This is a genomic window from Bradyrhizobium sp. Ken51, assembly GCF_055807435.1.
In genome coordinates, this window is sequence record NZ_JBVVPB010000018.1 from 55,319 (window position 1) to 112,989 (window position 57,671).

The following is a 57,671-nucleotide window of genomic DNA, read 5'->3' on the forward strand; positions in this document are numbered from 1 at the left end:
CGATCCGCTCCGGCGATTCCGTCGTCGCGATCGGCTTTCCCTTCCATGGGCTGCTGACTTCGGACTTCACCGTGACGACCGGCATCGTCAGCTCGCTCAGCGGCATGCGGAACGATTCGCGTTTCCTGCAAATCAGTGCGCCGGTGCAGCCCGGCAATAGCGGCGGCCCGCTGTTCGACACGACCGGGCAGATCGTCGGCGTCGTTACGGGAAAGCTGGACGGATTACGGGTCGCGGCCGCGACCGGCAACATCCCCGAGAACATCAATTTCGCGATCAAGACCGGCGCGCTGCGCGATTTCCTCGACAACTCCGTGGTGCCCTACCAGACTGCCGAGCCGAAGGGCGAGATCAAGACCACCGACATCGCGGGCAACGCGCGGCCCTATACGATGCTGATCTCGTGCAACGGGATCGAGCAGGCCGACGCGAAGCGGTAGCCGCAACGCAGGCCGGATGGAGCGGTTGGGCCTATACGAAGCGCTCTGTCCGGGCTGAAATCAGCCAGCTCGCTAGTACGGCGCGACGGGCCGCGATCGCCGGTGCGGCCGCGGTTGCGCCGGCGAAACCTGGCTGTAGGCAAAGCGGGGATTGCGATCGCAGTACAGCAGTCGGCCGGACACGCTAGCCTGACATTGTTCATAGGTGCTGTAGGAGCATTCGCCCGGATAGTCATACTCACCGCCCTGGGCACACCAGGGATAGTCGCGCGCCGCTGCGGGCGTGACGGCGGAGAAGCCGGCAAGGAGTGTGGCGCCGAGGCCCAGCAGTGCCAATTGCGTCTTGCGCATGATCCCAACTCCTATCCTCACAGCGCGAGATACGCGCCATATAGCATCAGGTTTCGTCACGCCGTTTTATTCCAGATCGACGGCGTTGGCGTGCAAGAAACCTTGATACGCAAGAAAAAAGCCCTGCCGAACGGGCAGGGCTTCGATCACGGACATCACAAGATCGCTACTCGACCTTGAGGCCGGCGAACTCGACGACCTTCTTCCATTTCTCGGTCTCGGCCTTGATCTCCTCGCCGAACGCCTCGGGCGTCTGCGCCCGCGGCTCGCCGCCGAGTTCGACCAGGCGCTTGGCCATGTCCGGCTCCTTTATCAGCGTGTTGATCTCGCTGTTGAGCTTGGCGATGATCTCCTTGGGCGTGTTCTTCGGCGCCCCCATGCCGAACAGCGCGCTCGCCTCGTAGCCCTTCACCGTCTCGCCGATCGCCGGCACGTCGGGCAGCTGCGGCGAGCGCTCCGCCGTGGTGACGCCGATGGCGCGGAGCGCCCCGGACCGGATGTGCTGGATGATCGAGGGCATGTTGTCGAAGATCACCTGCACCTGGCCGCCGAGCATGTCGGTGATCGCGGGCGCGGCGCCGCGATAGGGCACGTGCTGCATCTTGCAGCCCGTCAGCGCCATGAACATCTCGCCGGACAGATGCACCGAGGTGCCGTTGCCGGAGGAGGCCATGTTGACCTTGCCGGGATTCGCCTTCACGTATTCGATGAATTCGGCGACGGTCTTGGCCGGCACGTCCTTGTTGACGGTCATCACGTTCGGCACGCGCTGGAACGAGGCGACCGGCGCGATGTCGCGCACGAAGTTGAACTTCAGATTGGTGTAGAGCGAGGCGTTGATGTAGTTGGCCGGATTGACCAGTTGCAGCGTGTAGCCGTCGGGCTCGGCGTTGACGACCGATTCGGTGGCGATATTGTTGCCGGCACCCGGCTTGTTCTCGATCACGAATTGCTGGCCGAACTTCTCCGACAGCCGCTGACCGATCAGCCGCGCCAGGATGTCGGTGGCCCCGCCCGGCGGATAACCGACCACCCATTTCACCGGGTGGGTCGGGTAGTCGGCGGCAAGCGCCTTCGACAGCGGGCTGGCTGCAAGCGGACTGGCGGCGAGCAGGCTCAGCGCGGTACGGCGAGTGATCATCTCAAGGGTTCTCCCAAGTGTTGTTCTTGAAGCCAGATAGCTTGAAAATGGCGTCGGCGCGCTTGTAACAAAGCTTGCCGCAGGCGGAAAGTGCACGGGGCGCATCGCGACGAAAGGATAAGGCATGGCGGTCAAGGTCGAAGCCCTCGATCATCTCGTGATCAACGTCGCGGACGTCGCAGTGACCGCCGCGTGGTACGGCAAGATTCTCGGCATGGAAGTCAAGGTGTTCGACCCCGGCGGCGGCAAAGCGCCGCGGACTTCGCTACAATTCGGTAACCAGAAGATCAACGTCCGGCCTCGCGATGCCGACAAGGTGGAGTGGTTCACCGCGGACCACCAGACCGCCGGCAGCGAGGATCTGTGCTTCCTCACCTCCGCCAGCCCCGACGAGGTGGTGGCGCATTTGAAGGCACATGGCGTCGCGATCGAAGAGGGCCCGGTTCCCAAGCAGGGCGCCCGCGGCACCCTGCGCTCGGTCTATTGCAGGGATCCGGATGGCAGCCTGATCGAGATTTCGTCTTATGAGGACTGACGGCCGGTAAGGCCAAGTCGCCCGCCCCACGCACCGTCATTGTGAGGAGCCCTTGCGACGAAGCAATCCAGACTGTCTCCGGGGAGGGATTCTGGATTGCTTCGCTACGCTCGCAATGACGGCGGAGAGAGCAGGAAGACGCAATAAAGAAAACGCAGCCGCCGGCAAGATGCAGGCTGCACGGGAGGAGCCATGCCAGTTCAACAAACCGCCGCCGGAATCGTGGGCCCGTTCGACGGGCTCGACGTGCCCTGGCTGCTGAAGATGCGGGCTGAGGTGCGCAGCTCGCATCCATTCCTGATCTGGGCGCCGTTCGACGCGCCCGCGCGGCGCTGGAGCTATGGCGAGTTTCACGAGCGGGTCGGGGCGCTCGCGGCGGGACTGGCGAAGCGCGGCGTCAAGCCGGGCGAGTATGTGCTCATTCACCTCGACAATTGCATCGAGGCGCTGCTGGCCTGGTTCGCGTGTGTCGAGTTGGGCGCGATCGCGGTGACCACCAACACACGCTCGGCACCGGCCGAGCTCGACTATTTTGCCGATCATTGCGGCGCGGTCGCCGCGATCACGCAGCCGGCCTATGCCGAGATCGTCGCACAGAACTGCCGCAACATCCGCTGGATGGCGGTGACCTCGCATGATTCGGGCGCGGCGCCCGCAAAACCGGTTTCGCGCAGCGACAGCTTTGAGGAGTTGTTCGCCGACAGTGCCGACCGTCCCAGGCGCGCGACCGATCCGCTCGCGCCGTGCAGCGTGCAATATACCTCGGGCACGACATCGCGCCCCAAGGCGGTGCTGTGGACCCACGCCAACGCGCTGTGGGGCGCCAAGATCAACGCCGCGCACGAGGACCTGCACGCAAGCGACGTGCATCAGACCTATCTGCCGCTGTTCCATACGAACGCGCTGGCCTATTCGATGCTGGCGACGCTTTGGGTCGGTGCCACCTGCGTGATCCAGCCGCGCTTTTCCGCCAGCCGGTTCTGGGGCGCCGCGCGCGAGCACGGCTCGACCTGGACCTCGACGATCCCGTTCTGCATGAAGGCGCTGCTCGAGCAGGAAATCCCGCGCGATCACAAATTCCGTCTGTGGGGCACCGCGATCAACGAACCGCCGGCCTTCGCCGCCTTCGGCGTCAAGATGATCGGCTGGTGGGGCATGACCGAGACCATCACCCACGGCATCGTCGGCGAGATCGACCAGCCCAACATTCCGATGTCGATCGGCCGCGCCGCGAGCGAATATCAGATCCGCATCACCGACGACGACGGCAGGCCGACCGAGGTCGGCGACACCGGCAACCTCTCGATCAAGGGCATCGTCGGCCTGTCGCTGTTCGCCGAATATCTGCACAATGAGAAGGCGACCCGCGAAAGCTTCGACGAGCACGGCTTCTTTCTCACCGGTGATCGCGTGGTGCGGCTGGAGAACGGCTACATCCGCTTCGGGGACCGCAGCAAGGACATGCTCAAGGTCGGCGGCGAGAACGTCGCCGCGTCCGAGATCGAGCAGGTGGTCGCAGTCGTCCCCGGCGTGCGCGAGGCCGCCGTGGTGGCGAAGACGCACCCGATGCTGGACGAGGTGCCGGTCGTCTTCATCATTCCGCAGGGCGGCGTCGCGGGTGCGCGGCCCGATCTGCACGAGGCGGTGATGGCCGCCTGCCGCGCCGGCCTCGCCGACTTCAAGGTGCCGCGCGAGATCCGTTTCGTCGACGACATGCCGCGCTCGACGCTGGAGAAGGTGGCGAAGGCGGAGTTGAGGAAGATGGTGGGGTGAGGCGTAAAGTAGGGTGGGTTAGCCGAAGGCGTAACCCACCAAGTTCGTCCGGCAAATGCGGAAGCATGGTGGGTTACGCTAACCCACCCTACGGCTACGACACCGAGTTCAGAACGATCCCAGCGCCACCGGGCGGAACGCCTGCAACAGCTGCTGGTCCAGCTTGCCGCCCATGCCTTCCATCATCGCAAACGCTCGCGCGTGGGTGAAGGGCATGCGATAGGCGCGCTTCTCCACGAGTGCCGCGTAGATGTCTACGATCGTCGTGACCCGCACGATATCGCTGATCTGGTTCGACGAGAGATTGTTGGGATAGCCGGAGCCGTCGAGGAATTCGTGGTGATGCAGCACGACGTCCAGCATCTCCGGCGGGAAGCCGCCCTGCGCTGCGAGCGCGTCATAGCCGCGGCGCGGATGCTGGCGGATTTCGGCCATCTCCTCGTCGGTGAGCTTGCCCGGCTTGTCGAGCAACGCGGAGGGGACGAAGGCCTTGCCGACGTCGTGCAGCAGCGCGGCACGGGTCAGCCGGCGCTGGTCGTCCTCGCGCATGCCGAGATGCTGGGCGAAGGAGACCGCAAATCCGGTCACGAACAGGCAGTGGCGGTAGCTGCCGACATGGTGGCAGCCCACCGTGGTGAGCCACTCGCGCAGCGAGGAGTGCTTGATCGCCTTCAGGATCTTGCTCTCGGCGGCGATGACATCGTCGAAGGTCAGGGGCACGCCGAGCGGCAGCTTCTCGAACATCTTCTTCAGCACCGCGTGCGCGGCCTCGACGCCGCGGTTGAGCGTCTTGCCGCGATCGGTCGCGTCATAGACGGCGGTGTCGGGGAAGGCCGCACGGATGCGCTGCAGGATGTCCTCGGGCTGAAGCGGCCGCGAGATGGTGTCGGTGGCGCCCAGCGCCCAGGCTTGCATGGTGCCGTGATGCAGGGCGTCCGCAAGCACGAACAGACGAGGCATCGCGCGATAGGCGTCGCCGCGCAGCTTGTTGCGCACCCGCTGCACGCTCTCGGGCGAGCGCAAATTGATGTCGACCACGAGGCCGGAGAGATCGCGCGAGGGCTGCTCGGGGAGCTCCTGCGTCGTCACCGTGGCAACGTCGCCGACCGCCTTGAGGATGCTGGCGAGCTCGGTGCTCTCGTCGCTCCGGTCGGAGGCGAGCAGAAGCCGGCGTTTGGCGGCTGGTTTGGCTGAGGCGTTCATGGCTTCCCCAAGAGCACGGGCGTGTTTCGGGCCAAAGCCTAAGCCGGATCAGGTTCTCCGGCCCTTAAGAGGCGTGCTCAATGGAACCCTGCGGAATCGTGGACAATTTTACGGAGTTCGGTTCCCGTGGCCTCTAATCAAAACCTCGAAAACAACCCCATGCACAGTAGAATGGTCATTGATAACAAAGGGAAATTTTGGGCACGGTCGTCCCGCCCACCGCCGTCATCGCCCGGCCCGACCGGGCGATCCAGTACGCCGAGACGGCGCGACTAGAACCGAGAAGCCGCGGCGTACTGGATGCCCCGCTTGCCGCCTTCGCTAAAGCTTCGGCGTCCCTGGACCTGAACCCCGGCGAAGCCTTGGCGTAGCCGGGTCGCGGAGCATGACAGCGAATATGCGGATGCGGTGTATCACGCTCAAACGAATCCGCCGGAGGCTGCCCCCCGGCGGATCATGTCAGGTCACAATCGCAACCGGCCTTACGCCTTCATTGCGCCCTTCACGGCTTCGGCCGTTATCGGCAGGGCCCGGACGCGGGCGCCTGAGGCGTTGAAGATGGCGTTGCCGATCGCGGGTGCGATCACCGTCACCGCGGGTTCGCCGACGCCGGTGGCCTTCTCGCCATTGGCGATCACGGCGATCGCAACCTCGGGCACCTGGCTCATGCGCAAGGGCGTGTAGCTGTCGAAATTGGTCTGCTCGATGCCACCGTCCTTCAGGGTCGCCTTCTCGTACATCGCCAGCGACAGGCCCCACAGCGCCGCACCCTCGACCTGAGCGCGGATGTTGTCGGGATGCACCTGCGTGCCGACGTCGGTTGCGACCGTGAGCTTCTTCACGGTCACCTCGCCCGACGACGCCACAGCGACATGGGCAACGCAGGCCGTCCAGCTTGCGGTCGCGCGTTCCTGCGACGAGACGCAGGCCACGCCCATGCCTTCACCCTTCGGCAGCTTCTTGCTGCCGTAGCCGGCAAGGCCCATTGCGGCGAGCAGCGTATTGCGGAGCCGCTGCGCGCCGCCGTCGTTCTTGCCGGCGCCGTCGAGCAGCGAGATGCGGAACTGCGCGGGGTCCTTGCCCGCCGCAGCCGCGATCTCGTCGATCATGCTTTCGACCGCCCAGAAGGTCCAGCCCGGTGCCACCGAGCGGAGCTGGCCAGACGGCGTGGCGTTGTGCGCCATCTCGTTCTTGATCGCGCGCACATGATGGTTGGGCACGGTGTAGAAGAAGTCGGCCCCGTTCACCGTGAAGGAATCGAGCGGACCCTTCTTGTCCACCGAGGGCGTCAGGAAATCGGGGATTCCCCAGCGAGCCGTCGGCCAGGCCGAAACCACGTCGTGGCTGAGCGCGACGAGCTTGCCGTCGCCGTCCACGCCCGCCTTTACTTTTTGATAGGTGAGCGGACGCGAGAAATCCATCGTCATGTCGTTCTCGCGCGTGTAGATCACCTTCACCGGCTTGCCGATGGCCTTCGCCGCCTGCACCGCCGGAATCATCATGTCGGCATCGAGCCTGCGGCCAAAGCCGCCGCCGAGCCACATCTGGTGCATGACGACGAACTTCGGATCGATCCCGGCCGCACCTGCCGCGATCGCGCCGGAGCGCGTCGCGAACTGGTTGCCGGAATAGATGTGCAGGATGTCGCCCTTGAACTCCGCAGTCGCGTTCATCGGCTCCATCGGCGCGTGGATGTTGATGCTGGTGGTGTACTCCGCCTCCAGCACCTTGGTCGCCGTGCCGAACGCCGCCGCGGGATCGCCGTCCTTGACGAAGAATTGCCCGGAATCCTCCAGCTTCTGAAGCCGCTTGGCCTCGTCGAGCAGCGACTGGCTCGACACTTTCGCGTTCGGGCCGCCGTCATAGGCGATCTTGAGCGTCTGCGCCGCCTTCTTGGCGTTGGCATAGGTGCTGGCGACCGCGACGACCCAGCCCGAGGTTGTTCCGGTCTTGTCGTCGAGGGTGACGGCCTTGATGAAGCCCGGCACCTTCTTGGCGGCGCTGTCGTCGACCGATTTCACCGTGGCGCCGAAGCGCACCGGCGGCGTCACCACCGCGGCATAGGCCATGCCCGGCAGCATTACGTCGATGCCGTATTTGGCCGTGCCGTTGGTCTTGGAGGGAATGTCGAGCTGCGGCACCGACACGCCGATCATGGTGTATTGATCCGGCGTCTTCAGCTTGATCGCCTTGAGCTCGTCCGGCGTAAAGGTTTTGGTCGCCTTGCCGCTCTTGACGACATCGGCGAACGACATCTGCTTCTTCGACTTCGGATGCGAGATCATGGAATCGCGCACCACGAGTTCCGACGCCGGCACGCCCATCGCGGCAGCCGCACCTTCGCTCAACGCCATCCGCCCGGCTGCGCCAGCCCGGCTCATGGCGTCGAAGTTCATCATGGTCGACCAGCTGCCGCCGGTGATCTGTGCGCCCAACACGGGGTCATTGAACTTCGGATCGTTGGAGGCAAGCTGAACGCGCATGTCGCTCCATTTGGCTCCTAACTCTTCGGCGACGATCTGCGCCATGGTGGAGGCGATGTGCTGTCCCATGTCGGCCTTGCCGCAGGTGACGGTGACGAGACCATCGGGCGCGATCGCATACCACACGCTCGGCTCGAAGGCCGAAGGCGCGGCAAGCGCCTCACCGATGCCAGGCACGCCGGCATAGCCGAGCACGAGGCCGGTGGCGGCGGTGCCGACCAGGAAGGAGCGGCGGCTAAGATCAGTCGTTTCGGCTGTGACGGTCTTGATGTGCTTATTCATGTGGGCCTCCGCTCGTTGCCGGAGGCGGATGCGGTGCGCATCTCGGTTGCGGCGCGCATGATTGCCTTCTGGATCCGCGAATAGGTCATGCAACGGCAGAGATTGCCGTCCATATGCGCCACGACCTCTTCCTTGGTCGGGTTCGGATTCTTCGCCAGCAGCGATGCCGCCTGCATGATCTGCCCGGATTGGCAGTAGCCGCATTGCGGAACCTGCTCGGCGATCCATGCCTTCTGCAAGGGATGGTCGCCCTTGGCAGCGAGGCCTTCGATGGTGGTGATCTTCTTGCCGGCGACATCGCTGATCATGGTCTGGCACGAACGCACGGCTTCGCCGTTGACGTGCACGGTGCAGGCCCCGCACAGGCCGGCACCGCAGCCGAACTTGGTGCCGGTCATCTGCAATTGCTCGCGGATCGCCCAGAGGAGCGGCGTGTCATTCGCCGCATCCACGGACAGACTCCGCCCGTTGATGGTGAGAGTTGGCATAGGCGTCTTCCCCTGCCGGTGCATGAAGCCGCTTACGGCGGCAACTTGAGTAGCGGACGCCCACCGGGCCGGCGCCAGCCTTGCCCGCAAGAATGATCGCGTTCAGGCGCGGAGGCAAATGCAATTTGGAATCGATCGAAACAAACGCGGCGCGCGCTTCTTGTGCGTTGCGAGACCGGCGGTGATGCAGCGGCTGAACGCAACAGAGTGCACACCAAGCATGCAGGCCATCGCGTCACGGCGGTTTCCTCCGAGTAACCGACCGCGTTAGGATGAGCGAAGAAACAAGATGACAAGGTGGAAGCAATGCCTGGGATCGATCGGGACGGCGTCGGAATCTACTACGAGGTTCATGGCGAAGGTCCGCCGCTGCTGCTCACCCACGGCTACTCCTCGACCTCGGCGATGTGGCATGGGCAGGTCGAGGCGCTTGCCAGGGATCACAAGCTGATCTTGTGGGACATGCGCGGTCACGGCCAGTCTGACTATCCCGCCGATGCCGCCGCTTACAGCGAAGCGCTCACGGTCGGCGACATGGCGGCGATCCTCGATGCGGTCGGCACTGAGCGCGCCATCATCGGCGGACTGTCGCTCGGCGGCTACATGTCGCTCGCCTTCGCTCGCGCGCATCCAAAGCGCGTCCGCGCGCTGCTGATTATCGACACCGGCCCGGGCTTCAAGAAAGATGACGCACGCGAGGCCTGGAATGCGCGGGCGCTCGCCACTGCCGACAAGCTCGATCGCGAAGGGCTCGACGTGCTGAAGGCGGCGACGCGCGAGCGCGCCACCGCGAACCATCGCAGTGCCAGGGGATTGGCGCTCGCCGCACGCGGCATGCTGACCCAGCGCGATGCGAAGGTGATCGAGCTGCTACCGGAGATCAAGGTGCCCAGCCTGATCGTGGTCGGCGCCGACGACACGCCGTTTCTCGCCGCGTCCGACTATATGGCCGCGAAAATTCCCGGCGCACAAAAGGCCGTGATCCCCGCCGCCGGGCACGCCGTCAACATCGATCAGCCGCAGGCTTTTGTTGACGCGGTGCTGCCTTTCCTGAAGAACTTGCCGGAATAGATCGGACAGGAACACTGGCAATGAAGCGAGCGATGTTGGCTGCGGGCGCGGTGTTGCTGTCAGTATCCGCGCAGGCCGAGCAATTCGGCGGGACACCGCCCCGCCTGCCCTTCGTCGCGACCTTGTCGAACAACACCCCGCTCGCCTTCGGCATGGATGCCGGGCAAACCGCGCGCGCCCTCGGCCAACCCCTGCAATATGTGAGGGGCCGCCCCGGCAACGAGATCTATCTCGCGCTTCGCAATATCGGCGGCAGCGGACTGATCTCCAACCGTCACCGCCTGTTCCTGCAGTTTCGTCATGGCCGGTTGGCGGGATGGAAGGAGGATTACGGCGAGAACTGGATGTGGGAGTGAGAGTGGCTTTTCATGACGCAGAGCAATCCTCTCTGCGCCATCATGCGTTGAAGCTGCCACATCGTCATGGCCGGGCTTGTCCCGGCCATCCACGGTCTTTCCTGCCTCACCAAGAACGTGGATGCCCGGGACGAGCCCGGGCATGACGAGTTTGTGGAACGAGCGGAACCCGCAATCGAAGACTAACCCAAAAAGGACAACCCGCGTGGGACAAGACATCAAGCTGACGGCCTCCGATAATTTCCAGCTCAGTGCCTATCGCGCTGACCCCGCGGGCACGGCGAAGGGCGCGGTGGTGGTGATCCAGGAAATTTTCGGGGTCAACCATCACATCCGCTCGGTCTGCGATCGCCTCGCCGGGGAAGGCTATGTCGCGATCGCGCCGTCGATCTTCGACCGGACCTCGCCGGGCTTCCAGTCCGGCTACACGCCTGACGAGATCGCGGAAGCGCGCAAGTTCGTCGCCAGTCCGGATTGGGACGCGATGCTGCGCGATACGCAGGCGGCGATCGATGCGGTGAAGAGCGTCGGTCCGGTTGGCATCATCGGCTTTTGCCTGGGCGGTAGCGTCGCCTTTGTCGCGGCGACGCGGCTGTCGGGCCTGAATGCCGCTATCGGCTATTACGGCGGCGCCGTCGTGCGCTTTGCTGACGAGACACCAAAAGCGCCGACGCAGCTGCATTTTGGCGAGAAGGATGCCGGCATTCCCCTGACCGACGTCGAGACCATCAAGACGAAGCGGCCGGACGTCGAGGTCTTCGTCTATCCGGGCGCCCAGCACGGCTTCCATTGCGATGAGCGGGCGAGCTACGACAAGGCGAGCGCCGACATCGCCTGGCCGCGCAGCATGGAATTTTTCGCCAGGCATTTGAAATCGTAGCGCGCGGCTTCGCTGTCATTCCGGGATGCGCCGACAGGCGCAGGCGCGCAATGGCGAGCAGGAATCGGGTGGCTGCATCCTGCTGCCCGGCGATAGAGCTGGCTGATCAAGCCATCGTACGCCGGGAGATCGTCATGCAGCAGGCCAATACGAACATCGTCATCCGCAATCCGTTCGGCACCATGGACGTGCCCGCGCCTGATGATCGCGACGTCATGGACTATGCCGCAACCGCCTTACTTTCGGGCGATGCGGCCGACGACAACGCGGCGCATTGGGCAGACATTCAGGCGCTGTCCGATCCTCTGGAAGGCCCGTGGGCCAGCCGCTGGAATGGCGGCGCCGATCCGACCATCGCCGGCGATACGCCGGAGACGTGGAAAGACGGGCGCGCGGAGGTGCGGGTCGCAGGCGGACGCATCTATCTGCGCTTCGATTGGGATCACGGCCGACGGCACGGGCTGATCGATGCTGCGCGCGAGGGCGCGCGCCTGGTGGGGAAATACATCAACCTAACCAATCCCGCGATCACGCGGCCATGGATCGGGCGCGTGGTCGATGCCGCGCGCATCGACGGATGTTTTCCGAACGGGCGGCTGGATTTCAGAAGGTGAGCTAGAGCTTCGGTTCTGATTGCATCAGAGCCGAAGCTCTAGATTCATTTTTGACGCGTTTTCTTAACGCGAACCGGTATCCACTTCGCTCGAAAACGCTCTAGAACCAGCGCTCGCCGACGAACACGGTGTCGCCGGGGCTCAAGGGGGTGCCGAGCGGCACCACGGCGCGCATGGCTCCGCCGGCTTCGGTATGCGTGACGGTGACCACGTCGCGCTTGGCGCGGGGCGAGAAGCCGCCGGCGATCGCGACGGCGCTTTCGACCGTCATGTTCGGCACGTAGGGATACTGGCCGGGCGCGGAGACTTCGCCGAGAATGAAGAACGGGCGATAGGCCTCGATCTCGACGGCGACCGAAGGTTCGCGGATGTAGCCATTGCGCAGGCGCGCGGCGATCTCGCCCGCAAGTCCCGCCGGAGTGCGGCCGCGTGCCGGCACGCCGCCGATCAGCGGCATCGTGATGGAGCCGCCGGCGTCGATCGCGTAGCTGTTGGTGAGACCTTCCTGGCCATAGACCACGACGCGCAGCCTGTCGCCGGCGTCGAGATGGTAGGAGGAATCGTAGCGGACCGGCGCCGCCATCGGTGCGGCATAACCGACCGGCATGGGTGCAGGCGAAGAGGCAAAGGAATTGCGCAACGCCCCGATGGCGCCGCCACCGTCGGCGACCGCGACCGGCTGTGGCGCGTAATAGGGCTGGCCATAGGCCATGGAGTCGAGATCGGCGCGCGGCTGCATCACCGCGACGGGGCCGGCGGTCTGCATGCAGCCGCCAAGGGCAAGCGCGGCGGACGCTGCCAGAGACACTGCCGAAATCGACCATCGAAACGCGCGTGCAACCGGCACCGGACCTATCCCTCGAAACGAGACAGATCCAGTGATGCACCGGTTATGGTTAATAAAGCGTTGAGGGGGCGGGATGAGCACAGCGATGCGGCTAGGGGTGCAGTGCGCTCCCTCTCCCGCTTGCGGGAGAGGGTTGGGGAGAGGGTGCCTCCACGACGAGACAGTTCCCTAGAGGAAAGAGCCCTCACCCGCCGCGCTCGGGACGATGCTTCGCATCACCCGAGGCGCATCGACCTCTCCCGCAAGCGGGAGAGGTGCAGCGAGTTCGTGGTTAGACTTACGCGCTCACGCCCACTCCGATCGGGCAGGAGACGCCGGTGCCGCCCAGGCCGCAATAGCCGGCGGGATTCTTGGCCAGATATTGCTGATGATAGTCCTCGGCAAAGTAGAATTCGCCGGCGGGTGCGATCTCGGTGGTGATGGTGCCGAGACCTTTTGCAGCAAGCGCCTTCTGATAGAGCGCCTTCGATTGATCGGCCGCTTTCTTCTGCGCGTCTGAATAGGTGTAGATCGCGCTTCGATACTGCGTGCCGACGTCGTTGCCCTGACGCATGCCCTGCGTCGGGTTGTGGCTCTCCCAGAACGTCTTCAACAGCTTCTCGTACGACACCTTGGTCGGATCGAACACGACCAGCACCACTTCGGTGTGACCGGTGCGGCCCGAGCAGGTCTCTTCATAAGTCGGGTTCGGCGTGTGGCCGCCGGCATAGCCGACGGCGGTGGCGTAGACGCCGTCGCCGAGCTCCCAGAACTTGCGCTCGGCGCCCCAGAAGCAGCCGAGCCCAAACACCGCCTGCTCGAGACCGGCGGGATAAGGCGGCTGCAACTTCGCGCCGTTGACGAAATGGATGGTCGCGGTCGGAATGGCTTGCGCACGGCCCGGCAGCGCTTCCGTGGCGCTCGGCAATGCGGTGGTCTTGCGCATGAACAGCATGGACGGATCTCCAAGAACGAGCTGTCGGTCGCCTGGGACAAGCTATTGAGCCAAGGCGATGAGCCAAGCGCTCAGGCGGCGTGCTCGTGATCAGTTGGGAATATAGGTCTTTACGCGCAAAGGGGCAGCCCTGTTACGCCGCCCGCGCGCCGGTTCGAGTCGCGCGGATTAAAAGTTCAATCCCGGGAATAGCCGATCAGCGGCTTGCGCGGGCGGAACAGGATCATCAGGAGGATGCCGAGAATGCCGAGGACGGCGAAAACCGGCTGATCCAGCACCAGGCGGATCACCGAGGTCCAGAGCCAGGGCGCCTTGGCCTCGACCCAGGTCCGGAATGCCGTCTGGCTGGCCTGATTGATGTCGTTCCAGAACTGGCCGAAGCGAGTGAACCGCAGGGTCTGGTCGGCCACCCAGCGGGCGCCGTCGTAGACCATGAAGATGAACCCGCCGGCGAGCAGCAACAGCCCAATCAGTCGGAAAAAGCCGCGGATCATGCCTCACCCTCTATGGTCGTCCGATCGGACGACCCTCGGAACGCCGCCAGCCAATACAAGGGAGACGGCAGAAATTCAACCTCTTCAGGGCGTTACGGCACTCATCCGCGCCCTAAGGGGCTGCTTGTCCAGCCCGGGAAAGCGTTGACGGTGCCCAAGACCCTCTCTATAAGGGCGCCAACTGGCGGCGGGCGCAATCCTGCCGCCGCTGTTCTTTGAGCAGATGCAGGCTCTTTGGGCCTCAGAGACGGCCGAAAGGCTGTCGCTCATGTTCCGGGAACGGCCTAGCAACCGAACACCTTAAATCCGAGCGTCGATTACGCGGTCAAGCAAGCCGGCGCTACCCGACCAAGACGCGACCGGTACCCGCAAAGGACATTGAGACCATGGCCAATACCACTTCCGCCAAGAAAGCGACGCGCAAGATCGCCCGCCGCACCGCCGTCAACAAGTCGCGCCGCACCCAGATGCGCGGTGCCGTGCGTAACGTCGAAGAAGCCATCAAGACCGGCGACCGCGCCGCTGCCGTGACGGCGCTGGCGAATGCCGAGCCCGCTTTGATGCGCGCCGCGCAGCGAAACATCATTCACAAGAACAATGCCAGCCGCAAAGTCTCGCGGCTCACCGCGCAGATCGCCAAGCTCGCCAAGTAAACTCGCGAGCGTTCTGGCACGCCGTCCGGTCGAGTCATTCGATCGGGCGATCACATCGCACATCACACCCGTCAAACAGCCCGGCATCGCGCCGGGCTTTTTTGTTGCCCGTCATAGTCACGCAAGCAGTCACGCCTCGAACGACCTTCGATCGGAGGATTGCGGCGTTTGCACCATGATGCGTCCGTAGTTTTACCTGCGAATGGTTTTGCAACAGCGGAAACTTCCACCGCGGTGCAAAAAGCCCCTGCGAGGCGGGCGCAAGTTGAATTCGTGTGCCTGCGAGTTCTGCACACCGTAGTTTCCCCGGATCGCGTCACGCGATGGAGTTACCCTGTGAAACGAGACTCAAAAAACGATGGCTCGCTAACAACTTATCGACATAGTGACGCCAAGCATTTGGAAAATTCACCCGCGCGTCGCGCGCGTGACGCTTTTGTAAAAAATTTTTGGCGGTGGCGGAGAATTGTCACATCAAACGTGGCGTCTTCGATTCTGAGCACGATTCCAAAAACTTGCTCTGAAGCCTGTGCACAAGTCTGCGTGGCGTTAACGCAGATCAAGATTTTTGATGCCTCAAGTGTGAATCAATTCCGTTGCGAGTCTTTCCGCATAGTGTATTCCTTAAGAGGTCAGCGGCGCCCACGATCTTGAGACCAGCGCGGTATCGGAAACGGGGCGAGCGTGCAAATCGGCGGCGATGTGCACGTAGGCGGCGCTTCAACAAGCGATTGTCGGATCAAAACCCACAGCAATGTGGGACGGTAGCTCTTTGTCTGAATGTCTCCAAGCGGGATCTATCTCTTGCGCTTAAGAGACATCTTGAAAGCTGCCCCGACAGGCATGATGGCGAAGCCGAGCGGACGACGAGTACACGGGCAGGCATCCGACTAAGACGCGGGTGTCGTTTAGACACGCAGGACCTTGTCGTGAGCAATTACGGCAGGACGGGGAGGTATCATGTCTTACGAACTCAACGCGGTATTGAAACACATTTCGACTTCCAGCATTTCGACTTCCAGCGATGCCGTTTTAGATCCGTCGGACACCAAGCCTCCCGAGTGTCACGGAGCGCCGAGTACGCGCTGACCTCGCGACCCCTCCATCTCTAGACATTGCTGATCGGACGCGGCGTTTCCGCCGAACGGTCGAGCCATGCCTGCAGGTGAAATCGCTTGAGGTCCCGCCATTGCAAATATCCCTGGGCAGGCATCCCTGGCAGGAACTCTGCATGGCGCTCACCACGCAACCTTATCTCTCAAGAAAAGTTCTCAAATGATGACAACCCCGGAACAGGATCGCTGGTCACGCGTGAAGAGTCGGCTGCGCTCGAACGTTGGCGAGGACGTCTATACGAGCTGGTTTGCGCGCATGGATCTGGAAGGCGTCCAGGACGAGAGCGTGCGTCTGTCGGTGCCGACCCGCTTCCTGAAGAGCTGGATCCAGGCCCATTATGCCGAGCGCGTGCTGTCGTGCTGGCAGGCCGAGATGCCCGAAGTGCATCGCATCGATCTCACCGTGCGCTCGGCCGTGCGCCCCGTGGTTCAGCAGAAGGAAGCGCCCGCGCCGATCGAAACGCGCCGCTCGCCTGCGCCGGAGCTGCGTTCGACCGCGACCGCGCCGGTCTCGGCCAATCATGATGCGCTCGGCGGCTCGCCGCTCGATCCGCGCCTGACATTTGCGAGCTTCGTCGTCGGTCGCTCCAACACGCTGGCGCATGCGGCTGCGCGTCAGGTCGCCGAGGGTCGTCGCGGCGATCCCGTCATGTTCAATCCGCTCTATATCCATGCGGGTGTCGGCCTCGGCAAGACGCATCTCCTGCAGGCGGTGACCTGGGCCGGCAATTCCGGCAACGAGCGCAAGGTGCTTTATCTCACCGCCGAGAAATTCATGTACGGCTTCGTCGCCGCGCTGAAGACGCAGACGGCGCTCGCCTTCAAGGAAGCGTTGCGCGGCATCGACGTGCTCGTGATCGACGATCTCCAGTTCCTGCAGGGCAAGTCGACCCAGGCCGAGTTCTGCCACACGCTGAACGCGCTGATCGATGCCGGCCGCCAGGTCGTGATCGCGGCCGACCGTCCGCCGTCCGATCTCGAAAGCCTCGACGACCGCGTGCGCTCGCGGCTGGCCGGCGGCCTCGTGGTCGAGATGGCCTCGCTCGGCGAGGAGCTGCGACACGGCATTCTCAAGTCGCGCGTCGCCGCGGCCCGCGCCCATCATGCGACCTTCGAGGTGCCGGAGGAGGTGCTGACCTATCTGGCCCGCGCCATCACCCACAACGGCCGCGATCTCGAAGGCGCGATCAACCGCCTGCTCGCACATTCGAAGCTCAACAGCCGGCCGGTGACGCTGGAGATGGCGGAGCACGAGGTGCGCGACCTGATCCGGCCGCAGGAGCCGAAGCGGATCAAGATCGAGGACATCCAGCGCGTGGTGGCACGGCAGTATAATGTCAGCCGCTCCGACCTCTTGTCCTCGCGCCGGACCGCCAACGTGGTCCGTCCGCGCCAGGTGGCGATGTATCTCGCCAAGACGCTGACCCTGCGATCGCTGCCGGAAATCGGCCGCCGCTTCGGCGGGCGCGACCACACCACGGTGCTGCACGCCGTGCGCAAGATCGAGGCCCTGGTTTCCAAGGACACGGCGCTGTCGGACGAGGTCGAATCGCTCAAGCGCCAGCTTCAGGAATAAACGCCTATTTGCTTCCGGCCCCATCCCAAGCTGCATCGGAGGTCGTCATGCCCGGCGAGGCGTTCAGCGCGTTGCGGAAACATCGGTAAATCGTGGGGAACTGCCTCCCGATCCCTTGAATCCGGGGGCCATCCGCGCCACCTTGCGCGACCCTGACGGCTTTGGTCATATCGGCTGGATGATCCGGCCTTCCGGGGTCTTCGGTGCCGTGGCGCGCGTCCCGCCGCCCGGCTTTTCCAGATTTGTGTTTCCTTGGGGATCGGGCGAGTAGTGCAATGAAGGTTACGGTCGAACGCGCGCAACTCCTGAAGTCGCTGGGCCACGTCCACCGCGTGGTCGAGCGCCGCAACACGATTCCGATCCTCGGCAACGTGCTTGTTAGGGCCGAGAACGCGAAATTGTCGCTGAAGGCGACCGACCTCGACCTCGAGGTCACCGAAACGCTCGCGGCGGAAACCGCGACCGCGGGCTCCACCACCGTGCCGGCGCACATGTTCTACGATATCGTGCGCAAGCTGCCGGACGGTTCGCAGATCGTGCTCGAGGCCGACGGCGACCGCGCCGTGCTGGCGATCCGCGCCGGCCGCTCCCGCTTCACGCTGCAGACCCTGCCGGAGAACGATTTTCCGGATCTCGCCGCTGGCGACATGTCGCATTCGTTCAGCCTCGCCGCCAAGGACGTCAAGCGGCTGATCGACCGCACCCAGTTCGCGATCTCCACGGAGGAGACCCGCTATTATCTTAACGGCATCTATCTGCATGCCGCAGGCTCGGCCAAAGCCGCCACTTTGCGCGGCGTCGCCACCGACGGCCACCGCCTCGCCCAGCTCGACCTGGTCCAGCCCAAGGGCGCCGAGGGCATGCCCGGCGTGATCGTGCCGCGCAAGACCGTCGGCGAGGTGCAGCGCCTGATCGAGGACAACGAGGCCGAGGTCACGATCGAGCTGTCGCAGGCCAAGATCCGCTTCACCATCGGCAATGTGGTGCTGACCTCGAAGCTGATCGACGGCACCTTCCCCGATTACGGCCGCGTCATCCCCCAAGGCAACGACAAGGAACTCGTCGTCGACAAGAAGGATTTCGAGAACGCGGTCGACCGCGTCTCGACGATTTCCAGCGAGCGTGGGCGCGCCGTGAAACTCTCGCTGTCGCCGGGCAAGCTGGTGCTGTCGGTGACCAATCCGGATTCCGGCAGCGCGACCGAAGAGCTCGAAGTCGAATACGCTTCCGACGCCCTCGATATCGGCTTCAACTCCCGCTACCTACTCGACATCGCCGCCCAGATCGAAGGCGACGTCGCAACGCTCCGGCTCGCCGACCCCGGCTCGCCCACCCTGGTGCAAGACCGCGACGACAAGAGCGCGCTGTACGTGCTGATGCCGATGCGGGTGTGAGGAGTCCTCTCGCGATACCATCTATGTGGAGGCAACCCCTCACCCGGCTTCGCTTCGTGAAGCGGCAGCTACTCTTCTCGAAACAAGCGCGATGCCCGTTGCTGCGCCCTCTCCCCTTGTGGGAGAGGGCTGCTCGGCTGGCAGATGCCAACTCAGTCGGGTGAGGGGTTAGTGCCGCAGGAGCCATCCCATCGGCCGGTCCCCAAGCGTCTCCGCCAATTCGCGAAGAACATGCGGCATGAGCCGACGGATGCGGAAGCCGCAATGTGGCGCCTGCTCAGGGATCGTCGATTGTCCGCCTACAAGCTTCGCCGACAAGTTCCGTTCAAAAGCTACATTCTCGACTTCGTCTGCTTCGAGAAGCGCCTCGTGATCGAGATCGACGGCAGTCAGCACGCAGAGTCACGAAGCGATGCAGCGCGTGATGCGGCTCTCTCCGCTGAAGGCTTTGTCATCGCGCGCTACTGGAACAATGACGTGTTGCAGCGGCCCACCTCTGTATTGGACGACGTTCTTGCAAAGCTCGCCCTGCGGTAACATACCCCTCACCCGTCGCCTCACTTCGTGAGGCGCCACCCTCTCCCACAAGGGGAGAGGGGAAGAATCGCGGCCATGACGAAGACCTGATGACCCCCTCCCGCATTCATCGCCTGACGCTGACGCATTTTCGTAATTACCGGGCGGCGGGGCTCGAGGCGGCGGCTGACTTGGTGGCGCTGGTCGGGCCGAACGGAGCGGGCAAGACCAATTGCATCGAGGCGATCTCGTTCCTGTCGCCGGGACGCGGCCTGCGGCGCGCGACGCTGGACGACGTCGCCGACAACCAGGGCGACGGCTCCTGGGCGGTGTCGGCACAGGTCGAGGGCGCGCTGGGCCTCGCCACGCTCGGCACCGGCATCGATCCGCCGCGCGCAGATAGCCCGGTCAGCCGGCGCTGCCGGATCGACCGCGAACCGGTCAATTCGGCGGCGTCGTTCGGCGACCACATCCGCATGGTGTGGCTGACGCCGGCGATGGACGGGCTATTCATGGGAGCGGCATCCGAGCGGCGGCGCTTCTTCGACCGCCTGGTGCTTGCCATCGACAGCGACCATTCCAGCCGCATCTCCGCGCTCGAACGCTCCCTGCGCTCGCGCAACCGCCTGCTCGAGACGCGCAATTACGACGACCATTGGTGTGACGCGATCGAGCGCGAGACCGCGGAGCTCGCGGTCGCGGTCGCCGCAACCCGCGGCCAGACCGCGGCGCGTCTCACCGGCATGCTGAACGCGCGCGCGCAGGCCTCCGCCTTCCCCTCGGCGCAGATCGCGCTCGACGGCTGGATGGAGAACGCGCTGCTGACGGAGACCGCGACCTCGGTCGAGGACCGCTACCGCCAGATCCTGCGCGACAACCGTCCGCGTGACGCCATCGCCGGCCGCACCACGGATGGTCCGCATCTCACCGATCTGCAGGTGATCTACGCGCCGAAAAGCATGCCGGCGCGCGATGCCTCGACCGGCGAGCAGAAGGCGCTGCTGATCGGGCTGGTGCTGGCGCATGCGAGCCTGGTCGCCGAGATGACCGGCATCGTGCCGCTGCTGCTGCTCGACGAGGTCGTCGCGCATCTCGATCCTAATAGGCGCGCGGCGCTGTTCGACGAGTTGCGCAAACTCGGCGCGCAGGTGTGGTTGACCGGCGCAGACCCCGCCGCCTTCGCCGAGATCGGCGCTGGGGGCGAGATCTTTGACGTCGAAAGCGGACAGGTATCGGCCCGGCGCTAGTCGCCGCCGTTGAACCAGCCCCATTTCCGCCGCGACTAGTTGCCGGAGGCGGCGGCGACGGTGTCGCAGCCGTTTTGCAATCGCGCAATGACATCACGCGCGATACCCTGGACGCGCGAGACCCCTGGAGAGTGAGATGCGGACGGCAAGGTCCGGGGCGCAGGCTTCGGCACGATGGTGGGCGTTTGCGTGCGGCATCGTCTTGCTCGCGACGTGCATGCTCGCGGCGAGCGCCGGCGCCTGGATGCCGCAGCCGCTGTTTTCGGCCGAACTCACGCCGGATCCCGATGCCAGGCTGCCCGCACCGACCCGCTACAGCTTTAGAGGGATCCACACCACCCTGATGCGGGGCGTCGAAGCGCCGCTTCGCGTCAAGCTCGAAGCCACCGTGCCCGCCGGGCTCAGCGACGTTCTCGCCTTCTACCGCAGGGAGCTCGCAAAGCTCGGCTGGCAGGAGCAGCTCGATGGCGCCGTCGTCTCCGCCGATCACGTGCAACTCGCGTTCGTCTCTCCGCTCGGGCCGGCCATGCTGGAGCTCGGCCGCAAGGACAGCAGCACCTTGGTCCATCTCGTCCAGAAGAACTCGGATACTGCAACCCGGGCGAATGTCATACCCGAACCGGGCCAGGCGAAGCTGGTGTTCAGCAACATCGGCGAGACGGAAGCCGTGCTCGGGATCAACGCGCGGACCATCAAGCGCGCCGCCGGCGCTGACGCCGTCTCGCTGGATCTGGCGCCCGGCAAATATTCCTACGACCTGGGCGTGCCCGGCCGTCCGGCTCGGACCCACATCCTCACCGTCGCGGCCGGCGACGCCTGGGAGCTCACCGTCGGGCGCGACGGCGAGGCATGGTCGCCGCTCCAGCTGTATTGACTGGTCCGGGATGTTTGAACCTGCCCGGTTCCTGCCGCGACTTCTCGTCTGAGGCTCGCCGACGGTGTCGCAGCCGTTGCAATCGCGCGCGCCCAGGCGACGCGCCGCATCCTGGAGACGTAACGATGGCGATGATCCCGCGCGGGATGCAAGTCCCGGCACGATGGCGGCTGCTTGCATGCGGTCTCTTCCTGATGGCGAGCTGCTCGATCGCAGCCGGCGCCGACGAGGGCGTCGTCGACGTCCACGCGCTGCCGCAGCTCGAAGGTGCGGTGGAAGACACCTCGCGCCCCGATCCCTATCGCGTCGAATATCGCGTACCGACGCCGCAGGCCGTGACACTGCCCGCGATCCAAAAGCTCCTGAGCGCCAACGGCTGGGTGTCCTATGTGATGCCGCTTGAGGAGAAAAGCACCCTGCTGAAGTTCAGGAAGGGACGACAGGGCCTTTCCGTTCATTTCACGCAGGCGCCCGGCCGGCCCGACCAGTCCGTGGTTTACTACACGACCGACCGGATCTACGGGAACGTGCCGTTTCCGGAAGGCGCAAGCGACATCGTGTTCGACGGGACCCGACCCTATCTCGGCTGCGTCGCGCCGACGCCGCTCGATGCAACGTCGGGTTTCTATGCCAGCCAGATGGCTGCGATCGGCTGGCAGAAGCTCACGCCGGAAACCGCTGCGCGCTGGACGACCAGCCTGGATGAAACCGCTCCCAACGGCCTGCGCGCGTTCTACGCGCACGCCGATAGCAAGGAGACCGGCTTCTATCAGCAGAAGCCTGTAATGCTGACGCTGACGCGCCGCGACGATGGCCGCACCAATGTCGATATCCGGGTCGCGCCCTTCGCCCTACCCAGCGAGCTCAAGGCCGATAGCGATCTGGCCGGCCTGCCGCGGCCGAGCCCGACCAAGACGGCCAGGGGCCTCGGCAGCGCAAGCTCCGACAAGCGCGAGATGTCGGCCGCCGCGATGGCCGAGCTGCCCGCCGTGCTCGCCTTCTATCACCGCGAGCTTGCCGCGCGCGGCTGGCAGGAGGACGGCAGCGCGCCACTCGCGCCCGGCGACGAGGTCGCGATCAAGATCTCTTCGGCGGAGGAAACCGGCGTGCTGCGGCTCGGCCGCAAATACGATTTCACCATGGTCAGCCTCACCGTGCAGGTGAAGGGATCCGCGCTTGCCGCCCGTGCAAAGGCGAAGAAAGAGGCGGACGAAAAGTTCCTTGGGGACGCGTTAGGTGCGGCCAAGCAGCTGATCACCGCCGACGAAGCAAGGCGCAAGGTGCAGGCGGCCGCATTGTCTGACGCGCCGCTGAATGCGCTCGCCGACAGCAAGACTCCGGTGCCGCTGCCCGAAAACGCCGAAGGCGTGAACTTCGAGGGCGAGGACGGCAGGCTCGAATTCTCCTCGACCTCGAGCGTGAAGGCGCTCACCGCGTTCTATCGCGCATCGCTCAAGCCAGCGGGCTGGAAAGAGCAGCCCTCCGTCATCAACCAGCCCAACATGGCGATGATGGAATTCTCCAAGAGCGGCAAGTCGATTTCGATGACCGTGATGCAGATGGGGCCGAAGGTGAACGTCAGCGCCAACGGCTCCGGTCTGGTCGTCGCCGCGGCGAAGCCCGTCGAGGCCAAATCGACGCAGGCTAAGGCGGTCCAGACCAAATCGAGGGAGCCGCTCACGCCCGATTCCGATTCCGCCCTGCCGGTGCCGACACAGCGCAGTTCGACCGGATTAAGCTCCACGAAATTCCCCGGCAGCGACCAGTCGTTCCGGACCGAGCTCGAAGCCAGCGTCCCCGCCGAGCTTGGCGAGGTCCTCGCGTTCTATCGCGCGGAGCTGACCAAGCGGGGTTGGCAGGAAAAGACCGACGGCGCGATCGTGACGGCCGAGCGGGCTGAGCTCGCGTTCACCTCGCCGGAGGGACCGGCCGTGCTGAAGCTCGGCCGCGCCAGGGACGAGACGACGGTCAGCCTGATGCAGCGAAATCCGCAGGCCGCGGCCAAGGCCGACATCATGCCGAAGGCGGGACAGGCGAGATTGATGCTCGGCAATATGGGGCCGAAGGAAGCATCGCTGACGATCAACAATCAGACCGTGAAGATCGCGGCCGGCGCCGGCGGTCCGCAGTCGCCAAAAGGCCCGATGCTCGATCTGCCGCCCGGCAAGTACCAGTACGCGCTGCGCCTGCCCGGACGTCCTGCTCGCACCGAGACGCTCACCGTAGCCGCCGGCGATGCCTGGGGCCTCCTGGTGGGACCAAGCGGAGACGTGCTGCCGCTGCAGATGTATTGAGCCAGGGGCGCTGATGCGGAGAACGGAGATGGCGACCGTAAGGCGCATGATGAGAGGGCCGGCACGCCGCTTGCTGCCGCTGTGCGGCGTCGTGCTTCTCGCAGGCGGTCTGGCCGCCGCAAGCGCGGGCGGATGGATACCACATCCATGGCCGCAAACTTCGGCCGCACTCACACCGGCGGATCCCGGCGCCGACATGCCGGTGCCGAAGCAACACAACTTCTTCGCCTCCAAAACCACCCGTGCGACCGGCATTGAAGTCCCGCTGCGTGTCGGATACGAAACCCATGTGCAAGCCGAGCTCAGCGATGTGCTGGCCTTCTACCGCACGGAGCTCGCAAAGCGCGGCTGGGAGGAAAAGCCGCACGGCACGATGGTCGCCGCCGATCACGCTCAACTCGCCTTCGTCTCCCCAAAGGGGCCGGCCACCCTGAAGCTGGCCCGTGCCAAGGACGAGACCACGGTCGAGCTTGTGCAGCGGAATACCGAGGCCGCGGCCAAGGCCAACTTCCTACCGATAGCCGGACAAGCGCGGCTGATATTCGGCTATCTTGTACCTGACGTGGCTTCGCTCACGATCAACGATAGGACCGTCAAGATCGCGGGCGGCGCAAATCACCCACAAACGCTGGATCTGCCGCCTGGCACCTATTCCTACGAGCTGCGCGTGTCCGGCCATCTGTCGCGTACCGACACCATCACCCTGGCTGCGGGCGAAGCTTGGTCCCTCAGGTGGGATGACGACGATCAGAAGCCGGATCAGATCTACTGAACCCGCTGGCCGGTTCCGGGGCGCCACGGCCCTCTCAGATCGCTTCTCCGCCCCGCAAAATCCACGTCTCTGAGGGCTAAAAACAGGGCCTAGAATCAGGCTTTTTGCAGCGGCCGGAATCGGCCATCGTGAGGCTTGAAAATAGGCTCAAAAACCCTATCTCATCAAAGACTTGCCGGGAGATACTTTGCGCTAGGCGCAATCCGTCTTTCGTGGCACAAATAGCCTGCATATCAGCGCCTTTTGCGCCGCTGATTCGGGCGACATCTCGAAGGCCTCTCATGACAGAACCTGCTCGGCAGACGCCTGCCGAAAACGAACCCTCAAATCCGAGCGATTACGGGGCGGAATCGATCCGCGTGCTGAAGGGTCTCGACGCCGTTCGCAAGCGCCCCGGCATGTATATCGGCGACACCGATGACGGCTCGGGCCTGCATCACATGGTCTACGAGGTCGTGGACAACGCGATCGACGAGGCGCTCGCGGGTCATGCTACGCGCGTGGACGTCGTACTCAATGCCGACAATTCCGTCACCGTGCGCGACGACGGCCGCGGCATTCCCGTCGACATCCACAAGGGCGAAGGCATCTCGGCAGCCGAGGTCATCATGACCCAGCTCCATGCCGGCGGTAAGTTCGACCAGAATTCCTACAAGGTTTCCGGCGGCCTGCACGGCGTCGGCGTCTCCGTCGTCAACGCGCTGTCGAGCAAGCTCGGCTTGCGCATCTGGCGCGACAACAAGGAACACTACATCGAATTCGCCCATGGCGATGCGGTCGCGCCGCTCAAGGTGGTCGGCGACGCGCCCGGCAGGCGCGGCACCGAGGTGACGTTCCAGGCCTCGACCGAAACCTTCAAGAACATCGAGTATGATTTCGCCACGCTGGAGCACCGGCTGCGCGAGCTCGCCTTCCTCAACTCCGGCGTCAACATCGCCCTCTCCGACATGCGTCACGCCGTCGAGAAGCGCGAGGAGATGCACTATTCCGGCGGCGTCGAGGAATTCGTCAAATATCTCGACCGCAACAAGAAGGCGATCGTGCCGGCGCCGATCATGGTGCGCGCGGAAGCCAACGGCATCGGCGTCGAGGCCGCGTTGTGGTGGAACGACAGCTACCACGAGAACGTGCTGTGCTTCACCAACAACATCCCGCAGCGCGACGGCGGGACCCATCTCGCCGGCTTCCGCGGTGCGCTGACGCGCCAGGTCAACGGCTATGCGGAGGCCAACGCGAAAAAGGAAAAGATCGCGCTCACCGGCGACGATTGCCGCGAAGGCCTCACCGCCGTTCTTTCGGTGAAGGTGCCGGACCCTAAATTCTCGTCGCAGACCAAGGACAAGCTGGTGTCCTCGGAAGTGCGCCCCGTGGTCGAGAACGTGCTCAACGAGGCGCTGCAGGCCTGGTTCGAGGAGCATCCTTCCGAAGCCAAGATGATCGTCGGCAAGGTGATCCAGGCGGCAGCCGCCCGCGAAGCCGCGCGAAAGGCGCGCGAGCTGACGCGCAAGAGCCCGCTCTCGGTCTCCTCGCTGCCCGGCAAGCTTGCCGATTGCCAGGAGAAGGACCCGGCGAAATCCGAGCTCTTCATCGTCGAGGGTGACTCGGCAGGTGGCAGCGCCAAGCAGGGCCGCAACCGCGAATTCCAGGCTGTGCTGCCGTTGCGCGGCAAGATCCTCAATGTCGAACGCGTGCGTCCCGACAAGATCCTGGGCAGCGAGCAGATCGGCACGCTGATCACCGCGCTCGGCACCGGCATCAGCGACGAGTTCTCGATCGAGAAGCTGCGCTATCACAAGATCATCGTGATGACGGACGCCGACGTCGACGGCGCCCACATCCGCACGCTGCTGCTCACTTTCTTCTACCGGCAAATGCGCGAGATCATCGACGGCGGCTACCTCTACATCGCCCAGCCGCCGCTCTATAAGGTCAACCGCGGCAAGTCCGAGCAATATTTGAAGGACGAGCGGGCGCTGGAAGATTATCTGATCGACACCGGGCTAGACGATTGCCTCTATATTCCCGGCAGCGGCGGCGATCGCACCGGCCGCGACCTGCGCTCGCTAGTCGACGACGCCCGCGCCGTCCGCGGTATCCTGCGCAGCCTGCACACCCGCTATAATCGCAAGGTGATCGAGCAGGCCGCCATCACCGGCGTGCTCAACAAGGCGATCTACGGCGATCCGGAGAAAGCAGCCGCCGCCGCGCAATACATCGCCGCCCGGCTCGACACACTCGCCGACGAGGTCGAGCGCGGCTGGATCGGTCAATATGCGGAAGGCCAGGGTTTCCAGTTCGAGCGCACGGTGCGCGGCGTCAAGGAAGTCGCCCTCATCGACGATGCCTTCCTGGGCTCGGTCGAAGCCCGCAAGCTCGACGAGTACACGGTGAAGCTCCAGGACGTTTATGCCCGCCCCGGCAAGCTGCGGCGCAAGGACGTCGAGCATATGGTCTACGGGCCGGTCGATCTGTTCGAGGCCGTCACCGACGCCGGCCGCAAGGGCGTCACGCTGCAGCGCTACAAAGGTCTGGGCGAGATGAACCCGGAACAGCTCTGGGAAACGACGCTGGATATCAATGCGCGATCGCTGCTCCAGGTGAAGGTCAAGGAGGTCGACGAGGCCGACGACATCTTCACCAAGCTGATGGGCGACGTGGTCGAACCGCGCCGCGACTTCATCCAGGAACATTCGCTGAGCGCGACGATCGATATCTGAGATCGGTCGTACCGGCGATCTTGTTGCGGCCCATCCTTCGCGCGCCCGCTTTGGCGGGCTCCTCAGGATGAGGTCTCGCTTCGCGCGAAACTCTAAACCCTCATGGTGAGGAGCGCCGCCTGCGGCGCGTCTCGAACCACGAGGCCGAGCCGTCAGGAGCTTGTGCTCGGCTCCCCCTGAACCTCACCACCCGCGATCGCGACGAAGTGGCATGAACCCGCGAGACCTGTTCCGGCCGGGAAGCGCCACGCCATGACCAGCTCCGTAGCAACCAGTTCCGCTGTGCCATCTCGCCGTCTGGGCATCATCGGCAGCATTGTCGGCATGCTGGCGCTGATGGCGGCGGTGTTGCCGCATTGGGTGGTGCCGCTCGTGTTTCCGCCACCACCGGCGGATCAGGTCATCGTCGACACCGGACACCGCATCAAGGACCGCGTGATCGCGCGGATGAAGGGCATGGAGTATCAGGCTCCGAAGGTCGAGAAATCGGCTGGACGAAGCTGGAGCGAAGCCTCCTCGGTCACCGCGATCTCGCTCGGCCTACTCGCGATCCTGCTCTCGGTCCTTGCGCTCATTTTTCGGGAGGAACGGCTCCTCGCGGCCGTGGCGGCCACGCTCGGCACCGGCGCCGTCGCGATCGAAATCTCCTTTGTCGTGATCGGCGCGCTGATTCTGATCGCGATCCTCTATGTGGTGGCGAATATCATCGGGCTGTTTTAAGGCCCTTCGGGCAGGCTCGAGCCGCGGCCGGCGCAATTGCTACCGCGCTCAATTCTCTGTAGTTTCCGCCTCGAAACCCGCCCCACCAACAGGACAGCGAGAACCCCGTGGCGCCCATCCAGTACATCGTCGAGGGCGGTCACCGGCTCTCGGGCTCGATCGAGCCGTCCGGCAACAAGAATTCGGCGCTGCCGATCATCGCCGCAGCCCTGCTCACCGAGCATCCGGTGACGCTGGAAAACGTGCCGCGGATCCGCGACACCGAGACGCTGGTCGAACTGATCCGCTCGGTCGGCGCGGCGGCGGAATGGACGGCTCGCAACACGCTTCATATTCACGCCAAGAGCATCCGCGCCGCCGATCTCGATCCTGAGCTGTGCGTCCGCATCCGCGCCTCGATCCTGCTCGCCGGTCCCCTGCTCGCCCGCTGCGGTGAAGTGATGCTGCCGCCGCCCGGCGGCGACGTCATCGGCCGCCGAAGGCTCGACACGCATGTGCTGGCGCTCGAGCAATTGGGGGCTAAGGTCACCGCGACCGACCGACTCGAATTCCGCGCTTCGAAACTGACCGGCGCCGACGTGTTCCTGGACGAGCCCAGCGTGACCGCGACCGAGAACGCGCTGGTCGCGGCCGTCGCCGCCGAAGGCACCACGTATTTGCGCAACGCCGCGTCCGAGCCGCATGTGCAGGACCTCGCCAATTTCCTGGTCGCGCTCGGCGCTGGGATCGAGGGCATCGGCACCAACACCATGATCGTGCACGGTCCGGCGACGCTGGGCGGTGCGACCTACCGGATCCAGCCCGACCATATCGAGGTCGGCTCGCTGATCGGGCTTGCGGCCGTGACGCGTTCGCCGCTTCGCATCACGCGCGCGGGCGTCGAGCATCTGCGCTCGATCCGGATGGGGTTCGAGCGGCTCGGCATCGTCTGCCGCATCGAGGGCGACGATCTCATCGTGCCCTCGAACCAGACGCTGAAGATCCAGGACGATTTTGGCGGCCACGTGCCGAAGCTGGAAGACCAGCCCTGGCCGGCCTTCCCGGCCGATCTGATGTCGATCGCGATCGTCACCGCCACGCAATGCGAGGGCGTGATCCTGATGTTCGAGAAGATGTTCGAATCGCGGATGTTCTTCGTCGACAAGCTGATCGCGATGGGCGCGCGCATCGTGCTGTGCGACCCGCATCGCGCCATCATCGCAGGCCCCAGCCGGCTGCACGGCGCGACGATGACCTCACCCGACATTCGCGCCGGCATGGCCATGCTACTCGCGGCCGTCTGCGCCGAGGGCACCTCCACGATCAACAACGCCGACCAGATCGAGCGCGGCTACGAACGCATCGACGAACGGCTGAATGCGCTCGGCGCGAAGATCAGGCGCGTGCCCGAACGGAAGGGCTGAGGCGCTTTTTCCTTCTCCCCTTGCGGGAGAAGGTGGCGCGAAGCGCCGGATGAGGGGTTCTCTCCGCAAATTCACATCGCAAGAGATGGACTCGCGGAGACAACCCCTCACCCGTCTCGCCGCTACGCGGCAAGCCACCCTCTCCCGCAAGGGGAGAGGGGAAGAAGCGGAAGCCATGTTTTCGTCGCCCGGCTGTGCTATTGACCCGGCCATGCTCGACACCATCCAACCCCGTACGCAGCCGCAAGCCGGCGTGCCGCTAAATCCTCTCGCCGACGAATTCGTCGAGACGCTGCGGCTGGCCGTGCCGATGATGCTGACGCAGCTCGGGCAGATCGCGATGATCACGACCGATCTCGCGCTGATCGGGCGGCTCGGCGAGAGCGCCGTCGCCGCGGCAGCGCTGGCGCATACGGTCTATTTCGTCAGCTTCACGTTCGGGCTCGGATTGATGGCTGCGGTGTCGCCGCTCGTCGCGCAGGCCTTTGGCGCCGGCGATGTCAGACGTATCCGCCGCTCGTTGCGCGTCGGCTTGTGGGTCGCGTTGCTGATCTCGCTGCCGATGATGGCCTCGCCGCTCTATGGCGAGCACATCCTGGTCGCACTCGGTCAGGCGCCGCACTCGGCCGCGCTCGCCCAGCGCTATCTAAACGGGCTGGCTTGGGGCATCGCGCCGGCGCTCGGCTTCATCGCGCTACGCAGCATGATGAGCGCGGTGAACCGGCCGCAGGCCCCGCTGTGGATCACGCTCGCGGCGATCCCCGTCAATGCCGCGCTGGTCTACGTCCTGATCCATGGCCTGTTCGGCCTGCCGGAGCTCGGCCTGTTCGGCGCGGGGCTTGCGACAACGCTGGTCAATCTCGGCACGTTCGTCGCCACGCTCGCCATTGCGGGCCTGCGCACGCCGTTCGCGGACTATCGTCCGCTTGCCCATTTCTGGCGGATCGACTGGCCTCTGATGCGAAAACTGATCGCGATCGGCGCCCCGATCTCGTTCTCGCTGCTGCTGGAATACGGCCTGTTCTCTTCGGCGGCGCTGCTGATGGGGTTGATCTCGACCACGGCGCTCGCGGCGCATCAGATCGCGCTCCAGGTCACCGCCGTGCTGTTCATGGTCCCGCTCGGCATCGGCATGGCGGCCACCGTGCGGGTCGGCCATGCCTTCGGCCGCGGTGACCCGACAGCGGTGAAGCGCGCAGGTCTCGTCGCGGCCATGATCGGGATCGCGTTCGTCTCGGCCCTGACCGTCGCGATCATCTTCGGCCGCTATCAGCTCGGACGGCTGTTCTTCGGCAGCGGCGAGGCGAGCATGGCGAGCGTCGAGCTGACAGCGAAGCTGCTGCTGGTCGGCGCGACCTTCTTCATCGCCGATGCTATCCAGACCATCATGGGCGGCGCGCTGCGCGGCATCAATGACACCAGGATGACATTGGTATTCGCCGCGATCGGCTATTGGTGCGTGGGCTTTCCGATCGCCTGGTGGCTTGCCTTTCACGCCGATCTCGGCGCGGTCGGTGTCTGGATCGGATTGTCGATCGGATCGTTCGTCTATGCCGGGCTTCTGATCTTGCGCTTCCGGATGCTGACGCGCAAACTGGCGTGATGAACGGAACCGTCCGCGAAGTCACTCCCAATGTCGATGCCGGCACGCTGCTTGCCGGTGCGCATTTCATCGACGCCTTTCGCGTGGAGATCGGCACAGCACCGGTGAATGCCCGCGAGGCCTGCACCAGGATGGTGTTGCACAGACTGCGCTGGATCGATGCACTGATGCGCCTGCGCAATATTCTGGTGGCGCCATTCGGTCTGAAGACATCGGGCGAGGGCGCGCCGGCGCCGGGCGGTTTGATCGGCCCGTTTCCGGTGCTCAGCGAAACGCCGGAACGGCTGGTCGCCGGCTTCGACGATTCCCACCTCGATTTTCGGCTCGTGGTCGATGTGACAGGCGAAGCGACGGGACGGCAGGTCACCTCGACTACCCTGGTGCGGACGCATAATCTGCTCGGCCGCACCTACCTTGCGGTTATTATGCCCTTCCACAAGCTCGTGGTCCGCGGCATGATGAGCCGGATCGCAGAGCCGGCGCGATGACGCTCTCGGTCGACCTCTTCTACTCCTTTCGCAGCCCGTTCAGCTATCTGGCGCTCCCCAAGACGCTAAAGCTCGTCGAAGACTACGATCTGGCGGTGAATTTGCGGCCGGTCTATCCGCTGGCAGTCCGTGTGCCCGGGTTTTTCAAGAAGGCCAGTCCGAACTTCATTCGCTATGTGGTGCTCGACAGCACGCGCGTGGCGCAGCACGAGGGCATTCCGTTCCGCTTTCCGAGGCCGGATCCGATCGTGCAGGACAAGGTGACGTTCGACGTCGCGGCGGAGCAGCCCTACATCCACCGCCTGACCCGGCTTGGTGCCATGGCGCAGCTCGAGGGACGCTCGCTCGCATTCACTGATGCGATCGCCCGCGTGCTGTGGGACGGCTCGGTGGCGGGCTGGAATGAGGGCGATCATCTCGCGCGCGCCGCCGACAAGGCAGGCTTTGATCTCGCCGAAATGGATGCCGCGATCACCGCAGACCCGGATCGCTACGAGCAGGTGATCACGGAGAACGAGAAGGACCATGCCGGCTCCGGCCATTGGGGCGTACCGACCTTCGTGTTCGACAACGAGCCGTTCTTCGGCCAGGACCGCATCGATTTGCTGGTCTGGCGCATGGAAGGCAAGGGCTTGATTCGGCGTTAGCTCACTCCGCCACGCGCGCGGGCTTGTCGGCCGCGGCCTCCGACCATTCGCCGACGACGCGATCGAGATCGCAGAGATTCTGGTGCATCTGCTCCAGGGAAAACCCGAGCGCGAAGAAGCGCTCGGCGGTATCGCTGGGCTGGCCCCGGATCAGGCCGTCCTGGCGCACGGCGGCGACCGCCTCGGCATAATGCTGGAGCGCGACATGCACAGGGTGGATCGGCGGAGCGCCGGCGCCTTCGCGCAAGGCCGCGGCGGCCGAACCCAGGAAGCGCGCTATCACGGTAGAGACTTCCGTCAGCGGCGCGGCAAGCCGCGTCTGCACCTCGGCCGGCAACGGCACCACGGTCGAGCGGCCGATCATCACGACGTCATGGCGCAGCCGCAAGATCGTGCGCAACAACGGGCCGGTGTCCGGCCCGCTCGACAATCGCGCAGAGCGCTCGCGCTCGGCTTCGGCGCCGATGGTATTCATGCCGACCATCGCGGTGCCGATACCGTCCTGAATCCGATGCAGCGCGTCGTTGTCCCGGCCGCGCGTCAGGCCCGCGAGCAATTCGGTGAAGGCCTCCGCGATCAGTTCGAGCAGCTTCGCCGCGCTGGCGCGGATTTGCCGCACCGCGCGCGATGGCAGCACCAGGAAGGAGACCAGCAACCCAGTGATGGCGCCGACCGCGACTTCGCTGACGCGATCGATCGCCGAGGCCATGGGATCGGCATGATGCATCGACGGAAGCACGAGCACGATCACGGCCGTCACCGTTGCAGAGCTCAGATTTGGATAAATGGATGCGACAAAGGCAAGCGGCGCCACGGCCAGCACCAGCAGACCCAGCAGTCCCAGTTCGCCGGAATAGGGGATCAGGATCGCGATAGCGCCGCCATAGATGGCGCCGCCGATGGTGCCGAGCATGTAGTCGCGCGTCGCCTTCAGCGAGCGCCCGACGCTCATCTGGGTCACGATGATGGAGGTGAGGACGGCCCAGAGCGGCAACAAGAGATGCAGCGCGGTGGCGAGCGCGTAGGCGCCGGTGGCCGCCACCGTGACCCGGATCGCCAACCCCAATTGGGTCTTTCGCGACCAGACCCGGTCGAACAGCTCTCCTGCGAATGCCATGGTCGCGTATCCCGGTCCAACTCTGGTAAAGCCAGCCAAAAGCATAGCTGATGCCCGCGGCCCCGAGGCCGCTTGAAAGGCCAAATCAGCCCGCCTAACTTGCGCGCCAAAACGAGGAAACACGATGGCTCACGAAACCGCAACGCTCGCCGCCTATGTCGCCAACCTGAAATTCCAGGATATTCCGGCGGAAGTGCTGGATCGCGCAAAAGTGCTGACGCTGGACTTCCTTGGCAGCGCGATCCGGGCCCGCAGCGAAGCGGAATCGACCCCCTCGATCCTGAAGATGCTGGAGGCGCTCGCGCTCGACACCAAAGGCGAATCCACCGTGTTCGGCGACAGCAAGACCTGGACGCCGGCAGTCGCGGCGCTGCTCAACGGCGCGCTCGGCCATTCCCTCGACTTCGACGACACCCATGCGGACTCCTCGTTGCATCCGAGCGCGCCGGTGGTTCCGGCCGCCTTCGCCATCGGCGAGATGGTCGGCGCGTCGGGCCGCGACGTGCTGACCGCGATCGTTGCGGGCTATGAGGTCTGCTGCCGGCTCGGCAACGCGCTCGACCCGACCTCGCATTATGCCCGCGGCTTTCACCCCACCGCCACCGCCGGCACCTATGGCGCAGCAGCGGCCGCCGGCAAACTGTTTGGCCTGTCCGAGCAACAGCTCATCGCCGCCTTCGGCGTCGCCGGCAGCCAAGCCGCGGGCTCGCTGCAATTCCTGGTCAACGGCGCCTGGAACAAGCGCTACCAGGTCGGCGCCGCCGCGATGAATGGCGTGATCGCCGCGACGCTGGCGCGCAACGATTTCGTCGGCGCGACGGAATCGGTCGAGGGCAAGCACGGCCTGCTCACCGGCTACACCGACGATGCGCATCCCGACAAGGCGGTCGCCGAGCTCGGCAAGACTTACGAAACCATGAAGATCGGCGTGAAACCGTATCCGAGCTGCCGCTATACCCACGCCGCGATCGACGCGCTGATCGCGATGCGGCGCGAGCACAATCTGACGCCCGATCAGGTCAAGCGCGTCGAGATCGGACTGCATCGCAACGGCATCACCTTGACCGGCGACGCCGCGACCAAGCGCCACCCGACCTCGATCGTCGGCGGTCAGTTCTCGATGTTCTTCACCGGCGCGCTCGCGCTCGACCAGGGCTCATTTGGCTGGGACGACTACAACCGCCTGGGTGACGCCGCCATCGACGCGCTCGCTGACAAGTTCGACGTGGTGCAGGACGATCGGCTCGAAATCGGCCGCAGCCATCCCTTTGGCGCGCGCGTGAGTATCACCACCGACGACGGCGTGCATGAGCGCCTCTACGCCGATCCATCGGGAGAGCCAACCTCGTTCCCGGATGCGCAGGCGATGCAGCAGAAGTTCTTGACGCTCGCCCGCCCGGTGTTGAATGCGCGCGCGGAGAAATTCGCGGACGCGATCATGACGCTGGAGCGGTTCGATCGCGTGGCGAAGGCGACGGAGCTGGGGCGTTAGTAGAATTGCGCTACACGAGCGGTGCACCCTCGCCCCTTGTGGGAGAGGGTGGCTCGCCGCGCAGCGGCGAGACGGGTGAGGGGTTCTCTCCGCGAGCACACCTCTCACAATTGCATTCGCAGAAGCATACCCCTCATCCGGCGCTTCGCGCCACCTTCTCCCACAAGGGGAGAAGGGAAGAGAGCACCTCAATTCACCCGCGCCAACTTTCCCTTTCGCGCGTAGCCGCAACCACGTCGCGCACCAGATCGAACACACCGTCCGCTTCCGGCGGTGCGTTCGGGGAACGGCCTAAACGCACGATCACCAGACGCTCCGACGGAATCACGATCGTGTATTGCCCGATCGTGCCCTTGGCGAAGAAGGCATCGCGCGGCCAGCCGTGCTTGACGCGGAAGGTCGCGCCAAAACTGTCGCCCTGGTTGGTCCAGAAGCCGGCGCCGATACCGACCCAGGCATTGGGCGTCGCCGACGCCGAGTAATTCACCCAGCCCTCGGGCAGGATGCGCCTGCCGCCGGCGACGCCGTCGTTGAGATAAAGCTGCCCGAAGCGCGCCCAGTCGCGCGCGGATGCGAGCATCTCGCTCGACCCCTTGATCGTGCCGGCGCCGTCGAGCTGGAGCGTGACGTGGCGCATGCCGAGCGGCGCGAACAATTCGCGGCGCGCGAAGGCAAGCGCTCCTTCGGGATTGCCGCCGGCAGCGTTGCAAATCAGATGCGCGAGCATGATGGTGTTGCCGTCGTGATAATTCCACACGGTGCCCGGCGCGGTCGCAAGCGGCATGCTCGCGGCATAGGTGACCATGTCGCCTTCGATGAATTTCATGCGATTGACCGGCTCGAAGGCGGAGCCGAGCGAGGCCTGAAGCGAGCTGCCGAGCGCCAGGCCCGCGGTGTGGCGTAGCAATTGATCGACGGTGATGGCGTGACGCGGATCGTCCCGATTTGTCCAGGCGGCGACCGGTGCGGGCCCGTCGAGCTTCAGTCTGCCCTGGCGCACGAGGATGCCGGTGAGAGCCGAGATCACGGACTTCGTCATGGAGAAGCCGAGCAGCGGCGTCTCCGGTCCGATGCCGTCCGCATAGCGCTCCGCGATGATGCGGCCCGATTTCATGACGACGATCGCGCGGGTGCGGCGGAATGGCGGCGACGTCGGCTCGGCGAAGGCACGATCGAGCGCGGCTGACAACTCCGGGCTTTGCGGCGGCACGACCGCGGGGCCGGCAATCTCGGGCAGCAACACCGGCTGCCGGTCATCAGGCGGCAGCCTGACGTCGGCGATACCAGTGCCGTGCTCGAGCGTGCAGCCGAGGCCCTCGCGATAGACGGCATGGCTGCGGCCAATGCCGAACAGCGTCACCGTAACGTCCTTGCGCGCGCGATCGACCTGATAGCCCATCGCCCAGGTGAGCAAACCGGCACCCGGCATCGCATCAATGGTCTCGGTCAAATTACGCCTGACATCGAGGCCGGAGACAAACGTCTCCGAGCAGAGCACGTCGGCGATGAAGCCGGTGGCGACCTTGGGCACGTCATGGGCGCGAACCGCGCCGAGCGCGAGGCCGGCAAAGGCGACGGTGGTGGTGAGAAGGACAATCTTGCGGCGGCGGGTCACGGGCTTGCTCCGGCTTGAGGCGTGTGCCGGAGACGAGACGGCATTCACGCGATGCCCGCTCGCCGGAGCTGGAAAACGGCATAGCTGAAAACCGCGAGACGCTCGCCGATTCCAAAATAACCTAGATATTTCAGTACACTAAAGATTAGACAGCATTCACCTTGAGCCGCCGATATTCCGTCGGCGTCACGCCGGTCACGGCCTTGAAGGCGCGGTTGAAGGGGCCGAGCGACTGGAAGCCGGAATCCATCGCGATGGTGATGACGGGGACCTCGGCTTGGGCGGGATCGGCCAGCGCGGCCTTGGCCTCCTCGATCCGGTGGTTGTTCAGGAACACATTGAAATTGCGGTAGCCGAGCCTCTGGTTGATCAGCCGCCGCAGCCGGTATTCGGGAATTTTCAGCCGGCCCGCCAGCACGCCGATGCTGATGTTCTCCTGGCGATAGATCCGCTCGTCCGCCATCAGCCGCATCAGGGCGTCGATGAGCTTTTGGTCGGCGGCGTCCTCGCCAACAGGCTGGCTCGCCGCGATCGCCGGCGCAGCGTCCGTGGCGGCTGGAAACAGGTCGGCGCCGTCCACGCGCATGATCGCATAGGCGATGGCCGCGACGATGCTGGCGAGCACGCCGGTATTGACGGTGTTGGCGACATCGCCGACGTCGCTGCCGACCACGAGGATCTGGAGCAGCGCGTTCAGTCCGCCATAGAGCGCGGCAGCACAGACGATGAAGATGCGAACACGGCGGCGGCGCTCGACCAGATCGGCCGACCATGAGCCGATCGTCTGCATGATCGCGAGCGCAATGAAGCCGAGCACGATCAGGTTCACCGCGGTGACGGCGAGCCGGACATGTCCGCCGGGCGCGATCCAGAGACAGCTGACGAAGCTGAACGCTGTCACCAACCCCCAGGTCAATCCGTGCCACCTGCGCAGGCAAAACTCGTCGTCGAACAGAGCGCGCGTGAACAGCCAGAACACCACGATATTGCCGGTCGACACCGCGATCAGCGGCGCATGCCATGTCGGGACCAGCGGCGATATGCCGACGGAATAGCTCGCGGCATGCGCGGCCGAGCCGAGTGCCAAGGCCGCACCGAGCCGGGCTGCCAGCACATTGCGGAAATCGCTGACAAGCGATGCCGCCAGCACTAATAGCAACGCCACAGAAGCGGCGCGGAATGCGAGTTCAAGGGCGGCTGATGTCATCAGATGCTGTGGCCATCGGTATGGGCGAGCCGAACATCGTCCGTCGGGTTGATTTTTTCAAGCACCATCCGCACCACAGCTGTCATCGTCCGGCTTGACCGGACGATCCAGTACTCCGAGAGGGTTGCAATCGAGCTGATGGGCCGCTGCGTACTGGATCGCCCGCTTTCGCGGACGATGACAGTCGTGCATGCGGCACTGCTGCCGTCACAACGTCTGAACCCGGCTTTGTCGCGACGGCGGTGTAAATTTCTGCTAGCGTCGGGACCAAGAAAGCCAAAAGGAGTCCATCATGAGTTGGCAACCCTCGAACGATCCCGTGCTCGGCGATCCCATGTCCTGCGATGCGCTCGATCTCGTCATCGTGCCGCGCACGCGCGATCTCGGCGATGGCTTCGCGGTGCGGCGCGCATTGCCGCACGGCAAGCGGCAGATGGTCGGTCCCTTCATCTTCTTCGACCATTTCGGGCCTGTGCAATTCGTCTCCGGCAAGGGCATGGACGTCCGGCCGCATCCACATATCGGGCTTGCCACGGTCACCTATCTCTTTGACGGCGCGATCATGCATCGCGACAGTGAGGGCAACATCCAGGAAATCCAGCCCGGCGCGATGAACTTGATGACAGCCGGCCGCGGCATCGCACATTCCGAGCGCACGCCGGATGTACAACGCGCCTCGGGGCAGAAAATGCTGGGCCTGCAAAGCTGGATCGCGCTGCCGGCCGGATCGGAAGAGATCGCCCCGTCGTTCCAGCACTACGGCGCGGGGGACCTGCCGATGGTCTCCGAACGCGACTTCACCGCGAAGGTGATCGCGGGCTCGGCTTTCGGCATCACCTCGCCTGTGTCGATGGTTTCGCCATGGTTCTATACCGAGGTCACGGCGGTCGCGGGCGCGACCGTGCCGCTCGATCCTGATCATGAGGAGCGCGCCATCTACGTCGTCGACGGCGAGGTCGAGATCGCGAACGAGCGCTACGAGGGGCCGCGGCTGCTGATCTTCCGTCCGGGCGACCGCATCACGGTGAACGCGCTCAAAGCCACGCGGATGATGTTTCTGGGCGGCGACGCCCTGGAGGGCCCGCGCCACATCTGGTGGAATTTCGTGTCCTCCAGCAAGGAGCGGATCGAGCAGGCCAAGCAGGACTGGAAAACCGGCCGCTTCGCGGCAGTTCCGCAGGAACATGAGTTCATTCCGCTGCCGGAATAGGCTATCCCGGTTTCCGGTCGCGCGATCAGGTGCGGCCGGATTTTCCTGTCGCAAGGCCTTGCTCCGAAAGTTCTGCCGATGACCGCCATGCTCTCCAGCGACCTGCCGCTGCCCAAGATCGGGCGCGGCAAGGTGCGCGATATCTACGCCGTCGATGACGACCGCCTGCTGCTCGTCACCACCGACCGCATCAGCGCCTTCGACGTCGTGATGGGCGAGACCATCCCGATGAAGGGCGCGGTGCTGACGCAAATCAGCGCGTTCTGGTTCAACGAGCTCGAAGGCGTGGTGCCGCATCACATGATCAGCGCCGACACCGACGAGATCATCGCCGCCGTGCCGGCCTTGAAACCGCATCGCGCCGAAATTCTCGGCCGCGCCATGCTCTGCCGCCGGACCACGGTGTTTCCGATCGAATGCGTGATCCGCGGCTATCTCTCGGGCTCGGCCTGGAAGGAATATGCAGCAAGCGGCACGCTGGCCGGCGAAAAGCTGAAGGCGGGCCTCGTCGAGAGCGAGAAGCTGGAGCCTTCGATCTTCAGCCCGGCGACCAAGGCCGAGACCGGCCATGACGAGAACATCACCATCGCGAAGATGCGCGAGGTCGTCGGCGACGAGACGGCCTACACGCTCGAGAGCATGACCCGCGCGATCTACACGCTCGGCGAGGAACTCGCCCGCGAGCAGGGCATCATCATCGCCGACACCAAGTTCGAATTCGGCCGTGACAAGGACGGCCGCATCATCCTGATCGACGAAGTCATGACGCCGGACTCCTCGCGCTTCTGGGCCGTCGACGCCTACAAGCCGGGCCAGCCGCAGGCGAGCTTCGACAAGCAGCCCTTGCGGGACTATCTCGACGTCGAACGCCGCGCGGGCCGCTGGAACGGCGACGCCCCGCCGCCGCCTTTGCCGGCAAGCGTGGTGGACGCAACCAGCAAGCGGTATCTGGAAGCGTATCGCCGCGTGACGGGAAGCGAGCTGAAGATCTAGCGCAGGCGCTATCGTCGTCCCGGCGAAGGCCGGGACCCATACCGCGAGGTCTATCGATCGCTGACGGTTCTAATCCCGAACAATCGATCTTCGCCACACATCTCCCTGGGGGTATGGGTCCCGGCCTTCGCCGGGACGACACCGAGTATGTGTGCCTGCTCGGTGACTCTCCATCCGCCTGCTGCGCATGATTAGCCGTTCGCACGCCGTGGACCGCATCCTCACCGAATGCTCCCGAAACTGTCGGGTACTCCACATTTGAAAGAAACTTGTTGCGCTACCGTCCGAGTCGTCTACCTCTCGGAGGGGAATATTCACGAGCGAGTGTCACGGCGTGACAGATCCAGCAATTGGCTTCACTCCGTCGACCGGACTTAATCCGGCCCTCAAGCGCGCGCTGAACGATATATTGGGCGGGAGCGCCGCCAGCGTCTTGACCGTCACGTTCGGACTGTCCTACTCGCTGCTGATCTTCGCGGGGCCGCTGTCGCCCTATCTGTCCTACGGCATCACGGCAACTTTCGTCAGCTCCGCGGTGCTTGCGGCCGTCATCGGGCTCGGCAGCTCCCTGCCCTTCGCGATTGCAGCCCCCGACAGCTCGACCGCCGCGGTGACGGGTATCCTGGCCGCCTCGGTGGTCGAACGCATCGAGACGGCGAACCTGTCGGCACCGTTGCTGTCGCCGATCCTGATCACGCTCGGCCTGTCGACCATGCTGACAGGATTGGTGCTGTGTGGACTAGGCCTGACGCGGCTTGGCCGCGCCATCCGCTACGTGCCTTATCCCGTGGTCGGCGGCTTCCTCGGCGCAACCGGACTTCTCATCGTCATGGGTGCGGTCCGGGTGATCACCGACCATCCGCTGCAATTCGCGACACTGTCGCACTTCGCCAACCGCACCATCTTGCTGGAGCTCGGTGCCGCCTGCGTGATGGCGCTGGTGCTGTATCTCACCTGGCACCGCTCGCGCAGCCCGTTCGGACTGCCGATCATCCTGGTCGCGGGCATGCTCACCGCGCATCTGGCGTTCTGGGTCACCGGCGTTTCCTTCGATGACGCGCGCACATTGGGCTGGACCTTTCAGCCCCCGCCGCAAGCGGCCTTCATGCTGCCCTGGCATACCGACGATCTCGCACGGTATCCCTGGTTTGCCATCCCGGACCTGCTTGGCAATGTCGTCGCCGTCATCTTCGTCACGGCCTCGAGCACGCTGTTCAACACCACCGGCATCGAGGTGGCCACGCATCGCGAAGCCAATCTGGAGTGTGAGCTGAACGTCACCGGCGCCGCCAACATCCTGACCGGCATGCTGGGCGGCTACCCAGGCTGCAGCTCCACCAGCCGCTCGATGCTGAATTTTTCCAGCGGCGGCCGCGGGCGTCTGTCCGGCCTCACCGTCGCGGCGCTGTCACTTCTGATGCTCGCTGTCGCGCCCGAGCTGCTCGGCTTCATCCCCAAATTCGTGCTCGGCGGCTTGTTGCTCTATCTCGGCGCCGACCAGTTGCACAAATGGATCATCGAGTCGCGCAAGCGGCTGTCGAAGCTGGAATATCTGTCGCTGATCGCCATCATCGCGATCATCGTCGCCTGGGGTTTCGTTCCGGGCATCCTGATCGGCGTCATCATCGGCTGCGCGACGTTTGCGTTCAGCGCCGCGCGGGTCGAGTCGATCAAATACAGTTTCGACGGCTCGGAGTACCGCTCCTCGCTCGACCGCTCGCGCGACGACCAGGACGTGCTGCTGGCCCATGGCGGCAAGATCCAAGGCCTCAATCTCCAGAGCTATCTGTTCTTCGGCTCGGCCAACCGGCTCTATCAGCACGTCAAGCGGCTGCTGCAGGAACGCCCCGAATGCCGCTATCTGCTGTTCGACTTCAAGCTCGTCACCGGCGTCGATTCATCGGCCGCGTATAGCTTTGCCCAGATCAAGCGCAGCGCTGGCGAACTGGGCGTCGAGCTGATCCTGGTGCATCTGTCGGCTGCGGCCGAGAAGGTGCTGCGCTCCAGCGACTTCGTCGGCGAGGGCGTCACCATCATTCCCGAGCTCGATCACGCGCTGGAATGGTGCGAAAACGAGCTCATCTCGCAGCATCAGGAGCTGGCGCAGGAAGAAGCCAGCCTGCGCGACTGGTTCACGCGAATGCTCGGCAGCGAGGATGGCGCCGACGAGCTGATCCGCCGCTGCCAGCGCATCGAGGTCGAAGCCGGCGAGGTCATCGTGCAGGCCGGCGATCCCGCCGATTCCATGCATTTCATTCTCGACGGGCGCGTCGGCATCATGATTCCGGCCGACGACGACCGCACCACGCGCGTGCGCAGCCTCGGCCGTTACACCACGATCGGCGAGATGGGGCTGGTGTCACGGACACCGCGTAGCGCCACCATCCAGGCCGAAGTCGACAGCGTGCTCTACGTGCTGAATACGCACCAGTTCGACGCCATCAAGACCGAGGATCCCGCGCTCAGCCACAAGCTGCTGACCTATTTCGTGTCCGTGATGGCGGAGCGGCTGACCTTTGCGAATCGCACGATTGCGGTGTTGAGGCGGTAGCGAACGCCGTTGAGTAATTAGCGCACCACACATTGGATGTCGTCCTGGCGAAAGCCAGGACCCATACCGCGGAATCTATCTCTCGCAGGCGGTGGAAGTACCGGACCACCAATCTTCGCCAAACGCCTCGCTGGGGTAACGGGTCCTGGCTTTCGCCAGGACGACCCTGGAGGGGGCATTGCGTTCATCACATCCGCGAATGATGGCGAGCCCTACACCCCCGCCATCATCACGTATTTGATCTCGACATATTCTTCCATGCCGTGATGCGAGCCTTCGCGGCCGAGGCCGCTCTCCTTGACGCCGCCGAAGGGGGCGACTTCGGTGGTGATCAGGCCGGTGTTGACGCCGACCATGCCGGATTCCAGCGCTTCGGCGACTCGCCAGACGCGGCCGAGATCGCGGGAGTAGAAGTAGGAGGCGAGACCGAACGGCGAGGCGTTGCACATCGCGATGACGTCGGCCTCGTCCTTGAAGCGGATCACCGGTGCGAGCGGGCCGAAGGTTTCCTCCTGCGCCACCAGCGAGTCCGGCTTGACGTCGGAGAGCACCGTCGGCTCGAAGAACGAGCGCCCGAGTTCGCTGCGCTTGCCGCCGGTGACGACCTTGGCGCCGCGCTTGACGGCATCGGCGATGTGGCGCTCGACCTTGTCGACCGCTTTCAAATTGATCAGCGGACCCTGCGTGACGCCGGTTTCCGTGCCATCGCCGATCTTCATCGCCGCGACCTTCTTCGACAGCTTCTGCACGAACTCGTCGTAGATCTTGTCCTGGGCGTAGAGGCGGTTGGCGCAGACACAGGTCTGGCCCATGTTGCGGTATTTCGAGACAATTGCGCCTTCGACCGCCGCATCGATATCGGCGTCGTCGAACACCACGAACGGCGCGTTGCCGCCGAGCTCGAGGCCGAGCCGCTTCACACCAACAGAGGCCTGCCGGTAGAGAATTTTGCCGACCGCGGTCGAGCCGGTAAAGCCGACGAAACGCACGGCCGGATGCTCGCACAGCACCTTGCCGATCGGCGCTGCATCGCCGGTGATGATGTTGAGCACGCCCTTGGGGATGCCGGCCTTCTCGGCGAGCACGGCCAGCGCCAAAGCCGAGAGTGGCGTCTCGTTGGCGGGCTTCAGCACCACGGTGCAGCCCGCGGCCAGCGCCGGCGAGACCTTTCGGGTGATCATCGAGTTCGGGAAATTCCACGGTGTGATGGCGCCGCAGACACCGATCGGCTGCTTGATCGCAAGCAGGCGCGCATCGGGCCGCTGGGTCGGGATGGTCTCGCCATAGACGCGGCGGGCTTGCTCGGCGAAAAACTCGATATAGGCGGCGCCGATGTCGACCTCGCCGAGCGCTTCGGCGAGCGGCTTGCCCTGCTCGGAGGTGAGGATCAGCGCGAGGTCCTCGCGATTGGCGATGATCAGCTCGAACCATTTGCGCAAAATATTGGAGCGCTGCTTGGCGGTGTGCTTGGCCCAGGCCGGGAACGCGCGTTCGGCCGCTTCGACCGCCCTAGTGGCATCATCTACGGAGAGCTGCGGAACCTTTGCAAGCTCGACGCCGGTCGCGGGATTGTTGACGGCGAAGACCGGCGAGCCGACCCAGGCGCCGTCGATGTAGCAGGCCTCCTTCAGAAGCGACGGGTCCTTCAATCGGTCGCGCAGATTGGACGTGGCGTGCTGGGCACGAGCGGTGGCGGTCGGGGTCATGGCGTTACTCCCAAAGGCTTTTGCGGGCTGTTCCGGTTCGGCCGGAATATAGGGAAAAGCGGCGCGCAATGCACCGTCCCGCAACGCACATCTGCTGGGAGCCAGGCTGGGAGCGGCGCGTCCTTACGCCGCGCCGCTCAGATAGGTCTCGCGCCGCCCGATCATGCGCTCGGCGGCGGCCTTGGCGTCCGCCTTCGAAGAGGTCGCGCAGGTCCGGTATTCGAGATCGGGGACGTCGGAGGCGTTGCGGCGGCCGAACCAGGACTTTGAACCGACCGGCAGCAATGCAAGCGCCTGCGCCAGATTGTCGACCGCGCCGAACGAATAGAGCGCGCCGGTGCCGGCGATGCGGACCTCGTAGATACCGGGCGCGATCGGCGCTTCCAGGTTCTCGCCCCGTCCGGGACGGGGATAGCGCTTCCATTCACTCCAGGTCGAAATCATCTGAGGTCCCCCTCGCGGCCGGTGGGCGGCCGCCAAATTTGCATCAAGTCTTAACGTTGGCCCGCGATTGGGCCCGGTGCTGAACGCCACAACTCACAAAATGTTTCAAGTGCTCGAAAACTTTCGAAACATTTCGCCCAGGCCCATCCAAGGTCACGGCTCGTTGCGGCCATCCACCGAAGATTGTGACTGCGTGTTGCGGTTCGGTCTATTGTCGTCCTGCGTGGGTGACGGACCGTCAAGTCACGACATCGCGACCGCGGCAGGTATGTGGATGTGCTTGCCGCGCGGCGCACGCGGGAGGACAATCGATCGCTTCCAACAATAATCAAACCGGAGGAAACGCGTATGCAAGGCAAAGCTGAGATCGACCAGATTCTGCGCCAGAAGAGCGAAGCCAGGGAGATTCCGGGCGTCGTTGCCATTGCTGCCAGCGGTACCGACGTGCTGTATCAGGGCGCGTTCGGCAAGCGCGACCTGTCCAAGCCGGATGCGATGACCGCCGACAGCGTGTTCTGGATCGCATCGATGACGAAGGCGGTGACATCGGCGGGCGCGATGCAGCTCGTCGAGCGAGGCAAGCTGTCGCTGGATGCGCCGATCGGCGACGTGTTGCCCGATCTCGCCAAGCCGCAGGTGCTCGAAGGTTTCGATGCCAAGGGCGAGGCCAAGCTGCGGCCGGCCAAGGGGCCGATCACGCTGCGCCAACTCATGACCCACACGGCAGGCTTCTGCTACAACATGTGGAACGGCGATCTCGCGGTCTATCTGGACAAGAACGGCATCCCCGCCATCACCACCTGCCAGAACGCGGCGTTGAAGACGCCGATCATGACCGACCCCGGCACGCGCTGGGAATACGGCACTAATATCGATTTCGTCGGCAAGGCGGTGGAAGCCGTCAGCGGCAAGCGCCTCGATGCCTATCTGCGCGACAATCTGTTCGCACCGCTCGGCATGAGCGATACCGCTTTCAAGATCACCGACGACATGCGCAAGCGCCTGGTCGGCATGCATGCGCGCGGCGAGGATGGCCAACTCGCCGCGATCCCGTTCGAGCTCGAGCAGGAGCCCGAATTCCACATGGGTGGCGGCGGCCTCTATTCGACCGCAGCCGACTACATCAGGTTCACCCAGATGATCCTGAACAAGGGCCGCGGCAACGGCAATCAGGTGCTGAAGGCCGAGACCGTCGCGACGATGGGGCAGAACCACATCGGCGACCTCGCCATGGGCAAGATGACCACGGCAGCGCCGATGTACACCAATGACGTCGATCTCTACCCGGAACAGGTGAAGAAGTGGGGCCTCAGCTTCATGATCAACACCGCCAAGACCGCCGAGGGCCGCAGCGCGGGCAGCCTCGCCTGGGCGGGCCTCGCCAACACCTATTACTGGATCGACCCGGCGCGCGACGTCACCGGCGTGATCCTGATGCAGCTGCTGCCATTCGCCGACGCAAAGTGTCTCGAGGCTTTTGCCGGCTTCGAGCGCGGCGTCTATGCCGGGCTTGATGCCGGCAGCGGGCAGAAGGCGGCGTAAGGCGGCCAAACTCTCACGACGCGTCACGGCCGGGCTTGTTGTCCCGGCCGTCCACGCCTCTGGCTGGAGGACATGATCTTGGCAGACAAAGCCGACAGTTACGTTTGCGGCATCTCCGACACGCCGCTGCTCGGCGACACGATCGGGCGCAGCCTCGATCGGGCCGCGCGACGCTGGGGCGATCGCGAGGCGCTGGTCTCGCCCAGCCACGGCGTGAGATGGACATGGAAGGAGTTCGCCGAGCGGGTCGACGCGCTCGCCGCCGGATTTGTCGCACTCGGCCTCGAACGCGGCGAACGGATCGGCATCTGGTCGCTGAACCGGCCGGAATGGGCGTTGACCCAGTTCGCCGCCGCCAAGGCGGGTCTCATCCTGGTGACGATCAATCCGGCCTACCGGCTAAGCGAGCTGGAATTCGCGCTGCACAAGGTCGGATGTAGTGCCATCGTCACCGCGACGGCGTTCAAGACCAGCAACTACATGGACATGCTCAACACGCTGTTGCCTGAGCTTGCGAGCGCAAAGCCTGGGCAATTGCAGGCGGCGCGGTTGCCGGCCCTGCGCATCGTGATCCAGATCGGCGGCCCCGCCTGCCCGGGCACGATCCCGTTCGACGAGGTCGCCGGCATGGGTGGAACCCTGCACCGCGAGCAGCTCGCCGCGCTCAGTGCCGCCCTGCAATTCGACGATGCCGTCAACATCCAGTTCACCAGCGGAACGACGGGATCGCCCAAGGGCGTGACGCTGACCCACCACAACATTCTCAACAACGGCTATTTCGTCGGCCGCGCCATGCGCCTGACCGAAGCGGACCGCATCTGCATTCCGGTGCCACTCTATCATTGCTTCGGCATGGTGATGGGCAATCTCGCCTCCGTCACGCTCGGCGCAACCATGGTCTATCCCGGCGAGGGGTTTGATCCGCTCGCGACACTGCGGACGATCGAGCAGGAAAAATGCACCGCGCTGTACGGTGTGCCGACGATGTTCATTGCCGAACTCGATCACGGCGAATTCTCAAGCTTCGATCTGACATCGCTGCGCACCGGCATCATGGCCGGTGCACCCTGCCCGATCGAGGTGATGAAGCGCGTCAATAGCGAGATGAACATGGGCGAGGTCACGATCGCCTATGGCATGACCGAGACGAGCCCGGTCAGCTTCCAGAGCGCCGTCGACGATCCGCTCGATCGCCGCGTCTCGACGGTCGGGCGAATCCATCCGCATGTCGAGGTCAAGGTCGTCGATCTCGACGGCAAGATCGTCAAGCGCGGCGAACGGGGCGAGCTCTGCACCCGCGGCTACAGCGTGATGCTGGGCTACTGGGAGGAGACCGAGAAGACCGCGGACGTGCTCGACGCCAACGGCTGGATGCATACCGGCGACATCGCCATCATCGACGACCAGGGTTATTGCAACATCGTCGGCCGCATCAAGGACATGGTGATCCGCGGCGGCGAGAACCTCTATCCACGCGAGATCGAGGAATTTCTCTACCGCCATCCCAAGATTCAGGACGTGCAGATCTTTGGCGTTGCGGATACCCGCTACGGCGAGGAGCTCTGCGCCTGGATCCGGGTCAGGTCCGGCGAAACGCTGACGCTGGAAGAGGTGCGCGCCTTCTGCGATGGCCAGATCGCCCACAACAAGATCCCGCGTTACGTGGAATTCGTCGACGAGTTTCCGATGACCGTGACCGGAAAGATCCAGAAATTCCTGATGCGCGATGACGTGGAGCAACGGCTTGGGCTGAAAGCCGCAAAGACTGCGTAGGTTGCCAACCCAATCGTCATTGCGAGCGCAGCGAAGCAATCCAGAATCTTTCCGCAGAGGCAGTCTGGATTGCTTCGTCGCTGCGCTCCTCGCAATGATGGGGGAGAGAGTCCGCGTTACACGGTCAGGCCGCGCTGCCCGGCGAGCTCCTTCAGCGACACCTGCGGACGCGCGCCGATGTGCTGGATCACTTCGGCGGCTGCGAGCGCGCCGAGTTCGCCACATTGCTTGTAAGGCAGGTTGCGCGCCAGACCGTACAGGAAGCCGGCAGCAAAGAGGTCGCCGGCGCCGGTGGTGTCCACGAGTTTCGCGATCGGAGACGCCGGCGCTGCGACTGCGTCAGTTGGCGTCACCACCACGCAACCCTTCTCGCTGCGGGTGACCACGCCGAGATTGACGTCATTGCGCAGCTGCTTGAGCGCGGTGTCGAAATCCGAGGTCTGGTAGAGCGAATGCAGCTCGGACTCGTTGGCGAACACGATATCGACGGTGCCGTTGCGCATCAGTCCCAGGAACTCGTCGCGGTAACGATCGACGCAGAAGGAATCCGACAATGTCAGCGCCACCTTGCGCTTGGCATCATGGGCGATCTTGGCCGCCTTGACGAAGGCGTCCTTGGCGTTCTTGGGGTCCCAGAGATAGCCCTCGAGGTAGACGATGCCGGCCGCGGCGATCTCGGCCGGGTCGATGTCGGTGGGCGACAAATCCTGCGCGGCACCGAGATAGGTGTTCATGGTGCGCTCGCCGTCATCCGTCACCAGGATGTAGGAGCAGCCGGTCGCAGGGCCGTCCTTCGCCGCGGGCGTGTTGAAGGCCACGCCGGCCGCGCGGATGTCGTGGACGTAGAGCTTCCCGATCTGGTCGTCCTTGACCTTGCCGACATAGGCGGCGCGCGCCCCGAGGCTGCCGATGCCGACGATGGTGTTTGCAGCCGAACCGCCGGAAACTTCCGTCGCCGGGCCCATGTCCTTGTAGATGGCGGCGGCCCGCGCCTCGTCGATCAGGGACATGCTGCCCTTGGTCATGCCGTGCTTGCCCAAGAAGGCTTCATCGGTCTTGACCAGCACGTCGAACAGCGCGTTGCCGATGCCGAGAACGTCATATTTCACGTCAGCCATTCACCTTGATCCTGTTTGGCGGATTGCGATACCCGCGGAAATCCGCTTCCTGTCGGTCTGAAATCTGGCTCGCGGCCTATCACGACCGGCCCTTCGCGGGCAAGCAACGGTATTATGCAGTTCCGATGATCCGCTCCTTCCTGACCGTCTCGACGGGGACACTGGCTTCACGGCTGCTGGGCTTTGCACGCGATTCCCTGATCGCGGCGCTGCTCGGCACCGGCGCCGTGGCGGACGCGTTTCTGGCGGCATTTCAGCTCGTCAATGTGGTGCGGCGCCTGCTCAGCGAGGGGGCGCTGAATGCGGCGTTGATCCCGGCCTGGCTGCGCGTTCGTGACAGCAATGGCGAGGCGGCTGCGGCGGCGTTCGCGGGACGCGTGCTCGGTACGGTCAGCGCGGGCCTGATCGCAATCTCGATCGTGATTGCACTTTTGATGCCGCTGATCATCATGATCATCGCGCCGGGCTTCGTCGGCAGCGCATCGCTCGAGCTCGCCGTCCAGAATGCGCGGCTGATGCTGCCTTATCTCGCCTTCGCGGGACCCGTCACGGTGCTGATGGGCCTGCTCAACGCGCAGGGTCGCTTTGCACTCACCGCGTTCTCGCCGCTGCTGTTCAACATCGCCCTGATCGCCGCCATCGCAGCACTCCTGCTGTGGCACGCCGATGCAACCGTCGCTGCGTGGATGCTGGCGGCTACAGTCGGCATCGCCGGCCTGTTGCAGCTCCTGATGCTGCTGTCGCAGCGAAGCGCGCGTCTGGCGACACCGCTGCGCGTGAGCTTCGACAAGGACATGCGCGGCTTCTTCGCCAAGGCGATCCCGGGCATGATCGCAAGCTCCGGCCCGCAATGGCTGATGGTGGCCGGCGCGATCATCGCCTCCGCCACGCCCGCCGCGGTCTCCTGGCTCTATTTCGCCAACCGTCTGATCGAGCTGCCGCTTGGCATTGTCGGGGTCGCCATGGGTACGGTGCTGGTGCCGGAGCTGACGCGCGCGGTGAGGAGCGGCGATCGTAATGCGGTTGCGCATGCGGAATCGCGCGCACTGGAACTCGCGACCGGGCTGGCGCTGCCGGCGACGTTCGGCCTGATCGTACTCGCCGAGCCGATCGTGCGGCTGCTGTTCGAACACGGTGCCTTTGGCGCGGAGGACAGCGCGGCCACGGCGCACGCCCTGATGTGGCTGGCGCTGGGACTGCCGGCTCACGTGCTGATCAAGGCGCTGTCCCCGGCCTATTTTGCCCGTAGCGACACCATGACGCCGCTGCTGGCGACAGCGAAGGGGTTCGAAGTCGCGGTCGCGCTCGCGATCCTGCTCAGTCACTTCCTCGGCGCAAGCGGGATCGCCGCCAGCATTGCCGCCGGCGCCTGGAGCAGTGCGATCTCGCTGCTCCGGAAAGGCAGCAGTGAATTCGGCTTCTCGGTCGATGCCGCCGCCCGCAAACGGCTGCCGCGAATCGTGCTCGCCGCGCTCGCCATGGGCGCCCTGCTCTGGCTGACCGCGGGCCTCTTGCCTTCGGAGGCCCATGGGCTCATCCGCTTCATTGCGCTGGGCTCACAGATCGGCGCCGGAATCGTCGTCTATGGCTTGCTCCTGCAAATCCTCGGCGTCGCGTCCTGGCGCGAGGCGGCCGGTGCCTTGAAGCGCCCCGCCCGGCCCGATCCCGGCGCCTGAGGTTAGCGAAATACCCTTGACGAGGCAGCGCCGCTGTTGGAAACGACGCCCGATTGTCTCCAGGAAAGCTTGCTAGGACAGCTAACCATGCCATTCGTTGAACGGGTTTTTTCGGGCGTCCAGCCGACGGGCAATCTGCACCTCGGCAATTATCTAGGCGCGATCGTCAACTTCGTGAAGATGCAGGAAACCCACAACTGCATCTATTGCGTCGTCGACATGCACGCGATCACGCAGGGCGTGGACGTCTGGGGCGGACCGGTCGAGCTCGCGCGCAACACCCGCGAGGTGACCGCGGCGTTCATCGCCAGCGGCATCGATCCCAAGAAGCACATCGTGTTCAACCAGAGCCAGGTCTCGGGCCATGCCGAGCTCGCCTGGATCTTCAACTGCGTCGCGCGCATGGGCTGGCTGGGTCGCATGACCCAGTTCAAGGAGAAGGCCGGCAAGGACCGCGAGAACGCATCCGTCGGGCTGTTCGACTATCCCGTGCTGATGGCGGCCGACATTCTGCTCTACCGCGCCACCCACGTGCCGGTCGGCGAGGACCAGAAGCAGCATCTCGAGCTCTCGCGCGACATCGCGCAGAAGTTCAACAACGACTTCGGCGACTCGATCCGCAACCTCGGCGCCAATGACGGTCTGTTCTTCCCGCTGCCGGAGCCCCTGATCACGGGCCCGGCGACGCGCGTGATGAGCTTGCGCGACGGCACCAAGAAGATGTCGAAGTCGGACGCGTCCGATAATTCGCGCATCAATTTGACCGACGACGCCGACACCATCGCGCAGAAGGTGCGCAAGGCCAAGACGGACCCCGAGCCGCTGCCGACCGAGGAGAAGGGTCTGGAAGCGCGCCCCGAGGCCGACAATCTCGTCGGCATCTACGCAGCCCTCTCGGGCCGCTCCAAGGCCGACGTGCTCAGGGATTTCGGCGGCGGCCAGTTCTCCAGCTTCAAGAATGCGCTGGTGGAGCTGTGCGTCACCAAACTCGCGCCGATCGCCGGCGAGATGAAGCGCCTCGTCGCCGACCCCGGCCATATCGACGCGATCCTGAACGACGGCGCCGACCGGGCCCGCGCGATCGCCGACGAGACCATGAAGCTCTCGAAGGACATCGTCGGCTTCATTCGCCCGCGCTAAGGCGCGTTCGCGCAAACGCGGCCGACGCCACCGCGCCGGCCGCTTCTGCTCTCCCCAAGCACGACGGAGTGTGGCAGCATGTCAGCCGTGCACATTCCGGGACATGCATGACCAGCAAGCGACTTTGCTTCGAGCCGGGTCACAAGCCCAAATGCCTCGTCATCGTCGACGACACCGCCGAATGGGATCGCGCGGTCTACTATGCCAGCCGCTGGGCGATCCGCGCCGGCGGCGGCGTGGTGATGCTCCGCATCATCGAGCCCGAACAGCAGAGCCAGGAATGGCTGGGGGTCGCCGACATCATGCGCGCTGAAGCGCAAGAGGCGGCAGAAGCCGCGCTCGACCGTGCCGCCGGCCGCGCCAACGGCATCGCCGCGATCACGCCGGAACGGGTGATCCGCGAAGGCGGCGCCATGGAACAGCTGCTGGCGGTGATCGACGAGGACCCCGACATCGCCATGCTGGTGCTCGCCGCGAACCCCGGCGCGGAGGGCCCGGGGCCGTTGGTCAACCTGCTCGCGCACGCGCTGGGCACGTTCCCGGTGCCGGTGACGGTCATTTCCGGCGCACTAAGCGACCAAAGCGTGGATTCGCTGTCCTAGACGGTTGCTCGTTCGTCTCGCCTCGTTGGCCGGCAGAGGGAGAAGCGGGCACCCTAACCCGCTGATATAACAGGTGAACGGCCAGCTTACCCCTTGACCGTGCGTTCGCCGTCGCCATCTGCTAGTGGATAGAGCACGCGCCGGCCTTGAACCGGCGACGTCTGGAGAAAACCATGTTCATTCAAACCGAAGCCACTCCCAATCCCGCCACGCTGAAGTTCATTCCCGGCCGCGTCGTGGTCGACGGCGGACCGATGGAATTTGCCAACCGCGAATCGGCCGCGCGCTCGCCGCTCGCCGAAAAGCTGTTCGAAGTCCCCGGCGTCACCGGCGTGTTCTACGGATCGGACTTCATCACCGTGACCAAGGCGGACGGTGAATGGCAACAGCTCAAGCCCGCGATCCTCGGCGCCATCATGGAGCACTACATGTCCGGCGCGCCGCTGCTCGCCGACGGTGCGGCCGCGAGCGATGTCGATCTCGATGACGAGGACGAATTCTTCGACGAGGCCGATGCCGAGACGGTCGACATGATCAAGGATCTGATCGAGACCCGCGTGCGGCCGGCGGTCGCCAATGACGGCGGCGACATCACTTTCCGCGGCTTCAAGGACGGCATCGTCTATCTCAACATGAAGGGCTCCTGTGCCGGCTGCCCGTCATCGACCGCAACGCTCCAGCACGGCATCCAGAACCTGCTCAAGCACTTCGTCCCCGACGTGGTCGAAGTGCGGCCGATGTAAATTGCACGCGCGACCCATCAATTGGACTCCGTCATGCCCGGGCTTGTCCCGGGCATCCACGTTCTTGGGGCGCAAAGTCGTGGATGGCCGGGTCAAGCCCGGCCATGACCACCGGGATGATGCTATGATCGTTCCATGCTGATCCTCGCCATCGATACCGCGCTGGAAGCGTGCGCGGTTGCCGTTCTCGACACCGATTCCGGCCAGCTCCTCGCGCAGGAGCAGCTTCTGATGAAGCGCGGCCACGCCGAAGCGCTGATGCCGATGATCGCGCGCGTGATGCTATCAGCCAATCTCGCCTTCACCGCGCTTGATCGCATCGCGGTCACCATGGGCCCCGGAAGTTTCACCGGCCTGCGCGTCGGCATTTCGGCGGCCCGCGGCCTTGCGCTTGCCGCGAAGCGGCCCGCCGTCGGCCTGACCACCTTGTCGGCCTATGCCGCCGCCGTCGTCGGCCAAAGCGGGGCGGCGCCGGTGATCTCGGCGATCGACGCGCGGCACGACCACGTCTATTTCCAGATCGTGGCCGGTGACGGCAGCCAGCTGGTACGGCCGGGCGTCGCTCCCATCGACGAGGCGATCGCGGCTTCGCAATTCGGCGCGCCGCATCTGGTCGGCAATGCCGCGAAGATCCTCGCCGAGCGCTGGCCGAAAGATATGCCGCAGCCGATCGCGGTCGACGCGCAGCCCGCGCCCGACATCGGCTGGGTCGCATGGCTTGGCGCCGCGGCCGATCCCGCGACAAATCCGGCGCGGCCGTTCTATCTGCGGGCGCCCGACGCAAAGCCGTCCGCACAACTGCCGCTTGCAGCACAAGCCGCAAGCTCATGATGAGATGGTTCTCGGAATGGTGGCGCGGCGGCACGGCCGTCGTCGAGCCGGCTCTCGCACGTGACGTCGCACGGCTCGCGCAGCTCCACGGCGCCTCCTTCGCACGCGGTTGGGGCGAAGGCGAGTTCGAGAGCATGCTCAGCGAGCGCAACACGCTGGTGCACCGGTTGCGCGTCGGCCGCAACACCGTGGGCTTCGCGGTGTCGCGGATCGGCGCGGACGAAGCGGAGATCCTCTCGATTGCGGTCGACCAGGCCCATCGCGGCCGCGGCCTCTCTCGCACGCTGCTGATGACCCATCTCGGCCACCTGGCAGGGCGCGGCGTGCGCACAATATTTCTCGAGGTCGAGGAAAATAACCAGCCGGCGCGGCGGCTCTACGATCGAGCCGGATTCATGGTGGTCGGACGCCGCGAACGCTACTATAAGCAGCCGAACGGGGAACAATTGAACGCACTTCTGATGCGACGTGACTTGTCGTAACATTGATGGCAGAAAGCGCCCCGTCAGGCGGACATCACATGACTGGTCTTAAACCTTCCCCCGCTTCCAAGGCGTCCGGCATCGAGGCGCGCTGTGCCGCCACCGGCATGCGCATGACCGAGCAGCGCCGTGTCATCGCCCGCGTGCTCGCGGAGGCGGTCGATCATCCCGATGTCGAGGAACTGTACCGCCGCTGTGTCGCCGTCGACGACAAGATCTCGATCTCGACCGTGTATCGTACCGTCAAACTGTTCGAGGATGCAGGCATCATCGAGCGCCATGATTTCCGCGAAGGGCGCGCGCGCTATGAGCAGATGCGCGACAGCCATCACGACCACCTCATCAACCTGCGCGACGGCAAGGTGATCGAGTTCACCTCCGAGGAGATCGAGAAGCTCCAGGCAGAGATCGCCCGCAAGCTCGGTTACAAGCTGGTCGATCATCGGCTCGAACTCTATTGCGTCCCGCTCGACGACGACAAACCCACGAATTAAGTGCCCGTCGATCTCGTCATCTTCGATTGCGACGGCGTGCTCGTGGACAGCGAGGTGATCTCCTGTCGCGCGCATGCGGATGTGCTGTCCAGGCACGGCTATCCGATCACATCGGAACAGGTGCTGGTCCGCTTTCTCGGCGTATCCGAGAAAGATGCACGGCGAATGGTCGAGCAGGAGATTGGCCGCAATCTTCCCGATGATCTCGAGAGCCAAGTGAATGCGGCGACGCTGCAATTCTATGCCAGCGATTTGCAGCCGATCACCCATGTGGCCGCAGCGATTGGCGCAATCGATTTGCCCAAATGCGTTGCGTCGAGCGGCACGCCGGAGAAGATCCACCACGGCCTGACCTGCGCCGGTCTCTACGATTTGCTTGCTCCCAACATCTTTTCCGCGAGCCAGGTCGCGCGCGGCAAGCCCGCGCCCGATCTCTTTCTCTTCGCCGCCGCGCAGATGAATGTCGCGCCGGAGCGGTGCCTCGTGATCGAGGACAGCGTCCCCGGGGTGACCGGCGCGCATGCCGCCGGGATGACCGTGCTGGGCTTTCACGGTGGCAGCCATTGCCCGCCGGGCCACGCTGAAAGACTACGGGCCGCCGGGGCCGGATTGACGTTCGACGATATGCGGCAATTGCCGGAACTGGTCCGGCGGGTCGCGGCGGATACCCTGGCGGGCTGAATCCCGCCTCTCGGCGTCATTCCGGGCGATGCGCCAGCATCGAACCCGGAATCTCGTGCCAAAACCTCTGGATTCCGGGTTCGCGACTGCGTCGCGCCCCGGAATGACGACCGAAAAGACCCCCAATCGCTGGATTTTCGCGGCTCCAGCCTATATCTGAGGGCAGTCCTCCCACCTCAATTCCGGATTCCATGACGCCGCCGCGCAAGCTGCACATCAAATCATATGGCTGCCAGATGAACGTCTACGATGCCCAGCGCATGGTGGACACGCTGGCCCCGGAAGGATTCGTGGAGACGGCCAGCGCTGATGACGCCGACCTCGTCATCCTCAACACCTGCCATATCCGCGAGAAGGCCTCGGAAAAGGTCTATTCGGAGCTCGGCCGCCTGCGCGTCGCCAAGGACGCCGCCGCGCGCGACGGGCGCACCATGCAGATCGCGGTCGCAGGCTGCGTGGCACAGGCCGAGGGCGAGGAGATCGTGCGCCGTGCACCCGCGGTCGACGTCGTGGTGGGACCGCAGAGCTATCATCATTTGCCGCAGCTGTTGAAGCGCGCCGGCCATGAGGGCCGCGCCATCGAGACCGAATTCCCTGCCCAGGACAAGTTCGGCTTCCTCGCCCAGCCCAAGCCCGGCGCGATCCGCGCCCGCGGCATTTCCGCTTTCGTCACAGTGCAGGAAGGCTGCGACAAGTTCTGCACCTTCTGCGTCGTGCCTTACACGCGTGGCTCGGAAGTCTCGCGGCCGGTGGCAAAGATCGTCGACGATGTGAAGCGGCTCACTGAGAACGGCGTGCGCGAGCTCACGTTGATCGGACAGAACGTCAACGCCTATCACGGCGAGGGGCCGGACGGAAAAAGCTGGCCGCTCGGCAGGCTGCTGGAGCACCTCGCGGCGCTTCCGGGCGTCGCGCGGCTGCGCTATTCGACCAGCCATCCGCGCGATGTCGACGACAGTTTGATTGCAGCCCATCGCGATCTCGATGCCTTGATGCCGTTCGTGCACCTGCCGGTGCAGTCGGGCTCGGACCGGATTCTGGCCGCCATGAACCGGAAACATACCGCCGATGATTATCGGCGTGTCGTCGACCGTTTCCGGTCCGCACGCCAAGACATTGCTTTCTCATCAGATTTTATCGTCGGCTTCCCGGACGAGAGCGAGCAAGATTTTCTCGCCACCCTCGCGCTTGTCACGCAAATCGGCTACGCTGCGGCGTATTCGTTCAAATACTCCGCCCGGCCGGGAACGCCGGCCGCGGACATGCAGGAGACGGTGTCCCCCTCCGAGATGGACCAGCGATTGGAGCGGCTCCAGGAACTGATCGACAGCCAGCAATCGGCCTTCAACAAGGCTGCGATTGGCTCAACGGTCGATGTGCTGTTCGAGCGTCCGGCCCGCAAGGACGGCCAGATCGTCGGCCGCACCGCCTTCCTCCAGCCCGCGCATGTGATGGCCTCGCCCGACATCATCGGACAAATCCTGCCGGTCCGGATCGACAGCCTCGAACGCTACAGCTTCCTCGGTGAGCTCGCCATGGCGCACGAGCCCGCTTTATCGCCCATCGCCACTGGAGCCTGAACCCTTGCCCAAAAGCGCATCGGATTCGTCTTCTTCCATCGCTCCTAGCCGCAAATTTGACCGCGACATGCAGGTTCCACCCGAGACCCAGGTCGTCATCGACTTCGACGACAACCGCGCCGCATCCGCGCTGGTCGGCCCTTACGGCCAGCATCTGGCACAGATCGAACGGCGGCTCGGCGTCGTCGTCGATTCCAAGGGCAACCACATCACCATCGGCGGCTCGCGCGACGGCTGCGATGCCGCGCGCCGCGTGCTGGAGACACTCTATGCCCAGGCCGTGAAGGGGCAGGATCTCGACCAGGGCGAGGTCGAGGGCGCGATCCGTGCCGTGATCGCGCAGGGCTCGCTATTCGAGTTCGACGCCAAGTCGGCCAAATCCACCTTCGACAGTATCAATTTGCGCAAGCGCCCGGTGCGCGCGCGCACGGCGGCGCAGGATTCCTACATCCGCGCGCTGAAGCGCCACGAGTTGGTGTTCGGCATCGGCCCCGCCGGCACCGGCAAGACCTGGCTCGCGGTCGCCCATGCCGCGCAACTGTTCGAGCGCAAGGAAGTCGACAAGATCATCCTGTCCCGCCCGGCGGTGGAAGCCGGCGAGCGGCTCGGCTTTCTGCCCGGCGATCTCCGCGAAAAGGTCGATCCTTATCTTCGCCCGATCTACGACGCGCTCTATGACCTGATGGACGCGCGCATTGTCGAGCGCGCGCTGCAGACCGGCGAGATCGAGATCGCGCCGCTTGCCTTTATGCGCGGTCGCACG

50 protein-coding genes and 1 pseudogene (2 of these 51 running past the window's edge) are annotated in these 57,671 nt (G+C 64.7%); 37 read left to right on the forward strand and 14 right to left on the reverse strand.

Features of this window, described 5'->3' with window-relative positions; translation table 11 throughout:
- Nucleotides 1-440, forward strand: partial view of a S1C family serine protease gene (locus AC0L27_RS27090; protein WP_354205813.1) — the 3' end only. 805 nt of this gene lie to the left of the window's left edge; only the last 440 of its 1,245 coding nucleotides appear in the window; its start codon lies beyond the left edge, outside the window; it ends in the stop codon at nt 438-440.
- A gap of 72 nt (nt 441-512) precedes the next feature.
- On the opposite strand, the gene AC0L27_RS27095 is transcribed toward AC0L27_RS27090, so the two are convergent.
- Both AC0L27_RS27095 and AC0L27_RS27100 read right to left on the reverse strand, forming a co-directional pair.
- A complete protein-coding gene (locus AC0L27_RS27095; RefSeq protein WP_473320867.1) occupies nt 513-791 on the reverse strand; it encodes a DUF3551 domain-containing protein in 279 nt (92 codons plus the stop codon).
- A gap of 166 nt (nt 792-957) precedes the next feature.
- The gene (locus AC0L27_RS27100; RefSeq protein WP_027514642.1) at nt 958-1,932 is read right to left on the reverse strand and encodes a Bug family tripartite tricarboxylate transporter substrate binding protein; all 975 of its coding nucleotides are present in this window, start codon (nt 1,930-1,932) and stop codon (nt 958-960) included.
- 124 nt (nt 1,933-2,056) lie between these two features.
- Between AC0L27_RS27100 and AC0L27_RS27105 the strand changes: the two genes are divergently transcribed.
- Both AC0L27_RS27105 and AC0L27_RS27110 read left to right on the forward strand, forming a co-directional pair.
- Nucleotides 2,057-2,467: a VOC family protein gene (locus AC0L27_RS27105; RefSeq protein ID WP_275168687.1), complete on the forward strand. Its 411-nt coding sequence runs from the start codon at nt 2,057-2,059 to the stop codon at nt 2,465-2,467.
- Between the two features lie 192 nt (nt 2,468-2,659).
- The gene (locus tag AC0L27_RS27110) at nt 2,660-4,240 is read left to right on the forward strand and encodes an ATP-dependent acyl-CoA ligase (protein ID WP_354205809.1); all 1,581 of its coding nucleotides are present in this window, start codon (nt 2,660-2,662) and stop codon (nt 4,238-4,240) included.
- A 108-nt stretch (nt 4,241-4,348) separates the two neighbouring features.
- Here AC0L27_RS27110 and AC0L27_RS27115 read toward each other — a convergent pair whose 3' ends face one another.
- The 3 genes from AC0L27_RS27115 to AC0L27_RS27125 form a co-directional block, all read right to left on the reverse strand.
- Entirely contained in the window at nt 4,349-5,443 is a 1,095-nt protein-coding gene (locus AC0L27_RS27115) for an HD-GYP domain-containing protein (RefSeq protein ID WP_007616064.1), read from the reverse strand.
- Nucleotides 5,444-5,925: 482 nt separating this feature from the next.
- A complete protein-coding gene (locus AC0L27_RS27120; RefSeq protein WP_473320871.1) occupies nt 5,926-8,208 on the reverse strand; it encodes a xanthine dehydrogenase family protein molybdopterin-binding subunit in 2,283 nt (760 codons plus the stop codon).
- Entirely contained in the window at nt 8,205-8,696 is a 492-nt protein-coding gene (locus AC0L27_RS27125) for a (2Fe-2S)-binding protein (RefSeq protein WP_275168695.1), read from the reverse strand. Before AC0L27_RS27125 ends, AC0L27_RS27120 begins: the two co-directional genes overlap by 4 nt.
- A 306-nt stretch (nt 8,697-9,002) precedes the next feature.
- Here AC0L27_RS27125 and AC0L27_RS27130 point away from each other — a divergent pair, with 306 nt between their 5' ends.
- From AC0L27_RS27130 to AC0L27_RS27145, 4 genes are all read left to right on the forward strand, one after another.
- Nucleotides 9,003-9,767: an alpha/beta fold hydrolase gene (locus tag AC0L27_RS27130; protein WP_354205804.1), complete on the forward strand. Its 765-nt coding sequence runs from the start codon at nt 9,003-9,005 to the stop codon at nt 9,765-9,767.
- A gap of 20 nt (nt 9,768-9,787) precedes the next feature.
- Nucleotides 9,788-10,123: a hypothetical protein gene (locus tag AC0L27_RS27135; protein ID WP_007598242.1), complete on the forward strand. Its 336-nt coding sequence runs from the start codon at nt 9,788-9,790 to the stop codon at nt 10,121-10,123.
- A gap of 205 nt (nt 10,124-10,328) precedes the next feature.
- Nucleotides 10,329-11,003, forward strand: a complete 675-nt coding sequence (locus AC0L27_RS27140) for a dienelactone hydrolase family protein (protein ID WP_354205802.1) — start codon at nt 10,329-10,331, stop codon at nt 11,001-11,003.
- Nucleotides 11,004-11,137: 134 nt separating this feature from the next.
- Nucleotides 11,138-11,617, forward strand: coding sequence for a hypothetical protein (locus AC0L27_RS27145; RefSeq protein WP_354205800.1), 480 nt, complete (start codon nt 11,138-11,140; stop codon nt 11,615-11,617).
- A gap of 100 nt (nt 11,618-11,717) precedes the next feature.
- Here AC0L27_RS27145 and AC0L27_RS27150 read toward each other — a convergent pair whose 3' ends face one another.
- The 3 genes from AC0L27_RS27150 to AC0L27_RS27160 form a co-directional block, all read right to left on the reverse strand.
- A complete protein-coding gene (locus tag AC0L27_RS27150; RefSeq protein WP_354064467.1) occupies nt 11,718-12,464 on the reverse strand; it encodes a polysaccharide biosynthesis/export family protein in 747 nt (248 codons plus the stop codon).
- Nucleotides 12,465-12,741: 277 nt separating this feature from the next.
- Nucleotides 12,742-13,398 carry a peptide-methionine (S)-S-oxide reductase MsrA gene (gene msrA / locus AC0L27_RS27155; protein WP_354205797.1) on the reverse strand — a complete coding sequence of 219 codons (657 nt, stop codon included), beginning with the start codon at nt 13,396-13,398 and terminating at the stop codon, nt 12,742-12,744.
- Between the two features lie 176 nt (nt 13,399-13,574).
- Nucleotides 13,575-13,892 carry a hypothetical protein gene (locus AC0L27_RS27160; protein ID WP_007616084.1) on the reverse strand — a complete coding sequence of 106 codons (318 nt, stop codon included), beginning with the start codon at nt 13,890-13,892 and terminating at the stop codon, nt 13,575-13,577.
- Between the two features lie 386 nt (nt 13,893-14,278).
- On the opposite strand from AC0L27_RS27160, the gene rpsT reads away from it, so the two are divergent.
- From rpsT to AC0L27_RS27230, 14 genes are all read left to right on the forward strand, one after another.
- Complete coding sequence (gene rpsT, locus AC0L27_RS27165; protein ID WP_007598259.1) at nt 14,279-14,545, forward strand: 30S ribosomal protein S20; 267 nt, start codon at nt 14,279-14,281, stop codon at nt 14,543-14,545.
- A 1,278-nt stretch (nt 14,546-15,823) separates the two neighbouring features.
- Nucleotides 15,824-17,236, forward strand: coding sequence for a chromosomal replication initiator protein DnaA (gene dnaA, locus AC0L27_RS27170; RefSeq protein ID WP_275169143.1), 1,413 nt, complete (start codon nt 15,824-15,826; stop codon nt 17,234-17,236).
- Between the two features lie 275 nt (nt 17,237-17,511).
- Complete coding sequence (dnaN, locus tag AC0L27_RS27175) at nt 17,512-18,630, forward strand: DNA polymerase III subunit beta (RefSeq protein WP_007598262.1); 1,119 nt, start codon at nt 17,512-17,514, stop codon at nt 18,628-18,630.
- Between the two features lie 171 nt (nt 18,631-18,801).
- The gene (locus AC0L27_RS27180) at nt 18,802-19,167 is read left to right on the forward strand and encodes an endonuclease domain-containing protein (RefSeq protein ID WP_275168705.1); all 366 of its coding nucleotides are present in this window, start codon (nt 18,802-18,804) and stop codon (nt 19,165-19,167) included.
- A gap of 89 nt (nt 19,168-19,256) precedes the next feature.
- Nucleotides 19,257-20,393: a DNA replication/repair protein RecF gene (gene recF, locus AC0L27_RS27185; protein ID WP_354205794.1), complete on the forward strand. Its 1,137-nt coding sequence runs from the start codon at nt 19,257-19,259 to the stop codon at nt 20,391-20,393.
- A 136-nt stretch (nt 20,394-20,529) separates the two neighbouring features.
- Entirely contained in the window at nt 20,530-21,267 is a 738-nt protein-coding gene (locus tag AC0L27_RS27190) for a hypothetical protein (protein ID WP_354205792.1), read from the forward strand.
- A gap of 125 nt (nt 21,268-21,392) precedes the next feature.
- Entirely contained in the window at nt 21,393-23,561 is a 2,169-nt protein-coding gene (locus AC0L27_RS27195; RefSeq protein WP_354205790.1) for a hypothetical protein, read from the forward strand.
- 196 nt (nt 23,562-23,757) lie between these two features.
- Nucleotides 23,758-24,333 carry a hypothetical protein gene (locus AC0L27_RS27200; protein ID WP_342761028.1) on the forward strand — a complete coding sequence of 192 codons (576 nt, stop codon included), beginning with the start codon at nt 23,758-23,760 and terminating at the stop codon, nt 24,331-24,333.
- A 281-nt stretch (nt 24,334-24,614) separates the two neighbouring features.
- Nucleotides 24,615-27,050, forward strand: coding sequence for a DNA topoisomerase (ATP-hydrolyzing) subunit B (gene gyrB / locus AC0L27_RS27205; protein WP_473320877.1), 2,436 nt, complete (start codon nt 24,615-24,617; stop codon nt 27,048-27,050).
- Nucleotides 27,051-27,302: 252 nt separating this feature from the next.
- Nucleotides 27,303-27,770 carry a hypothetical protein gene (locus tag AC0L27_RS27210; RefSeq protein ID WP_275168716.1) on the forward strand — a complete coding sequence of 156 codons (468 nt, stop codon included), beginning with the start codon at nt 27,303-27,305 and terminating at the stop codon, nt 27,768-27,770.
- A 107-nt stretch (nt 27,771-27,877) separates the two neighbouring features.
- Nucleotides 27,878-29,173, forward strand: a complete 1,296-nt coding sequence (gene murA / locus AC0L27_RS27215) for a UDP-N-acetylglucosamine 1-carboxyvinyltransferase (RefSeq protein WP_275168717.1) — start codon at nt 27,878-27,880, stop codon at nt 29,171-29,173.
- Between the two features lie 211 nt (nt 29,174-29,384).
- Nucleotides 29,385-30,776: an MATE family efflux transporter gene (locus AC0L27_RS27220; RefSeq protein WP_354205786.1), complete on the forward strand. Its 1,392-nt coding sequence runs from the start codon at nt 29,385-29,387 to the stop codon at nt 30,774-30,776.
- Nucleotides 30,776-31,264: a DUF2867 domain-containing protein gene (locus AC0L27_RS27225; protein ID WP_354205784.1), complete on the forward strand. Its 489-nt coding sequence runs from the start codon at nt 30,776-30,778 to the stop codon at nt 31,262-31,264. Before AC0L27_RS27220 ends, AC0L27_RS27225 begins: the two co-directional genes overlap by 1 nt.
- Nucleotides 31,261-31,911, forward strand: coding sequence for a 2-hydroxychromene-2-carboxylate isomerase (locus AC0L27_RS27230; protein WP_354205782.1), 651 nt, complete (start codon nt 31,261-31,263; stop codon nt 31,909-31,911). The genes AC0L27_RS27225 and AC0L27_RS27230 overlap by 4 nt, the downstream gene beginning before the upstream one ends.
- A 1-nt stretch (nt 31,912) precedes the next feature.
- Here AC0L27_RS27230 and AC0L27_RS27235 read toward each other — a convergent pair whose 3' ends face one another.
- A complete protein-coding gene (locus AC0L27_RS27235; protein ID WP_354205780.1) occupies nt 31,913-33,028 on the reverse strand; it encodes an FUSC family protein in 1,116 nt (371 codons plus the stop codon).
- A gap of 124 nt (nt 33,029-33,152) precedes the next feature.
- On the opposite strand from AC0L27_RS27235, the gene AC0L27_RS27240 reads away from it, so the two are divergent.
- Entirely contained in the window at nt 33,153-34,520 is a 1,368-nt protein-coding gene (locus tag AC0L27_RS27240; RefSeq protein WP_354254650.1) for an MmgE/PrpD family protein, read from the forward strand.
- A 188-nt stretch (nt 34,521-34,708) separates the two neighbouring features.
- On the opposite strand, the pseudogene AC0L27_RS27245 reads toward AC0L27_RS27240, so the two are convergent.
- Nucleotides 34,709-36,135 (reverse strand): annotated as a pseudogene (locus AC0L27_RS27245) (serine hydrolase domain-containing protein).
- A 145-nt stretch (nt 36,136-36,280) separates the two neighbouring features.
- Nucleotides 36,281-37,342, reverse strand: a complete 1,062-nt coding sequence (locus tag AC0L27_RS27250) for a helix-turn-helix domain-containing protein (RefSeq protein WP_354205774.1) — start codon at nt 37,340-37,342, stop codon at nt 36,281-36,283.
- A gap of 292 nt (nt 37,343-37,634) precedes the next feature.
- Between AC0L27_RS27250 and AC0L27_RS27255 the strand changes: the two genes are divergently transcribed.
- From AC0L27_RS27255 to AC0L27_RS27265, 3 genes are all read left to right on the forward strand, one after another.
- The gene (locus tag AC0L27_RS27255; protein ID WP_354205772.1) at nt 37,635-38,552 is read left to right on the forward strand and encodes a pirin family protein; all 918 of its coding nucleotides are present in this window, start codon (nt 37,635-37,637) and stop codon (nt 38,550-38,552) included.
- A 78-nt stretch (nt 38,553-38,630) separates the two neighbouring features.
- Nucleotides 38,631-39,545, forward strand: coding sequence for a phosphoribosylaminoimidazolesuccinocarboxamide synthase (locus tag AC0L27_RS27260; protein ID WP_354205770.1), 915 nt, complete (start codon nt 38,631-38,633; stop codon nt 39,543-39,545).
- A 334-nt stretch (nt 39,546-39,879) separates the two neighbouring features.
- A complete protein-coding gene (locus AC0L27_RS27265; RefSeq protein ID WP_354254652.1) occupies nt 39,880-42,096 on the forward strand; it encodes an SLC26A/SulP transporter family protein in 2,217 nt (738 codons plus the stop codon).
- Between the two features lie 212 nt (nt 42,097-42,308).
- On the opposite strand, the gene AC0L27_RS27270 is transcribed toward AC0L27_RS27265, so the two are convergent.
- Complete coding sequence (locus AC0L27_RS27270; RefSeq protein WP_354205766.1) at nt 42,309-43,802, reverse strand: NAD-dependent succinate-semialdehyde dehydrogenase; 1,494 nt, start codon at nt 43,800-43,802, stop codon at nt 42,309-42,311.
- A gap of 123 nt (nt 43,803-43,925) precedes the next feature.
- A complete protein-coding gene (locus AC0L27_RS27275) occupies nt 43,926-44,246 on the reverse strand; it encodes a hypothetical protein (protein WP_007603877.1) in 321 nt (106 codons plus the stop codon).
- Nucleotides 44,247-44,594: 348 nt separating this feature from the next.
- Between AC0L27_RS27275 and AC0L27_RS27280 the strand changes: the two genes are divergently transcribed.
- The gene (locus AC0L27_RS27280; RefSeq protein WP_354205763.1) at nt 44,595-45,788 is read left to right on the forward strand and encodes a serine hydrolase domain-containing protein; all 1,194 of its coding nucleotides are present in this window, start codon (nt 44,595-44,597) and stop codon (nt 45,786-45,788) included.
- A 78-nt stretch (nt 45,789-45,866) separates the two neighbouring features.
- Entirely contained in the window at nt 45,867-47,561 is a 1,695-nt protein-coding gene (locus AC0L27_RS27285; RefSeq protein WP_354205761.1) for an AMP-binding protein, read from the forward strand.
- Nucleotides 47,562-47,677: 116 nt separating this feature from the next.
- Here AC0L27_RS27285 and AC0L27_RS27290 read toward each other — a convergent pair whose 3' ends face one another.
- On the reverse strand, nt 47,678-48,679 hold the full coding sequence (locus AC0L27_RS27290; RefSeq protein WP_354205759.1) for an adenosine kinase: 1,002 nt from the start codon (nt 48,677-48,679) through the stop codon (nt 47,678-47,680).
- Nucleotides 48,680-48,804: 125 nt separating this feature from the next.
- Here AC0L27_RS27290 and murJ point away from each other — a divergent pair, with 125 nt between their 5' ends.
- From murJ to AC0L27_RS27340, 10 genes are all read left to right on the forward strand, one after another.
- Complete coding sequence (gene murJ, locus AC0L27_RS27295; protein ID WP_473320883.1) at nt 48,805-50,355, forward strand: murein biosynthesis integral membrane protein MurJ; 1,551 nt, start codon at nt 48,805-48,807, stop codon at nt 50,353-50,355.
- An 87-nt stretch (nt 50,356-50,442) separates the two neighbouring features.
- Nucleotides 50,443-51,495: a tryptophan--tRNA ligase gene (gene trpS / locus AC0L27_RS27300; RefSeq protein WP_354205755.1), complete on the forward strand. Its 1,053-nt coding sequence runs from the start codon at nt 50,443-50,445 to the stop codon at nt 51,493-51,495.
- 107 nt (nt 51,496-51,602) lie between these two features.
- Nucleotides 51,603-52,097: a universal stress protein gene (locus tag AC0L27_RS27305; RefSeq protein ID WP_275168742.1), complete on the forward strand. Its 495-nt coding sequence runs from the start codon at nt 51,603-51,605 to the stop codon at nt 52,095-52,097.
- A gap of 173 nt (nt 52,098-52,270) precedes the next feature.
- Nucleotides 52,271-52,840 carry a NifU family protein gene (locus AC0L27_RS27310; protein ID WP_247404955.1) on the forward strand — a complete coding sequence of 190 codons (570 nt, stop codon included), beginning with the start codon at nt 52,271-52,273 and terminating at the stop codon, nt 52,838-52,840.
- Nucleotides 52,841-52,975: 135 nt separating this feature from the next.
- Nucleotides 52,976-53,671, forward strand: a complete 696-nt coding sequence (tsaB, locus tag AC0L27_RS27315) for a tRNA (adenosine(37)-N6)-threonylcarbamoyltransferase complex dimerization subunit type 1 TsaB (RefSeq protein ID WP_354205752.1) — start codon at nt 52,976-52,978, stop codon at nt 53,669-53,671.
- Nucleotides 53,668-54,153, forward strand: coding sequence for a ribosomal protein S18-alanine N-acetyltransferase (rimI, locus tag AC0L27_RS27320; protein ID WP_354205750.1), 486 nt, complete (start codon nt 53,668-53,670; stop codon nt 54,151-54,153). The genes tsaB and rimI overlap by 4 nt, the downstream gene beginning before the upstream one ends.
- Nucleotides 54,154-54,191: 38 nt before the next feature.
- Nucleotides 54,192-54,647: a Fur family transcriptional regulator gene (locus AC0L27_RS27325; RefSeq protein WP_275168750.1), complete on the forward strand. Its 456-nt coding sequence runs from the start codon at nt 54,192-54,194 to the stop codon at nt 54,645-54,647.
- Nucleotides 54,648-55,328: an HAD family hydrolase gene (locus AC0L27_RS27330; RefSeq protein WP_354205748.1), complete on the forward strand. Its 681-nt coding sequence runs from the start codon at nt 54,648-54,650 to the stop codon at nt 55,326-55,328. It begins immediately after the preceding gene.
- A 191-nt stretch (nt 55,329-55,519) separates the two neighbouring features.
- Entirely contained in the window at nt 55,520-56,908 is a 1,389-nt protein-coding gene (gene miaB, locus AC0L27_RS27335) for a tRNA (N6-isopentenyl adenosine(37)-C2)-methylthiotransferase MiaB (protein WP_354205746.1), read from the forward strand.
- A gap of 4 nt (nt 56,909-56,912) precedes the next feature.
- Nucleotides 56,913-57,671: the 5' portion of a PhoH family protein gene (locus AC0L27_RS27340; RefSeq protein ID WP_219678884.1), read on the forward strand. Its footprint extends 300 nt past the window's final position; 759 of the gene's 1,059 nt are visible here — the first part of the coding sequence; the start codon lies at nt 56,913-56,915; its stop codon lies off the right edge, out of view.

Bases quoted from the DNA above. Each gene is read 5' to 3' on its own strand.
- AC0L27_RS27305 (WP_275168742.1), top strand. From the start codon at position 51,603: ATGACCAGCAAGCGACTTTGCTTCGAGCCGGGTCACAAGCCCAAATGC.
- dnaA (WP_275169143.1), top strand. From the start codon at position 15,824: ATGACAACCCCGGAACAGGATCGCTGGTCACGCGTGAAGAGTCGGCTG.
- AC0L27_RS27240 (WP_354254650.1), top strand. From the start codon at position 33,153: ATGGCTCACGAAACCGCAACGCTCGCCGCCTATGTCGCCAACCTGAAA.
- AC0L27_RS27255 (WP_354205772.1), top strand. From the start codon at position 37,635: ATGAGTTGGCAACCCTCGAACGATCCCGTGCTCGGCGATCCCATGTCC.
- AC0L27_RS27190 (WP_354205792.1), top strand. From the start codon at position 20,530: ATGCGGACGGCAAGGTCCGGGGCGCAGGCTTCGGCACGATGGTGGGCG.
- AC0L27_RS27235 (WP_354205780.1), bottom strand. From the start codon at position 33,028: ATGGCATTCGCAGGAGAGCTGTTCGACCGGGTCTGGTCGCGAAAGACC.
- trpS (WP_354205755.1), top strand. From the start codon at position 50,443: ATGCCATTCGTTGAACGGGTTTTTTCGGGCGTCCAGCCGACGGGCAAT.
- miaB (WP_354205746.1), top strand. From the start codon at position 55,520: ATGACGCCGCCGCGCAAGCTGCACATCAAATCATATGGCTGCCAGATG.
- AC0L27_RS27125 (WP_275168695.1), bottom strand. From the start codon at position 8,696: ATGCCAACTCTCACCATCAACGGGCGGAGTCTGTCCGTGGATGCGGCG.
- AC0L27_RS27130 (WP_354205804.1), top strand. From the start codon at position 9,003: ATGCCTGGGATCGATCGGGACGGCGTCGGAATCTACTACGAGGTTCAT.
- murJ (WP_473320883.1), top strand. From the start codon at position 48,805: ATGATCCGCTCCTTCCTGACCGTCTCGACGGGGACACTGGCTTCACGG.
- tsaB (WP_354205752.1), top strand. From the start codon at position 52,976: ATGCTGATCCTCGCCATCGATACCGCGCTGGAAGCGTGCGCGGTTGCC.
- gyrB (WP_473320877.1), top strand. From the start codon at position 24,615: ATGACAGAACCTGCTCGGCAGACGCCTGCCGAAAACGAACCCTCAAAT.
- AC0L27_RS27230 (WP_354205782.1), top strand. From the start codon at position 31,261: ATGACGCTCTCGGTCGACCTCTTCTACTCCTTTCGCAGCCCGTTCAGC.
- AC0L27_RS27100 (WP_027514642.1), bottom strand. From the start codon at position 1,932: ATGATCACTCGCCGTACCGCGCTGAGCCTGCTCGCCGCCAGTCCGCTT.
- AC0L27_RS27195 (WP_354205790.1), top strand. From the start codon at position 21,393: ATGGCGATGATCCCGCGCGGGATGCAAGTCCCGGCACGATGGCGGCTG.
- AC0L27_RS27200 (WP_342761028.1), top strand. From the start codon at position 23,758: ATGCCGGTGCCGAAGCAACACAACTTCTTCGCCTCCAAAACCACCCGT.
- AC0L27_RS27280 (WP_354205763.1), top strand. From the start codon at position 44,595: ATGCAAGGCAAAGCTGAGATCGACCAGATTCTGCGCCAGAAGAGCGAA.
- AC0L27_RS27120 (WP_473320871.1), bottom strand. From the start codon at position 8,208: ATGAATAAGCACATCAAGACCGTCACAGCCGAAACGACTGATCTTAGC.
- AC0L27_RS27260 (WP_354205770.1), top strand. From the start codon at position 38,631: ATGACCGCCATGCTCTCCAGCGACCTGCCGCTGCCCAAGATCGGGCGC.
- recF (WP_354205794.1), top strand. From the start codon at position 19,257: ATGACCCCCTCCCGCATTCATCGCCTGACGCTGACGCATTTTCGTAAT.
- AC0L27_RS27250 (WP_354205774.1), bottom strand. From the start codon at position 37,342: ATGACATCAGCCGCCCTTGAACTCGCATTCCGCGCCGCTTCTGTGGCG.
- AC0L27_RS27220 (WP_354205786.1), top strand. From the start codon at position 29,385: ATGCTCGACACCATCCAACCCCGTACGCAGCCGCAAGCCGGCGTGCCG.
- AC0L27_RS27225 (WP_354205784.1), top strand. From the start codon at position 30,776: ATGAACGGAACCGTCCGCGAAGTCACTCCCAATGTCGATGCCGGCACG.
- AC0L27_RS27270 (WP_354205766.1), bottom strand. From the start codon at position 43,802: ATGACCCCGACCGCCACCGCTCGTGCCCAGCACGCCACGTCCAATCTG.
- rimI (WP_354205750.1), top strand. From the start codon at position 53,668: ATGATGAGATGGTTCTCGGAATGGTGGCGCGGCGGCACGGCCGTCGTC.
- AC0L27_RS27110 (WP_354205809.1), top strand. From the start codon at position 2,660: ATGCCAGTTCAACAAACCGCCGCCGGAATCGTGGGCCCGTTCGACGGG.
- msrA (WP_354205797.1), bottom strand. From the start codon at position 13,398: ATGCTGTTCATGCGCAAGACCACCGCATTGCCGAGCGCCACGGAAGCG.
- AC0L27_RS27310 (WP_247404955.1), top strand. From the start codon at position 52,271: ATGTTCATTCAAACCGAAGCCACTCCCAATCCCGCCACGCTGAAGTTC.
- AC0L27_RS27095 (WP_473320867.1), bottom strand. From the start codon at position 791: ATGCGCAAGACGCAATTGGCACTGCTGGGCCTCGGCGCCACACTCCTT.
- AC0L27_RS27210 (WP_275168716.1), top strand. From the start codon at position 27,303: ATGACCAGCTCCGTAGCAACCAGTTCCGCTGTGCCATCTCGCCGTCTG.
- AC0L27_RS27160 (WP_007616084.1), bottom strand. From the start codon at position 13,892: ATGATCCGCGGCTTTTTCCGACTGATTGGGCTGTTGCTGCTCGCCGGC.
- AC0L27_RS27275 (WP_007603877.1), bottom strand. From the start codon at position 44,246: ATGATTTCGACCTGGAGTGAATGGAAGCGCTATCCCCGTCCCGGACGG.
- dnaN (WP_007598262.1), top strand. From the start codon at position 17,512: ATGAAGGTTACGGTCGAACGCGCGCAACTCCTGAAGTCGCTGGGCCAC.
- AC0L27_RS27145 (WP_354205800.1), top strand. From the start codon at position 11,138: ATGCAGCAGGCCAATACGAACATCGTCATCCGCAATCCGTTCGGCACC.
- AC0L27_RS27290 (WP_354205759.1), bottom strand. From the start codon at position 48,679: ATGGCTGACGTGAAATATGACGTTCTCGGCATCGGCAACGCGCTGTTC.
- AC0L27_RS27135 (WP_007598242.1), top strand. From the start codon at position 9,788: ATGAAGCGAGCGATGTTGGCTGCGGGCGCGGTGTTGCTGTCAGTATCC.
- AC0L27_RS27325 (WP_275168750.1), top strand. From the start codon at position 54,192: ATGACTGGTCTTAAACCTTCCCCCGCTTCCAAGGCGTCCGGCATCGAG.
- AC0L27_RS27115 (WP_007616064.1), bottom strand. From the start codon at position 5,443: ATGAACGCCTCAGCCAAACCAGCCGCCAAACGCCGGCTTCTGCTCGCC.
- AC0L27_RS27105 (WP_275168687.1), top strand. From the start codon at position 2,057: ATGGCGGTCAAGGTCGAAGCCCTCGATCATCTCGTGATCAACGTCGCG.
- rpsT (WP_007598259.1), top strand. From the start codon at position 14,279: ATGGCCAATACCACTTCCGCCAAGAAAGCGACGCGCAAGATCGCCCGC.